Source organism: Tsukamurella paurometabola (assembly GCF_900631615.1).
GTDB classification, from domain to species: Bacteria; Actinomycetota; Actinomycetes; order Mycobacteriales; family Mycobacteriaceae; genus Tsukamurella; species Tsukamurella paurometabola_A.
The window spans coordinates 393,419-449,005 of the sequence record NZ_LR131273.1 but is presented as its reverse complement, the minus strand read 5'-3'; the positions used below and the strand labels follow the sequence as shown (position 1 = coordinate 449,005).

The window sequence follows — 55,587 nt, the reverse complement described above, 5'->3', positions numbered from 1 at the left end:
GAGGATCGCGAAGCCGGTGAGGATCACGCGGCGCATGGCGCGGAAGCCGTAGACCTCGGAGATCACGTCGCCGAGGACGTAAGCGAGGGGGAAGAGGTAGAAGGCGCCGTCGGTGGCGATGCCGTCGACCTGCAGGCCGAGGAACTCGAAGTGCAGCGACGGGGCGAACAACACGGCCTTGGTGCCCGTGATGTTGCTGATGATCATGACGCCGACGAAGAGGCCGACGAGCATGGGGAAGTAGTAGCTGGAGACCGTGGCGAACGCCGGCCGCACGCGGACGCGGGCCGGCTGCCCAGACTTCGGGGTGGGGGAGTTGTCAGTGCTCACGCACGGTCAAGATACGCGGGCACGTTCGTGCCGCAACCGAAGACATCGCCCACGGCGGGCGGTTCGGTGGTGCGCACCTCGCTGGTGACCACGATGACGGGGTCCGCCGACGGGGCGACGTAGAACTCGCGCCGGCCGATTTCGTCGCCCGCCTTGTTCTTGGCGTAGACGATGCAGCTGACGGCCTGCTGCGGGTCGGTGCGGGTGACGGTGACCTGCACGTCCACCGCCGAATCGGACAGCACCTCGTAGCCCGCGGTCTCGCCGGTGACCGGCTGCCGCGAGAACTTCTGGTAGCCGATCCATGCGAGCCCGACACCGAGGAACACGACCACGACCAGCCCGATGACGCCGATCCGGCGCGCGCGGGCGGGATCGCGCTCGTCGGGATAGCGATCGGAGGGGCGCACGGGGGCGGTCGACATGCCTCCATGGAAGCACACCCGGCTCGGCGTGCCCTCGGCCGATCGTGGAACACTGGGGGTCATGACCGGATACCGCCTCCTCGCCGTTCACGCGCACCCGGACGACGAGTCGAGCAAGGGCGCCGCCACGATGGCGCGGTACGCGGCCGAGGGGAACGACGTGCTGGTCGCGACGTTCACGGGCGGCGAACGGGGCGACATCCTGAACCCCGCGATGGACGTCGCGGGCGTCAAGGACCGCCTGCCCGAGGTGCGTCGTGAGGAGATGGCCAAGGCCGCCGCGATCCTGGGTGTCGAGCACCGCTGGCTCGGGTTCGTCGACTCGGGCCTGCCCGAGGGCGACCCGTTGCCCCCGCTCCCGGAGGGCTGCTTCGCGCTGGAGCCGGTCGAGGTGCCGACGGAGACGCTGGTGCGGCTCATCCGCGAGTTCCGCCCGCACGTGATGATCACGTACGACGAGAACGGCGGCTACCCGCACCCGGACCACATCATGACCCACACCGTCTCGATGGCGGCGTACGAGGCCGCGGCCGATCCCGAGCAGTTCCCCGACGCCGGCGAGCCCTGGCAGATCTCGAAGGTCTACTACAGCCACGGCTTCCTCCGCGGCAAGTTCCAGGCCTTCGCCGACGAGTTCGAGAAGCACGGCCTCGAGAACCCCTACACCGAGTGGCTCGCCCGGTGGAAGGATGAGAAGAACGACATGATGGCGCGCGTGACCACGCAGGTCGAGTGCGGCGAGTACTTCCCCGTCCGCGACGACGCACTGCGTGCGCACGCGACCCAGATCGACCCCAACGGCCCCTTCTTCGCGGTGCCGATGGAGTGGCAGCAGCGACTGTGGCCGACCGAGGAGTACGAGTTGGCGAAGACCACTGTGAGCAGCAGGATGCCCGAGAAGGACCTGTTCAGCGGGATCGAGAAGTGATGGGACCGCTGCTACAGCTCGCGAGCGACGTGGCGATCCTCGCCCAGGACCCGCAGAAACCCAAGGGGCCCGAGTTCGGCAAGTCGGGGCCGCTCGGCCTGGCCGTCATCGTCGTGCTCCTGGCCGTCACCTTCCTGCTCATCCGCTCCATGAACAAGCACGTCCGCAACCTCCCCGAGTCCTTCGAGGACGAGGCGCCCGGCGAGGGCGACGAGGCCGGCGGCACCGACCACGCCGGGATCGAGGCCGACGGTGCCTCGCTGACGAAGGGCGACGGCGCACCGTCGGGCGGATCCGACGGTGACGGGGGCGACGGGCCCCGGTAGGGCCTCACAGCGACCTCCCAGGCTTACGGCCGGGGTCGCCCAGTTCCGCCCGCGAGGGTGGGATCCGTGACGTACCTGACTCCGCGGCGCTGCGCCGTGACCGCACTGCTCGCCGCCACGGCGCTGCTGTACTGCTGGAACCTGTCGATCAGCGGCTACGGCAACGACTTCTATGCCGCCGCGGCGCAGGCCGGCGGGCTGAGCTGGAAGGCCTGGCTGTTCGGCTCGCTCGACCCGGGAAACGTGATCACCGTCGACAAGCCGCCCGCGGCGCTGTGGGTGACCGGCCTGTCCGTCCGTGTGTTCGGCCTCTCCTCGTGGTCGATCCTGCTGCCGCAGGCGCTGATGGGGGTCGGGACCGTCGGACTGGTCTACGTGACCACGCGCCGGCTCCTCGGCTCGTTGGCGGGCCGGACCGCGACGGGTGGCGCGCTGCTGGCCGGTGCCGTGTGCGCGCTGACGCCCGCGGCCGTTCTCATCTTCCGGTTCAACAACCCCGACGCCCTGCTGGTGCTGCTCATGACCGCCGCCGCCTACTGCACGGTGCGGGCGTGCCAGGCGGCCTCGTGGCGGTGGCTCGTCGCGTGCGGCGCGCTGCTCGGCCTCGCCTTCCTCACCAAGATGCTGCAGGGCCTGCTCGTGCTCCCCGGCTTCGGCCTCGCGTATCTCCTGTTCGCGCCGACCACCTGGCTGCGGCGGGCGCGGGACCTCGCGCTGGGCGTCGTGGCCGTGGTCGCCTCGGCCGGCTGGTACGTGCTGCTGACGGTGCTGTGGCCCGCGTCCTCGCGCCCGTACATCGGCGGCTCGAAGGACGGCACGTTCATGGACCTCGTGCTCGGCTACAACGGCCTCGCACGCATCGTCGGGAACGGCGGCGGCGACTCCGGCTTCGGCGGCGGTGGCGGGCCGGGCGGGAGCGGCGCGACGGGCACCTCGTTCGGCGGCACTCCGAGTCCGGCGCGCCTGTTCAGCAACGAGTTCGGCAACGAGATCTCCTGGCTGCTGCCCGCGGCGCTGCTGGTCCTGCTGATCGGTCTCGCCCTGGTGGCACGCCGCCGCCTCGAACGCGACCTCGCGCTGGGACTCACGGTGTTCGGCACGTGGCTCGCGGTGACCGGGGTGGTGTTCTCGTTCATGAGCGGCACCGTGCACCCGTACTACACCGTGGCCCTGGCGCCGGCGATCGCGGTGCTCGTGGGCGGCGGCGCGGCCGTCGCGTGGAGTCGCAGGTCGACGGTGCCCGGCACGCTCGCGCTGGTCGCGCTCGTGCTCGCCGCCGGCGGCTGGGGCATCGTCCGCGCCTGGCGGGCGGGATACGCCTGGCCGGCCCTGGGCATCGTCGTGGGAGTCCTGATGGCGGTGGCGGTCGTCGCGCTCATCGTGACCCGTCGCGGCACCGGCCGGGCGGTGGCCGCCGCGGTGGTGCTCGCGCTGCTCGCGGGCGGCGTCGCGACGGCGGCGTTCTCCGTCTCGACGGCCGGCACTGCGCACAGCGGCGGCGTGCCCACCGCCGTGAAGACCGCGAAATCCGGCGACATGGTCGGCGGCGGGCCCGGTGGTGGGCGCGACGGGAGGGCACCGTCGGGCGGCGGGGCGAAGGTTGAGTTGCCGGCGGGCGTCGAGCTGCCCGACGGTGCGCGCGGCGCCGCCGGGCGGCCGGACGAGAAGGCGAACGCCGAGCTGGTTTCGCTGCTCAAGGGCACCACCACCCAGTGGGCGGCGGCGGTGAACGGTGCGCAGAGCCAGGGCTCGCTACAGCTGAACTCCGGAAGGCCCGTGATCGCCATCGGCGGGTTCAGCGGCTCCGACCCCGCGCCCACGCTCGCGCAGTTCCAGCAGTGGGTGAGGGACGGGAAGGTCTCGTACTACGTCGCCTCCGGCGGCTTCCGCCCCGGCGGCGGTAAGTCCGAGATCCAGAGCTGGGTGGAGCAGAACTTCACCGCCACCAAGGTCGGAAGCGCGACGGTCTACAAGCTGGTGGCGTAGTCATGGCTCACGCATCGAAGGGCGGGAGTCGGAATGTCGCGCCAACCTGCTCGCGGCGAAGGCGGGAGAGGACCGATGGTCAGGCCCCGCCGTCGCGGACGTCCGTTCCCTGCTCGGCGAAGGCCTTGAAGTCCTCCATGTGCTGCAGCTGCTGCTTGCGGAAGGCGCCGGGCATCAGGAGCGCCATCAGCCGCATCAGCGGATTGCGGAAGCGGTACTCGTTCTCGCTCTCCCACCGCGTCCGGTCCGGGGCGGCCGCCGAGAGCCGCTCGCGCGCGGCGTTCCACATACCCGCGCCCTCGATCTCCCGCTCGAACCGCACGACGGTGCCCTCGGGGAGCGTGCGCAGGTCCGCCGGCTCGCGGAGGGTGACCGTCTCGGTGACTTCCATCGTCCGCTTCCCCGACCGGAGCACCACGCGCGAGACGGTGCCGACCTCACCGTGCTCACCGCGCACCGGCTCGTGGACCACCATGCCCCGCAGCCACATCGGCAGCTGCGCCGGGTCGGCGAGCAGCTGTGCGACGCGGTCGAGCGGCAGGGCGATCTCGATGGAGGTCGTGCACTTCATGACGCCGACGCTAGTCGCCGCTCGTCGGCCACGCGCCGTGTCGGTGGTCTGAGGCAGGATGGGGACATGAACCGTCTCGGCGCGTCCACCAGCCCCTACCTGCGCCAGCACGCGGACAACCCGGTGCACTGGCAGGAGTGGAGCGAGGCCGCGCTGGCGGAGGCGGTCGAGCGGGATGTGCCGATCCTGCTGTCCATCGGCTACGCCGCGTGCCACTGGTGTCACGTCATGGCGCACGAGTCCTTCGAGAACGAGGCGATCGCGGCCCAGATGAACGCCGGCTTCGTCTGCATCAAGGTCGACCGCGAGGAGCGCCCCGACCTCGACGCGATCTACATGAACGCGACCGTCGCCATGACCGGGCAGGGCGGCTGGCCGATGACGTGTTTCCTCACCCCGTCGGGCGAGCCGTTCTACTGCGGCACGTACTACCCGCCCGAGCCCCGGAACGGCCAGGCGAGCTTCCCGCAGCTCCTCGAGGCCATCACCGCCACCTGGCGCGACCGCCGCGACGAGGTCGGCCGCGTCTCCGCGCAGGTGGCCGAGCACCTGCGGCAGGCCTCCGCCGGCCTGCCCGACGGTGCCGCCCCCTCCGCCGACGACCTCACCGGGGCGGTGCGTGCGATCTGCGCCGACGAGGATCCGTCGGGCGGCTTCGGCCGCGCCCCGAAGTTCCCGCCGTCGGCCACCGTCGAGGCGCTGCTGCGGCACCACGAGCGCACGGGCGACCCCGCGTCCTACGGCGTGGCAGTACGGTGCGCTGAGGCGATGGCCCGCGGCGGCATCTACGACCAGCTGGCCGGCGGCTTCGCCCGCTACGCCGTGGACGCCGACTGGGTGGTTCCGCACTTCGAGAAGATGTTGTACGACAACGCCCTGCTGCTCCGCTTCTACGCGCACCTGGGCCGGCGCACCGGCTCGCCGCTGGCGCTGCGGGTGGCCGACGAGACCGCCGACTTCCTGGTCCGCGACCTCGGCGTCGACGGCGGCGGGCTCGCCTCCTCGCTCGACGCCGACACCGTCGTGGACGGCCACGGCGTCGAGGGGGCCACCTACGTGTGGACGCCGGCGCAGCTCGTGGAGGTGCTCGGCGACGCCGACGGGGCCTGGGCCGCCGAGGTCTTCGCCGTCACGCCGGGCGGCACCTTCGAGCACGGCACCTCCACGCTGCAACTGCACGGCGAACCCGACCCGGTGCGCCTCGCCGATGTGCGGCGCCGGCTCTACGACGCCCGCACGCAGCGCCCGCAGCCCGGCCGCGACGACAAGGTGGTCACCGTGTGGAACGGCCTCGCGATCACCGCACTCGCCGAGGCGGGTCGCGTCGCCGAGGCGGCGGCCGTCGCGGAATACGTCCTCGGAACCCATTGGGACGGTGCGCGACTGCGCCGCAGCTCGCTCGGCGGCGCCGTCGGCGAGGCCGACGGGATGCTGGAGGACTACGCCGCCCTCGTCACCGGGCTGCTCGCGCTGGCGCAGCACGCCGACGCATCCGCCGCCGAGACCGACTGGGCCGCAGCGGCAGCCACGATTCTCGACGCCGCGACCGCGCGCTTCGCCGACCCCGCGGCGGACGGGAGCTGGTACGACGCACCGTCGGACGGCGAGACGCTCCTCACCCGCCCCCGTGATCCCGCGGACGGCGCCACCCCCGCCGGCGCGAGCCTCATCGCCGAAGCGCTCACCTACGCCGAGGCGCTCCTCGGGGAGCGGTACGCCCCGCTCGCCGCGGCGACCCGGGCCCGCTCGGGAGAGCTGATCCGCCGGGTGCCGCGCGGCGCGGGCCATCACCTCGCCGTCGCCGAGCAGGCCGCCGCGGGCCTGCAGATCGCCGTCGCCGACGGTGCCGGTGCCGCCGCGCTCGCCGCCGAGGCGCGCCGGCTGGCACCCGGGGGAGCCGTCGTCGTCGTGGGTGCGAAGGACTCGCAGCCCCTGCTCGAGGGGCGCGGACCGGTGGACGGGCGGGCCGCCGCCTACGTCTGCCGCGGCACCGTCTGCTCCCTGCCCGTCACCGACGGTGAGACGCTCGCCACAGAGATCGCGCGGTAGCTGTGCTATGTTCGCCTCGTGGGTATGAACGCGTATTGGCGCTTTACCGAGGCTCCGGGTGGAGCCGGCGGTGATGCGCGCATGCGCGGATAAACCCCCCGTACGAACCCGGAGCCGAAGGCAGCGAGATCACTCGCTGCCTTTTTCTATGGCACCGGAAGGGTTCTGGTGCCGCCACCAGGAAGGTTGACATGACCATCGAGCTCGACACACCGGCGTCCACATCGAACCGGCGGGTCTCGGCGTTCCACGCGATCCCCTCGCCCGCGGAGCTGCGCGACGAGCTGCCCCTCGCGCCCCGACTGGCCGCTCAGGTCGAGGCCGACCGCGCCGCGGTCGCCGACGTCATCGCCGGCCGTGACCAGCGACTCCTCGTCGTCGTGGGCCCCTGCTCCGTGCACGATCCCGAGGCCGCGCTCGACTACGCCCGGCGGCTGGGGCCCATCGCGGACGAGCTCGCCGACGAACTGCTCGTCGTGATGCGCGTGTACTTCGAGAAGCCGCGCACCACCGTCGGATGGAAGGGCCTCATCAACGACCCGGGCATGGACGAGAGCTACGACGTGCCGCGCGGCCTGCGCACCGCCCGCCAGCTGCTCCTCGACATCCTGGAGATCGGGCTGCCCGTGGGCTGCGAGTTCCTCGAGCCGACGAGCCCGCAGTACATCGCCGACACCGTCGCCTGGGGCGCGATCGGCGCGCGCACCACCGAGTCGCAGGTGCACCGCCAGCTCGCCTCCGGGCTGTCGATGCCGATCGGCTTCAAGAACGCGACCGACGGGAACGTCTCCGTCGCGATCGACGGGGTGCAGGCCGCCGCGGCCCGGCACGTCTTCTTCGGCACCGACGACGAGGGCGCCGCCGCCGTGGTGGAGACCGTCGGCAACGACAACTGCCACGTCATCCTGCGCGGTGGCCGCGGCGGTCCGAACTTCGACGCCGCCGCCGTGGGTGCGGCGGTCGGCGCGCTGGAGAAGGCGGGCCTCGCGCCGTCGGTGATGGTGGACTGTTCCCACGCCAACTCAGGCAAGGACCACGTCCGCCAGGCCGAGGTCGCGCGGGAGATCGCAGGCCGCCTCGCCGCGGGGGAGAAGGGGATCTCCGGCGTCATGCTCGAGTCCTTCCTCGTCGCCGGCGCGCAGCAGCCCGGTCCCGGCCCGCTGGTCTACGGCCAGTCCGTCACCGACAAGTGCATGGACTTCGGTACCACCGACTCGGTGCTGCACGATCTCGCGGCCGCGCTGCGCTGAGCGGATGGCTCACGATGTCGAGTTCTCGCGCGGTGCACGTGCGCAGCAGCACGTGCACCCGCGCAGAACCCGACATCGTGAGCAACGCAGTAGATTCGTGGTGTGGCGATTACACCGGACACCAAGGACTGGACGTGGGTCATCGAGCGGGCCTGCCCGGCCTGCGGATTCGACCCCTCGACGGTCCGCCGCGACGACGTCGGCGACCGCATCGCGCGGTCGGCCGCCGGTTGGGACCGGGCGCTCGCGCGCCCGGACGCACGGGAACGGCCCGACGAGCGGACGTGGTCGGTGCTCGAATACGGCTGCCACGTGCGCGACGTGCACCGCATCATGCGCGAGCGCCTCGAGCTGATGCTGGGGCGGGACGGCGCCACCTTCGCGAACTGGGACCAGGACGTCACCGCCGTCGAGGACGCCTACGGCGAGCAGGATCCCGCTACCGTCGCCGGTGAGCTGGCGGACGCGGCGACGGCGTTCGCGCACGCGTACCGCGCGGTCGCCGGCGACGAATGGACGCGGACGGGCCTGCGCTCCAACGGCTCCGCGTTCACGGTCGAGTCCTTTGCGGTCTACGCCCTGCACGACCTCGAGCATCATCGCGTGGACGTGCGGCTGGATCCGCGGCCCGTCGGCTGAGGACGATCCCGGCGAGCACGATCAGCCCGCCCAGTGGCTGGTTCCACGTGGGCCGCTCACCGAGCACCGCGACGCCCAGGGCGACACCCACGACGGGCGTCAGGTAGGTCACCGACGCCGCCGCGGCGGCGCCCCAGGCCGCGACGATGTTCGTGTTCCACAGGTAGGCCAGGCCCGCCCCGAGGGCCCCGAGCGCCAGCATCGACAGCACCACCCGCGGCGTCCAGGCCGCGGCGTGCGGGTCGGCCGTCAGCGCCCAGGTGTCGATGAGCACGGCGCCGATCCCCACCTGGTACAGCGCGACCGACGGTGCGGGCAGCGCGAGCGGGGTCACGAACCGTCGCAGGTACACGAAGGCGACGCCGTAGCTCGCGGTCGCCGCCAGGCAGGCGAGTTGCCCGGAGATCGACGCGGCACCGTGCGAGATCGAGGGCGCCAGCACCACGACGACCCCCGCGAAGCCGACCCCGAGGCCGATCAGCTGATGGCGGCCGGGCCGTTCGGACCGCAGCGCGGCACAGGTCACGAGCACCGTCATCAGCGGCGTGGTGGCGTTGAGGATGCTCGCGAGACCGGAGTCGATCCGCTGCTCCGCCCATCCGAACAGCGTGAAGGGCACGACGCAGAGCGTGACCGAGACGACCGCGATGTGCGCCACCGCCCGCGGGTCGCGGAGGAGAGGCGCCCGCACCACGACCGCGACCACGACGAGCGTGAGCGCGCCGATCGTCATCCGGGCGGCGGTGACCTGGGCGGGGGACAGGCCGGCGAGGCCCTCCTTGATGAACAGGAAGCTCGAGCCCCAGGCGATGGACAGGGCGGCGAACTGCAACGGGATGGCGCGCATCCGTCGATTCCATCCCGGCGCCGGCGCGGCCGCTGGCGGGAATCGGTCGGATCGCTCGCCCTCGGTCCGACGGTGCGTCTCGGGCGGGGATACGGTGAGGTTCCATCGTCCCGTCGTTGAGCAGGAGCAGTCATGGCCGAAGTCGCCGTCGTCACCGGAGCGAGCAGCGGGATCGGGGCCGCCACGGCGCGGCACCTGGTGCGCGCGGGGTTCGACGTGGTGATCGGCGCCCGCCGCGTCGAGCGGCTGGAGGCGCTCAAAGCCGACATCGAGGCCCAGCACCCCGAGCGGATCGTCACCGCGCTGCCGCTCGACGTCTCCGACGCCGACTCGGTGAAGGCCTTCACCGACGCGATCGACAAGGTCGACGTGCTCGTCAACAACGCGGGCGGAGCGCTCGGCGTGGACCGCATCGAGACCGCCGACGAGGCCGACTGGTCCCGCATGTACGACATCAACGTGCTCTCGATCCTGCGCGTCACCCAGGCGCTGCTGCCCAAGCTGCGGAACTCGCCGGCCGCGAGCGTCGTGACCATCGGTTCCGTCGCGGCGCTCGAGGCCTACGAGACCGGCGCGGGCTACAACGCGGCCAAGCACGGCGCCCGCGCGGTGACCCGCGTGCTGCGCCTGGAGCTCAAGGGCGAACCGATCCGCGTCATCGAGATCGACCCGGGCCTCGTGGAGACGGAGTTCTCCGTGGTCCGGCTCGGCGGCGACAAGGCCGCGGCCGACAAGATCTACGAGGGCGTCGACAACCTCACCGCCGACGACATCGCCGACGCCGTGACCTGGACCGTCACGCGGCCGCCGCACGTCAACATCGACTCCCTGCAGATCATGCCCCGGGACCAGGTAGCCGCTCGCAACGTGCACCGGAGGAACGTCTGAGCCACCCCTATGCCCCGCGACCGTGCACCGGTGCACCTAACGATCACCGCGATTCGAACGGTTCCGGTGCGGATCGCCGCCTGACAGAGTTTCCTGTTCGTGTGCCCACTGGGGCGCCGGAGAGGAATACATGGCCGGAGAGCCCCCGCTGCTGAGGGTGAAGAACGCCGTCATCGAACCGCTGCCGCTGGCGGTCAGGTCGTGGCTCGTCCGCATCATCGCGCTGCTCGTCTTCGTCGCCGTGTGGTGGCTGGTGAGCGGGCTGCGCCTGATCGACGAGACGTTCCTGCCCACGCCGAAGGCGGTCTGGGACGCGGCGGTGCGCGCGAGCACCTGGCACCAGGTGGCGCCCGGCGTGCCGCGCGAGGTGCTCGGCGAGCAGAACTACTTCCTGTGGGAGCACCTCGTCGCCAGCTTGCAGCGGATCTTCGCCGGTGTCGGCGCGGCGATCATCGTCGGTCCGCTCCTCGGCTTCGCCATGGGCACGTCGAAGACCGTCAACACGATCATCGAGCCCTACCTGAACTTCCTGCGCGCGCTGCCGCCGCTGGGCTACATCGGCCTGCTCATCGTGTGGTTCGGCATCGGCGACACGTCGAAGATCTGGCTGCTCTTCCTCGCCGCCTTCCCGGCCATCGCGATCTCCACGGTGAACGGCGTGCAGGGTGTCAGCCAGGATCAGATCAACGCGGCCCGCGCGCTCGGCGCCAACCGGCTGCAGACCATCCGCGGCGTCATCGTCCCCGCGACGCTGCCCGAGGTCATCAACGGCATCCGCATCGCCGTCGGCTTCGCGTGGACCACCGTCGTCGCGGCCGAGCTCAACAACGGCATCCCCGGCATCGGCGGCCTCGCCTACCTCGCCGGCCAGCAGCTCAACACGCCGCTGACCATCGCCTGCATCATCGTCATCGGCGTCACCGCGCTGCTGCTGGACTCGCTCATCAAGTGGATCGGCCTGCTGGCCGTCCCGTGGAAGGGGAAGGCATGAACCGCCTCACGCGCCTCGCGCGCACGGCGCTCGTCGTCGGCACCGTCGGCCTGACCCTGACCGGCTGCATCGTCGAATCCGGCCGGGCCGAGCAGTCCCGCTCCCTCGGCGGCACGACGGCGTGCCCCGTCGACCCGGACCCGACGGTGCGCGGCACCGTCCGGATCGGCTGGCAGGAGATCCCGAACGGCGACCTCGTCGTCAAGGACACGGGCCTGCTCAAGACCTGCCTGCCCAACGTGAACGTCGTGTGGAGCAAGTTCGCCTCCGGAGGCGACGTGATCCAGGCCTTCGGCGCGAACAGCCTCGACGTGGGCCTGCTCGGCAGCGCGCCCGCCGCGAAGGCACTCAGCGCGCCGCTCAACATCGACATGAAGGTCATCTGGATCCAGGACCGCATCGGGGCCGCGGAATCGCTGGTCGCGAAGGACCCGGCGATCAGGACCGTCGGCGACCTCCGGGGCAAGCGGATCGCCGTGCCCTTCGCGTCGACCGCGCATTACAGCCTGCTCACCGCCCTGGACAAGGCCGGCGTCACCGACGCGCAGGTGATCAATCTGGCGCCGGACGCCATCCACGGCGCCTGGGGCGGCGGGCAGATCGACGCCACCTACATCTGGGAACCCACCCTGAGTCAACTGGGCGGCACGGTGCTCACCACGAGCGCGCAGGTCGCCGAGCAGGGAGCGCCGACCTACGACCTCGAGGGCGCCCGGGGCGACTTCGTGAAGAACAACCCGGCCTTCCTCAAGGCGTGGGCCGCCGCGCAGGGGTGGGCCGCGAACCTGCTCAACACCGATCCGAACAAGGCCGCCGAGCACATCGCGGGCCAGCTGGGCGTGCCGCTGGAACAGGTGCTGACCCAGATCAAGGGCTACGCGTACTTCGACGCGAAGACCCAGGGCGGCCCCGATCACCTCGGCGGGCAGCTCGGCGCCGACATCCGGCGGACCGCCGAATTCCTGCTCCAGCAGGGGCAGGTGCAGGGCGTGGGGCCGGCACAGCACTACACGGACGGCGTCTACGCCGCCGCCGCACAGGGGGGAACGAAGTGACCGGCACGGAACGCGTCGAGCTGACCGGGCTCGGCAAGACCTACGACACCGCGAGCGGGCAGACGGTCGCGCTGCAGCCCACCGACCTCACGATCGAGCCCGGCGAGTTCGTCTCCATCGTCGGGCCGTCGGGCTGCGGCAAGACGACCCTGCTCCGGTTGATCGCCGGCTTCGAGGACCCGACGGAGGGCGTCGTGGAGGTCGGCGGCGCGCGGGTGACGGCACCGTCGGCCGACCGGGGCGTGGTCTTCCAGGCCCCCACCCTCTACCCGTGGCTGACGGTGCGCGGCAACGTCGAGTTCGGGCCCAAGGTGAGCGGCGTGGGCAAGGCCGAGCGGCGCGAGCAGGCGCAGAAGCTGCTCGACCTCGTGGGCCTCGGCGACTTCGGCGACAAGCGGCCCTACGAGCTGTCGGGCGGCATGCAGCAGCGCGCGCAGATCGCCCGGGTGCTCGTCAACGATCCCGCCATCGTGCTCATGGACGAGCCGTACGGCGCGCTCGATGCGCTCACCCGCGAGCGGCTGCAGGTCGACCTCCTCAAGATCTGGCGGGAGGCGGGCAAGACCATCGTCTTCATCACGCACTCCGTCGAGGAGGCCGTCTTCCTGAGCACGCGCGTTCTCGTGATGAGCGCCCGGCCGGGCCGCGTGGTCATCGACCGCAAGGTCGAGCTGCCGGGCGACGGACCCGACACCGTCCGCGACCCGTCGGTGACCGGAACGCCCGAGTTCCAAGCCCTGCGTACGGAGCTCGCCGCCGCGATCTACGCAGCACACGGCTGAACCTCAGCGGCAGCACAGGTCGCGCGGCGTAGTGTTGCCACCGTGGTGAGTGCCCCCAGACTGCCCGTGTCGCTGCCGACCGGGCCGGCCCGCAAGCTCTTCTCGCCGGCCTACGCGCTCTACGAGCGGAGGCTGGTGAACGAGCTCACCGCCGCCTACCGCGACGGCGCGCAGCGGCCGCGGCACGTCGCGGTGCTCTGCGACGGCAATCGCCGCTGGGCCCGCGCCGCCGGGTTCAGCGACGTGAGTCACGGCTACCGCATGGGCGCGAAGAAGATCGCCGAGATGCTCGAGTGGTGCGACGAGGCCGGCATCGAACTCGCCACCATCTACCTGCTCTCGACCGAGAACCTGCGCCGCGACCCCGACGAGCTCGCGGCGCTGCTGGAGATCATCACCGACGTCGTCGAGGAGATCTCCGGGCCGGACAAGAACTGGTCCGTGAAGATCGTCGGCGCGATGGATCTGCTGCCGCCCGACGCCGCGCGCCGGCTCACCGCCGCCGCCGAGGGCACCACGGGGCGGACGGGAACCCACGTCAACGTGGCCGTCGGCTACGGCGGCCGCAAGGAGATCGTCGACGCGGTGCAGTCGCTGCTGCGCAGCGAGCTCGCCGAGGGGATGTCCGGGCAGGAGCTGGTGGACGCGGTCACCGTCGACGGGATCGACCAGCACCTCTACACCAAGGGGCAGCCCGACCCCGACCTGGTGATCCGCACGTCGGGGGAGCAGCGGCTCTCCGGCTTCCTGCTGTGGCAGAGCGCGTACAGCGAGATCTGGTTCACGGAGGCCTACTGGCCCGAGTTCCGGCGCGTCGATTTCCTGCGCGCGCTGCGCGACTACGCCGCCCGGCACCGCCGGTTCGGGGCGTAGAGCCCGCGTGACCTGCCGCGATCGCCGGAGTGAGGGGCGATCGCACATTTCCTATCACCGAAGTCTGGTGACACACGCCACTCGCTGTTACGATTGAATCATTAGTCGTAACAACCCGAGGAGGCCGGGACATGACCCAGCTCGCGACGTCCGAGATCCGTACCGACACCACGACCCGCGTTCCCGACCGGTACGGGCCGGAATCACCGTTCGTGGACCCGTTGGGCATCAGCGGCACCGTCGCCGGGCAGTGGTCCTTCCTGCCGATCAACGGCGCCGCCTTCGTGATGCAGCTGATGCATCCCGTGATCGGCGACATCGTGGGCGAGTTCAGCGTCGCCTACACCGATCCGGTGGGCCGCGCCATCCGCTCCATGGACTCGGTGCAGCGCTGGTACTTCGGCGAGGACGCCGCGCTCGAGGAGGGCTACCGGCTGCGCGCCCAGCATCGACCGCTGCAGATGCGCAACGCCGAGGGCAAACACATCAGCGCCCTCAACCCCGAGGCCTACGGCTGGGTGATCGCCACCGGCACGATCACGGGGATCGATTCCCTGCCGCGGAGCCTCGGCCGGCCGCTCACCGACGCGGAGGTACTCGAACTCTTCGACGACTCGCGCAAGATCGCCGCGATCGTCCAGGTGCCCGACGGTGCCGTCCCCTGGGAGCCCGGAGCCTTCGCCCGGTACTACGAGGACATGCTCCCGAAGCTGGTCGCACACCCCGGGGCGCTCGAATTCCTCGACGAGTTCGCCCACGGCAACCCGCCGCTCCCGCCGGAGGCGGGACCGTTCCTCCGCGCGCTCGAGCCGGCCCTCAAGCCCGTGGGCGTCTCCGTCAACCGCGCCGTGTACCTCCTCACGGCGGGTGTGCTGCGCCCCGAGATCCGCGAGATCCTCGGCGTCACCTGGAGTCGCCGGGAGGAATTCGCCTACCGCGGTGTCACCACGGCGATCCGGCAGGCGTACCGGGTGCTCCCCGAGCGGGTCGGGTACACGCCGCTCGCGTACCACGCCCGCGGCAAAGCCCGCGCCCTGCGCGCGATGAAGCGACGGGACCTGCCGGACTTCACGGCCTTTCAGCGCCGTCGCGCCGCCGCCGCGGGGTGTCCGTTCGGCTGATCCGGGCGCGCCGGACGCGGCCCCGCGTCCGGCGCTGGGGTCAGCGGACCAGGGGGACGAGTGCCGTGCGCGCGTAGGCGCGAGCGGCGTCGTCGTTCTCGAGATCGAAGGGGGCGGGGGCGATCGCGAAGCAGGCGGTGGTGATCCGCACCAGCGCATCGGCGCGGGTCCCGGTGTCGCCCGCCGGGACCACGCCGGCCTCCTGCTCCTGCGCCAGGATGGCGGTCACGAACCGGATGCCGTGCCCGACCGGATCGAGTCGCTCGTCGGCGAACAGGGCGGCGCGCTCCTCCGGCGACGAGGTCGGCAGCAGGGAGCGGCCGAAGCGACAGCAGAGCACGAACACCTCCTCGATCCGTTCGGCCACGTCCGGGGTCGTCGCGACCACCTCCGTGGTCTGCGCGAAGAGGCGCCCCAGCGACCAGGCGAGCGCCGCGGCCAGGATGTCGTCCTTGGACCCGAACCGACGGAACAGCGTCATCCGGCTCACCCCGCACTCGGCGGCGATCGCCTCGACGGTGGCCCGTCGGGTCCCCTTCGCTCCCAGCACCTTCAACGCCGCGCGGTAGACGCCCGCATCGGCGTCGCTGACGTCGGCGTGCGCGCCGGCCTTGAGCAGCAGCTCGGACAGGGAGGCTCCGGGGCGGGTCATGGATGTCGATCGTAGGCGGGGCGCGATGCCCGCGGGCGCTGACCGTCGCGCGAGCTGGGGTCAGAGCTTGCGCAACCGCACCCGGTTGATGGAGTGATCGGAGTCCTTGCGCAGCACCAGGGTCGCGCGCGGCCGCGTGGGCAGGATGTTCTGCACCAGGTTGGGGCGGTTGATGCCGGCCCAGATGCCCTCGGCGCGGTCGCGGGCCTCGGTGTCCGAGAGCCCGGCGTAGTGGTGGAAGTGCGAGGCCGGGTCCGCGAAGGACGTGGTGCGCATCGACAGGAAGCGGTCGACGTACCAGCGCTCGATGTCCTCGATCCGCGCGTCCACGTACACGGAGAAGTCGAACAGGTCCGAGACCATCAGGCGCGGCCCCGTCTGCAGCACGTTGAGCCCCTCGACGATGAGGATGTCGGGCCGGCGCACGTGGATGAACTCCCCCGGCACGATGTCGTAGAGCTGGTGCGAGTACATCGGCGCGGTCGCGTCCTCCGCGCCCGACTTCACCGCGGTCACGAAGCGCAACAGCGCGCGCCGGTCGTACGACTCGGGGAAGCCCTTGCGGTGCATGATGCCCCGCCGCTCCAGCTCCGCGGTCGGGTGGAGGAAGCCGTCGGTGGTCACCAGGTCCACCCGCGGGTGCGAGTCCCACCGGGCGAGCAGCGCCTGCAACACGCGGGCCGTGGTCGACTTGCCGACCGCGACGGAGCCGGCGACACCGATCACGAAGGGGACCTGCGCGTCGTGCCGCTGTTCGCCGAGGAAGGTTGCGGTCGCCGCGTAGAGGCGCTGCCGCGCGGCCACCTGCAGGTGAATGAGACGGGAGACGGGGAGGTAGACCTCGGCGACCTCGGCCAGGTCGATCTGCTCACCGAGGCCGCGCAGGTCGGAGAGGTCCTCCTCGGTGAGCGACAGGGGCGTCGACTGCCGGAGCTCGCGCCACTGAGCGCGGTCGAGCTCGATGTACGGGCTCGGTTCGCTCACCGGACGAGGCTCACCGCGTCAGACATGCCCTCTAGTCTGGCACGCATGGAGGAGCTGAGCGTCACCGACCGTTACCTGCGGCTCGGCCTGCGGTTCGACCGCATCGAATCCGGTTTCGTGGATGCCTACTTCGGCGACCCCGCGCACCGTCGGGCCGTGGAGGCGGAGGACGCACCCGAGCCGGCCCGGCTCGCGGCCGAGGCGCGCGCCCTGTTGCGGGACGTCGAGGCCGACACCGCGCTCACCCCGCAGCGTCGGGAGTTCCTCGCCGGGCACATCGCCGCGCTGGAGTGCTCGGCGCGCACGTTCGACGGTGCGCCGATCGGCTTCGTCGACGAGGTGAAGGCGTACTTCGACGTCGACATCGCCATGGGCGAGACCGCCGACTACGAGGCGGCGCACGCCGCGCTGGACGAGGTGCTGCCCGGTTCCGGCCCGCTGCAGCCCCGGATGCAGGCGCAGCGCGACCGCTTCCAGGTCCCCGCCGAACGGGTGCCCGAGGTCGTGGACGCACTCGCCGGCGCGCTGCGGGACGTCGTGCGCGCGCGGTACCCGCTGCCGGAGGCGGAGACCGTGCAGTTCGAGATCGAGCACGACAAGCCCTGGTCGGGCTTCAACTACTACCTCGGCGACTGCCGCTCGCGGGTCGCCGTGAACGGCGACCTCCCGCAGTACCTGTCGTCGCTGCCGCACCTCATCGCGCACGAGGCCTACCCGGGGCACCACACCGAGCACTGCCGCAAGGAACAGCTCCTCGTCGCGGGGGAGAACCAGCCGGAGCAGACCATCTTCCTCGTCAACACCCCGCAGTGCCTCATGGCGGAGGGCCTGGCCGACCACGCGCTCGGTGCTGCGATCGGCCCCGGCTGGGGCCGCTGGGCGCAGGAGATCTACGCCGACCTGGGCCTGTCCTTCGACGGGGAGCTCGCCGAGCGGATCGCGACGGCATCGTCGGGCCTGCTGCACGTGCGCCAGGACGCTGCCCTCCTGCTGCACGACCGCGGTGCGAGCGAGGACGACGTGGCCGCGTACCTGCAGCGGTGGGGCCTCATGGCCGAGCGCAGCGCGCGGCAGTCCCTGCGGTTCATCGGCTCGCCGCTGTGGCGGGCGTACATCAGCACGTACGTCGAGGGCTACGCGCTGCTCGGTGCCTGGCTCGACCGCGCCGATCCCGGCCCGGCCCGGCTGGACCGGTTCGGGAGGCTGCTCGACGAGCCCCTCACCCCGTCTGCGCTGCGGCGGGAGCTCGCGGCTTAGGATGAGCGCATGAGCGATTCCAGCGTGAACTCCGCGTCCCTGGCCGAACTCGATCCCGAGGTCGCGGCCGCCATGAACGGCGAGCTCGCGCGGCAGCGCGACACGCTGGAGATGATCGCCTCGGAGAACTTCGTGCCGCGCGCGGTGCTGCAGGCGCAGGGCTCCGTGCTCACCAACAAGTACGCCGAGGGCTATCCGGGTCGCCGCTACTACGGCGGCTGCGAGTACGTCGACGTGGTCGAGGACCTCGCCCGCCACCGCGCCAAGGAGCTCTTCGGCGCCGACTTCGCCAACGTCCAGCCGCACTCGGGCGCGCAGGCCAACGCGGCCGTGCTGCAGGCCCTCATGGAGCCGGGCGAGACGCTCATGGGGCTCGATCTCGCGCACGGCGGGCACCTCACCCACGGCATGCGGCTGAACTTCTCCGGCAAGCTCTACGAGAACGTCTTCTACGGCGTCTCCAAGGAGGATCACCGGGTCGACATGGACGAGGTGCGCAAGATCGCCCTCGACACCAAGCCGAAGGTGATCGTGGCCGGCTGGTCCGCGTACCCGCGCCACCTCGACTTCGCCGCCTTCCGCTCCATCGCCGACGAGGTGGGCGCCCATCTGTGGGTCGACATGGCGCACTTCGCCGGCCTCGTGGCCGCGGGCCTGCACCCCAGCCCCGTCCCGCACGCCGACGTCGTGTCGAGCACCGTGCACAAGACCCTCGGCGGCCCCCGCTCCGGCATCATCCTGGCGAAGCAGGAGTGGGCGAAGAAGCTCAACTCCGCCGTCTTCCCGGGCCAGCAGGGCGGCCCGCTCATGCACGTGATCGCGGCCAAGGCCGTCGCGCTCAAGGTCGCGGGCACGGAGGAGTTCCGGGAGAAGCAGCAGCGCACGCTCGACGGTGCCAAGATCCTCGCCGACCGCCTGAACGGCAAGGACGTTGCCGATGCCGGCGTCACCGTGCTGACCGGCGGCACCGACGTGCACCTGGTGCTCGTCGACCTCCGCAACAGTGACCTCGACGGCCAGCAGGCAGAGGACCTCCTCCACGAGGTGGGCATCACCGTCAACCGCAACGCCGTGCCCTTCGACCCGCGCCCGCCGATGGTCACCTCCGGCCTGCGGATCGGCACCGCCGCCCTGGCCAGCCGCGGCTTCGGTGCGAAGGAGTTCACGGAGGTCGCCGACATCATCGGCACCGCCCTCGCGCAGGGGAGGGCCGCCGACACCGCTGCGCTGCGCGCCCGCGTGTCCGCGCTGGCGCTCGAGGTCCCGCTGTACGAGGGCCTCGAGGACTGGGGCCTGCTCTCGCGCTGATCGGCGCTATCGGCGGCGTCCCGGGGTGTACGCGGGGGTCGTCGTCACCGTGGTTTGAAGGCCGGGTGGGCGCTGCCTTACAGTGTCCGGGTGACTTCCAGCACTACAGAGGACGACCTGACGCTCGCCATCGACAAGGCGCTGCCGGACATCCGCGCGGCTTACGTCGAGGCGGGCGATGCTTGGCAGCCGCACGACTACGTCCCGTGGGACGACGGCCGCAACTACGCCTTCCTGGGTGGCGAGGACTTCACCCCCGAGGACGTGAAGGTGGACCCGGTGGTGGCGCACGGCCTCGTCCTCGGCCTGCTGACCAAGGACCACCTGCCGTCCTTCCACCGTCTGCTGGCGCAGCACCACCTCATCGACTCGGACTGGGGCAAGTTCGTCGGCCACTGGACCGCCGAGGAGAACCGCCACGGGATCGCGCTGCGCGACCACGTCGTGGTCAGCCGCACCTTCGACGTCGAGAAGCTGGAGATGTGGCGGCTCGAGGCCGTCACCCGCGGCTACCGCCAGTACGAGGGCACCCGCGCGGAGATCCACGTCGCGGAGCAGATCGCCATGGTGATCACCCACGAGGCGCTGTCCGCCGACTTCTTCGACCGCCTCGCCGACTACGCGGAGAAGGCCGAGGGCACTCCGGCCGGCCTTGTCACCACGCTCCGCAAGGTCGCCCACGACGATCGTGTGCAGCAGCAGTACTGGACCGAGCTCCTGACCGTCGCGCTCGACGTCAACGAGGGCCACGTCAAGGACGCCCTGCTGGGCCAGGCCCGCGTCACGTCGCCGATCGGCGCGGAGACCGCCGACGGCCTGGACGAGTCGCGCCGCATCGTCACCGAGGCCGGCATCAGCTCGCCGGAGCGGGATCGGGAGATCCTGAACGGCCTCCTCGCGACGTGGGGTCTCTCGCTGTAACACCGGTCCCCGGCCCGTAACGAAGTGTTCACGAACGCGCCGCGCAGCCTCCGGGCCGCGCGGCGCGTTCGGCGTTAGTTTGGCGGTGACGGATTGCGGGGAAGCAGTTCGTCCCGGGAGGTTCCAACCGTGACTCGACTCATCGTCGCGAGAGGGCCGGCCCCGGTCCTCGTCGTCGGGGCGTAGACCACGCACCGAGGCGTTTGGAACCGGCCGGCCGCAGCTACACGCTTGCGTGGGCGCCGCGCAGGCTAGGAGCGTCACCGTGTCTTTCCGTGAGACCCCCCGCACGTACGTGCTCGACACCTCCGTCCTGCTGTCCGATCCCTGGGCCATCACCCGCTTCGCCGAGCACGACGTCGTGCTCCCGCTCGTGGTGATCAGCGAACTCGAGGGCAAGCGGCACCACGCCGAACTCGGCTGGTTCGCCCGCGAATCGCTGCGCATGCTCGACGACATGCGGCTCGAGCACGGCCGACTCGACCAGCCGATCCCCACCCCGGGTGGGGGAACGGTCCAGGTGGAGCTCAATCACATCGACCCGATGGTGCTCCCGGTCGGTTTCCGGACGGAGACCAACGACGCCCGCATCCTCGCGTGTGCGCTGAACCTGCGCGCCGAGGGCAGGGACGTCACGCTGGTCTCCAAGGACATCCCGCTGCGGGTCAAGGCGGGTGCCGTCGGTCTGGACGCCGACGAGTACCGCGCGCAGGACGTGGTGACCTCCGGCTGGACCGGCATGGAGGAACTGGAGGTCGCGCCGCAGGTGATCGACGCCCTCTTCGCCGACGGCGTCGTCGATCACGATGCCGCGCGCGAGCTGCCGTGCAACACCGGCGTCCGCCTCCTCGGCGGCACGTCGAGCGCGCTGGGCCGGGTGACCGCCGAGAAGCAGGTGCAGCTGGTGCGCGGCGACCGCGAGGCCTTCGGGCTGCACGGCCGCAGCGCCGAGCAGCGCGTCGCGCTGGACCTGCTGCTCGACGAGTCGGTGGGCATCGTCTCGCTCGGCGGCAAGGCCGGCACCGGCAAGTCGGCGCTGGCCCTGTGCGCCGGCCTCGAGGCGGTGCTGGAGAAGCGCACGCAGCGCAAGGTCGTCGTGTTCCGCCCGCTGTACGCCGTGGGCGGCCAGGACCTCGGCTACCTGCCCGGCACCGAGAACGAGAAGATGGGGCCGTGGGCGCAGGCCGTCTACGACACGCTCGACGGTCTCGCGTCGCCCGAGGTGATGGACGAGGTGATGTCGCGCGGGATGCTGGAGGTGCTGCCGCTCACGCACATCCGCGGCCGGTCGCTGCACGACTCCTTCGTCATCGTCGACGAGGCGCAATCGCTGGAGCGCAACGTGCTGCTCACGGTGCTCTCGCGCCTCGGTTCCGGTTCGCGGGTGGTGCTCACGCACGACGTCGCGCAGCGCGACAACCTGCGGGTGGGCCGGCACGACGGCGTGGCGGCGGTGATCGAGAAGCTCAAGGGCCACCCGCTGTTCGCGCACGTGACGCTCACCCGGTCCGAGCGCTCGCCCATCGCGGCGCTGGTGACCGAGATGCTGGAGGAGTTCGCCCCCGGCGCGTAGGCCTCGTAGTGTCGACGGTGCCGGGCCGCCCGGTCCGGCACCGTCGACACCCGGGAGAGGGACGTGCAGCAGCTCCGGCGAGCGAGGACCGACGACCACGGCGCCCTAGTGCGGTGCGTGCAGCGCTGGTGGGGCGATTCGCGATCGCCCGAACAGTCGCGCGAGCTCTCGCTCCTGCTGCCCCGTCTGTTCCTGCAGCACTTCGCGGGCACGAGCCTGATCCTCGAGGGCGCGTCCGGGGTCCGGGCCTTCCTCGTGGGATTCGATTCCGCCGACCGGCCCGCGGAGTCGTACATCCATTTCGTCGGCGTGGACCCCGACCTGCGTGGTCAGGGCGTCGCTCGGCGTTTGTACTCCGCCTTCTTCGAGCGTGCGGCCAGTGCCGGGCGAACCTCGGTCCGGGCGATCACGTCGCCGCAGAACCGGGGTTCGATCGCCTTCCATCGGGCCCTGGGGTTCGAGGTCGAGCCCGGTGATCGCGAGGTCGACGGGGTGCCGGTGCACGCCGACTACGACGGTCCGGGGCAGGACAGGGTGGCGTTCCTGCGGCGGCTCTGAGCCCGGCCGGGAGCCGGCCGGTCTCGTCGACGCCGACTATGACGCCGACTATGACGTTGCGGAGCGGGAGGGGTTCTCGACGGGGCGCAGGAAGCAGCGCGCGACTTCGAGGCGCTCGGCGTCGTAGCCCTCCCACTTGCGCGCCGGAACGGCGTCGTGTCCGACCTCCCGGAATCCCCGCCGGGCGAAGAAGTCGGCGGCGCTGTCGCTGACCGTCACGGCGAAGACGTGCGTCAGTCCGCGGGTGCGGCAGAGGTCGAACAACCCGTCGATCAGGAGGCTGCCGGCGCCGAGTCCGGAGAACTCCGCGACCGTGATCAGGCCCGAGACCTCGGCGTAGCCCGTGCCGGCGTACCGGTCCACCTCCAGTCCGACCACACCCGCGAGGTGGCCGGTGCGGAGGACGCGGGCACCGAGGCCGCCCGCCGCCATTCTGGCGATCTCGGCCCGGCTCCGCGGCTTGAGGATCCCGTCCTGGACGCCCTGGGTGACCAGGGCTTCGATCCGGGCGAAGTCATCCACCTGGAGCGGGGCCAGGTGCAGATACCGGCCGTGCGTGAGCACCGTGCCCCGCCCGTCGAAGGTGAGGAGCTCATAGTCGAGGTCCTCGGCGCGGCAGAGGTTCACGCTGTACGCCCCGCCCACGAGGGCCGCCTGTGCGGCGGGCGCGTAGTCGGCGAGGCCGCGCCCCGCGAGGTGTGCCGCGAGGCGTTCGCCGTGGAGGTCGATGTCGGCGTAGCTGCGGGGCGGGTCGCCCCATCCGCCACCGGGATCGGTGAGCACCATCTTCGATGCGCGGACGCTCGCGGACACGGCTCCGGCCGTGCGGGCGAGCGTCGCGGGATCCGCCCCGACCACGACGCGTTTCGCGTCGGTGACGGTCAGCCAGAGGTCGGCGACGAAATCGTCGTTCCAGGTCGACGCGCCGTGCACGGCGCGTCCGCCGACCGCGGCGGTGGTCGCCGCAACGCCGTCGGCGGGAACGACGAAGACGAAGCGGGTGTCGCCGGCTGCGAACGCGTCGACCGTGCGGCTCGCCGCCTCCAGTGTCGCGGCGTCGATCCGCGGCAGCGCGACGACGATCGTGATGCCGCGGAACTCCTCGACGAAGAACTCGCGTTCGGGCAGCGGCACTCGCTCGCCGGTGCTCGGTTCGCCGGCGCCTCCGCGCGATGCGGGCAGGGGCGGCGGCGACGGCCGTGCGGCCGGCCGGGGGACATCGGTCACGTCTGGCCAGAGTACTGGACGTGGCCTGCGGTGCCGGCAGTGTCCGGGCCGCCCTTGCCGTACCTAGAACCGCAAGGTATATCTGTACCTAGTGGTTCTAGGTATGGAGGCCTGATGCACATCGATAAGGACCTGGTCGCCGCGTCGGCGACCCCGCTGGTACTGAGCATTCTCAGCCAGGGGGACAGCTACGGCTACGCCATTCTGACCCGCGTGCGGGAGCTCTCCGGCGGACGCCTCGAGTGGTCCGACGGCATGCTCTACCCGCTGCTGCACCGCCTCGAACGCCTCGGGCAGGTGCAGTCGCGATGGGAGGTCGCCGACACCGGCCGCAAGCGCAAGCACTACGCCATCACCCCCGCCGGGCGGGAGGCGCTCGCGGACCGTCGGGACCAGTGGCGGGCCGTCAGCGCCGCCCTGGACGTCCTCTGGTCCGACGGTGCGCCGCAGCCGGGGCTCGCATGACCGGCCCGGTCGACGCGCAGATCCGGCAGTGGCGCGGCTACCTGGAGGGCCGGCGTCGGCTGCGGGCCGAGGAGGTCGACGAGCTCGAGTCCCACCTGCGCGATGCGATCGCCGATCTCGAGGCCCGCGGCCTCGACGGCGAGGAGTCCTTCCTGGTTGCGGTCAAGCGCATGGGGGCCGCCGATGCGGTGGCGCACGAATTCGCGCGGGAGCACTCCGACCGGTTGTGGAAGCAGCTCGTGCTCGGCGGGGTCGACGATGCGTCCGCGTCTCGCGGCGAGCTGCCCGCGGTGCTCGCGCTCGGTGCCGCCGCCGGCCTGGCGTTGCTCGCGATGCTGCACCTCCTCGGCGATGCGGCGCCCCGGTTCGTCGGCTTCGCCGTCGCGCCCTTCCTGGTCGCCTACTTCGCGTGGAAGCGGGCGATGCCGGTGCGGGCCGCGGCGGTGGTTCTCGGCGGGTTCGCGGTGACGGCGGCGCTGCTCGCGGCGTACCCGTTCGCGTCCGGAGGGTCGACGGAGGTGCTGGCCGTGGCCGCCGCACCGGTGGTGCTGTGGTTCGGCGTCGGCGTCGCCTACACGGGTGGCGCGTGGCGGTCGGCGCCGCGGCGGATGGACTTCGTGCGGTTCACCGGCGAGTTCGTCATCTACTTCCTCCTCATCGCCCTCGGCGGTGGCGCGATCACGGGTTTGACGATCGGCGCGCTCAGCACCGTCGGGCTGCGCGCGGAGACTCCGATCACCACGTGGGTGCTGCCGGTCTGCGTCGGCGGTGCGGTGCTGGTGGCCGCGTGGCTCGTGGAGGCCAAGCAGGAGGTGATCGAGAACATCGCGCCCGTCCTGACGCGGATCTTCACGCCGATCACACTGGTCATGCTGCTCGTGGTGCTGGGGGCGTTCGCGTCGCGGCCCGGCCTCGTCGGCGCCGACCGGGACCTGCTGGTGCTCATGACGGTGGTGCTCGTGCTCGTCGTCGGGCTGTTGCTCTACGCGGTCTCCGCCCGCGATCCGCGCCGCCGCCCCGACGTCTTCGACCGGCTGCAGGTGGCGCTCGTCCTCGCGGCCATCGCGGTCGACCTGGTGGTGCTGGTCGCGATGGTGACCCGCACCGCGGAGTTCGGCACGTCGCCGAACAAGGCCGCCGTGCTGGGCCTGAACCTGATCCTGCTGGTGATCCTGCTCGGCGCCGTCCGCGTGGGGTACGGATTCGTCCGTGGGCGGCGCGACTTCGCCGCGGTCGAGGGGTGGCAGACCGGCACGCTGCCCGCCTATGCGGCGTGGGCGGCGGTCGTCGCTCTCGCCTTTCCGCCGATCTTCAGGTTCGCCTGACCGGCGCGGTGGCCGGCGGAGATCAACCCTTGAAACATTCCTGTGAAAGAATGTATGCTGTTCGGCATGGCTACCATCCTGGAACGCACCGTCTCCGCTTCGCCCGCGCGGGTCTGGGAACTCTGGACCACCCCGGCCGGGATCTCCGCCTGGTGGGCCCCGGAGGGATTCCGCACCGATGTCACGCGACTCGATCTCGCGCCCGGAGGCGAACTCGCCTACACGATGACGGCGGTCGCGCCCGATCAGGTCGCCTTCATGGAGCAGAACGGCATGCCGCTCGCCACCCGGTCGGTCAAGTTCTTCGCCGAGGTCGAGGAGCCGTCCCGGCTGTCGTACCGGTCCGTCATCGACTTCGTGCCCGACCGTGAGCCCTACGAGCACCTCACCGTCGTCGAGCTTCATCCCGACCCCGCCGGCACCCGCGTCGTCATGCACGTCGAGCCGATGCACGACGAGGTGTGGACCGAGCGCCTGGTCGCGGGACGCGGCAACGAGCTCGACAATCTCGCGGCCCTGGTCGCCGCGGAGTGAGTGACGATCTGCAGCGGGCGCTCGCGGCGGTCGCCGAGCCCACGCGGTTCCGGATCATCGGCCTCCTCGCCGAGCGTCCGCGGACCGTCTCCGAAGTCCAGGAGGCGATCGGCGCGCGCCAACCGCAGACCACCAAGCACCTCCAGGTCCTCGACGCGGCGGGCGTCGTCGTGCTGCACAAGCTGGGCCGGCGCCGCGTCGCGCGGATCGACCGCGCGACGATGCGGCGCCTGTCCGATCACTTCGCCGCGCTCGCGGCCCCCGGCGACGACGACGCGACACTCGAACGGTACGAGCTCGCGATCGCCGCGGAACGCATCGGCGACGGCACCCGCGCCGTGGCCCTCGACCGCGTCGTGGACGCGCCCGTCGAGCGGGTCTGGGCCGCGTGGACCGATCCCGCGCGCGCCGCGACCTGGTGGGCGCCCCGGCATTTCACCGTCGAGGAGGCCGCGATCGCGCCCACGCCGGACGCGCCCGTCCGGCTCGTCCTCCGGGAGGGCGACGGTGCGCGGTACGTGTCCGAGGGGCGCGTGATCGAGGCGGCGGCGCCGCACCGGCTCGTCTTCACCCTCGCGCCCGTCGACACCGATGGCGTCCGGTACTTCACCGCCCGGCACACGGTGGTCCTGAGCGGCGACGGTCCCACGACGGTCGGGCTGACGATCGACGTCACCGACGTCCGCGAGGGTGCCGCGCCGATGGTCGCCGGGCTCGAACCCGGATGGGGGCAACTGCTCGACGCGCTCGCGGGGGCGGTCGCGTAGTGAGCCGCGCGGGCGGCACCGTCGGCCCCCGGTTCCCGCAGGTAGGGCAACCTAACCCGGACGGTCGAGAGGCCGGGGAATACCCTCGATACGTGACTTCGAACAGCCCCGAATTCATCTATTCCGACCTGCTGCCCATCGGTCCCGATACGACGCCGTACCGGCTCATCACGACCGAGGGCGTCGAGACCTTCGAGGTCGACGGGCAGAAGTTCCTCAAAGTCGCGCCCGAAGCGCTGCAGCAGCTGACCGCGGAGGCGATGCACGACATCAGCCACTACCTGCGGCCCGCGCACCTGCAGCAGCTGCGCAGGATCATCGACGATCCCGAGGCGTCGGGCAACGACCGCTTCGTGGCGCTCGACCTGCTCAAGAACGTCAACATCTCCGCGGGCGGCGTACTGCCGATGTGCCAGGACACCGGCACCGCGATCGTCATGGGCAAGAAGGGCGAGGGCGTGCTGACCGGCGTCGACGACGGGGAGTGGATCTCCCGCGGCGTCTACGACGCCTACACCAAGCTCAACCTGCGCTACTCGCAGAACGCGCCGATCACCATGTACGAGGAGAAGAACACCGGCACCAACCTGCCGGCCCAGGTGGAGATCTACGCCACCGAGCAGGGGCCGAAGGGACCGGAGTACAAGTTCCTGTTCATGGCGAAGGGCGGCGGCTCGGCCAACAAGTCCTTCCTGTTCCAGGAGACGAAGGCGATCCTCAACCCGGACCGCATCCTGACGTTCCTCGACGAGAAGATCCGCTCGCTGGGCACCGCGGCCTGCCCGCCGTACCACCTCGCGATCGTCATCGGCGGTACGTCGGCCGAGTTCGCGCTGAAGACCGCCAAGTACGCCTCGGCGCACTACCTCGACGAGCTGCCCGAGACCGGCTCCATCGCCGCCCACGGGTTCCGCGACAAGGAGCTGGAGGAGAAGGTCTTCGAGCTCACCCAGTCGTTCGGCATCGGCGCGCAGTTCGGCGGCAAGTACTTCTGCCACGACGTGCGCGTGGTGCGCCTGCCGCGGCACGGTGCCTCGCTGCCCGTCGCCATCGCCGTCTCCTGCTCGGCGGACCGTCAGGCGCTCGGCAAGATCACCGCCGACGGCGTCTTCCTGGAGCAGTTGGAGACCGACCCGGCGCAGTACATGCCCGACGCCGGTGTGGCGGAGGACATCGAGGGCGGCGCGGTCGTCGAGATCGACCTCAACCGGCCGATGCCCGAGATTCTCGCGGAGCTGTCGAAGTACCCGGTGAAGACCCGCCTGTCGCTGACCGGCCCGTTGGTCGTCGCGCGCGACATCGCGCACGCCAAGATCAAGGAGCGGCTGGACGCGGGGGAGGAGATGCCGCAGTACCTGCGCGACCACCCGGTGTACTACGCCGGCCCGGCGAAGACGCCGGAGGGTATGGCGTCCGGCTCGTTCGGCCCCACGACCGCGGGCCGCATGGACAGCTACGTCGACCAGTTCCAGGCCGCGGGCGGCTCGATGATCATGCTGGCCAAGGGGAATCGCTCCAAGCAGGTCACGCAGGCCTGCGATGCGCACGGCGGCTTCTACCTCGGCTCCATCGGCGGGCCCGCGGCGCGCCTCGCGCTCGACTGCATCAAGTCGCAGGAGGTCATCGAGTACCCCGAGCTCGGCATGGAGGCCGTGTGGAAGATCGAGGTGGAGAACTTCCCGGCGTTCATCGTCGTCGACGACAAGGGCAACGACTTCTTCACCGACCCGTCGGGTGAAGTCTCGATCCCGCTGAGCGGCATCCGGATCCGCTCGAAGGAGCGCTAGCCCTCGCCGCTGCCGAAACCCCCGAACGCTGCCGGTAACCGGCAGCGTTCGGCGTTTCCGGCAGCGTTCCGCGTCAGGCGGGGCGGAGGATCGTGACGGCGAAGTCGGCGTCGTCGTGCCAGGGCTTGACGTCCCAGGTGGCCAGACGCAGATCCGTGCGCAGCCCGGCGGCCGCGGCGTACTCGTCGAACCGGTCGGGCGTGAGGCCGCGGTTCGTGTGGAAGCCGACGATCGCGAAGCCCTCCGGCGCGAGGTGCTTCCGGAAGTTCGCGAGCACCGCGGTCTCGGTGCCCTCGGCGACGAAGACCAGCACGTTCCCGGCGCAGACGATGGCGTCGAACGTGCCGTCGAGGTCCAGTTCGGCGAGGTCCTGCACGAGCCATCGCGGACCCGGGTAGTCCTGCTGCGCCGCGGCGATGAGCTTCGGGTCCACGTCCACGCCGGTGACGTCGTGGCCCACCGAGTGCAGGTACCCGCCGAGCCGCCCCGGCCCGCAGCCCGCGTCCAGGATGCGCGACCCGCGGCCCACCATCGCATCGACCAGCCGTGCCTCACCCGCCAGATCCGCGCCCTCGCGCGCCATCGTGCGGAACCGCTCGATGTACCACTCGCTGTGGCCTTCCTTGGTGTCCGTGAACCAGCGCGGGGTGCTCATGCCGTCCAAGTTACCCGCAGGGGTTTCGTGCAGATCGCGACGCTTCGTCCTGCGGTCCGCCCTGGTGATTCCCTGCGGTTTCGGCGTCGTTGACCTGCGATCCGGCCGCCGAAACCGCAGGGAACCCGGCTCCGTCGTCGCCGATCCGGCGCGGCCGTCCGCTCGCCGGGCTACCCTCACCTCTCGTGAGATGGAGAACGAGTTTCACGGTCCTGACCTGTGTCGTCGCGGTCGCGACGGCCGGCTGTGAGGCGCGCTCGGAGTCGTCGGACGAGGCGCATCCGGGGGCGCACAGCGTGGAGGCGAGGGCGAGTGCCGCCCCGTCGAGCACCGGGGCAGCGGCGGCGCCGACGCCGGCCGCCACCCCGCTCTACTCCCGGCTGACCAGCTCCAGCGCCACCGGCGACACCGGCCAGGCGCTCACGGCGACGCTGGGCGGCACCACGTACCCCGGTGCGACCGGGGTGTGGATCGGCTGCGAGGGGACCGCGGCGACGGCCGTGTACCGGCTCGGCGGTGAGTTCGCCCGGCTCACGGGTGTCCTGGGGCTGCAGCCGCACACGCCGGCCGGGCTGCGGGTACGCATCTCCGTCATCGTGGACGGGGACACGAAGCGGGTCGCCACACTCACGCGCGACGACCCGCCGCAGAACCTCGTCATCCCGCTCGACGGTGCCCGGTCGGTCACCGTCGCCGCGCTCGCGATCGCCGGCGAGTGTGCGCTCGCCGCGGCGCCCTACGGCGCGATCGGCGCCGCCGGCCTCAGCTGACCCGCCGCCCCCTGATCTGCCGACTCCTGAACCGCCGTCCGTCGCACGTCCGGCGGCCGTGGCCTCACCGCTTGCGGTCGACGTTCGCCATCTTGAGCACGTCCAGGCGACGGTCGAGCTCCTCGATCGTGAGCTGCTCGCCGATCAGCCCGCGGTCGATGACGGTCTGCCGGATGGTCTTGCCCTCCTTCAACGCCTGCTTCGCCACGGCGGCCGCCTCCTCGTAGCCGATGAGCGAGTTGAGCGGCGTCACGATGGACGGCGACGACTCCGCCAGCGTCCGCAGCCGCTCCTCGTGCGCGACGAGCCCCTCGATGCAGCGGTCCGCGAACAGCCGGGAGACGTTCGCCAGCAGCGCGATCGACTCGAGCACGTTGCGGGCCATCATCGGGATGTAGACGTTCAGCTCGAAGGCGCCGTTGCCGCCGCCCCACGCGACTGCGGCGTCGTTGCCGATCACCTGCGCGGCCACCTGGGTGACGGCCTCGGGCAGCACCGGATTGACCTTGCCGGGCATGATCGAACTGCCGGGCTGCAGATCCGGGAGGGCGATCTCACCGAGGCCGGTGAGCGGGCCGGAGCCCATCCAGCGCACGTCGTTCGCGATCTTGGTCAGCGAGACCGCGATCGTGCGCAGCGCCCCCGACAGCTCGACGAGGCCGTCGCGGGCGGCCTGCGCCTCGAAGTTGTCCTTCGCGAGGCGGATCTCGGAGACGCCGGTGAGCTTGACCAGCTCCGCGACCACCAGCGAGCCGAACCGCTCGGGGGCGTTGAGGCCCGTGCCCACGGCGGTGCCGCCGATCGGGACCTCGCCGACACGGGGGAGCGTCGCGCGCACCCGCTCGACGCCGGCCTCGACCTGACGCGCGTAGCCGCCGAACTCCTGGCCCAGCGTCACGGGCACCGCGTCCATGAGGTGCGTGCGGCCCGACTTGACCACCGATCGCCACTCGGCGGACTTGGCGGCCAGCGTCGCCTGCAGGTGCTCCAGGGCGGGGATCAACGTGGTCACGGCGGCCTCGGTGGCCGCGACGTGCGTCGCCGTCGGGAAGGTGTCGTTCGACGACTGCGACATGTTCACGTCGTCGTTCGGGTGCACCTGCACTCCGGCGCGCGCGGCCAGCGAGGCGATCACCTCGTTGGTGTTCATGTTGGAACTGGTGCCCGAACCGGTCTGGAAGACGTCGATGGGGAACTGGTCGTCGTGTCGCCCGTCGGCGATCTCCTGCGCCGCGGCGATGATCGCGCCGGCCTTCTCCGGTGCCAGCAGCCCCAGATCCTGGTTCACCTGCGCCGCAGCGGCCTTGAGCAGCCCCATCGCCCGGATCTGCGCGCGCTCGAGCGGACGGAAGCTGATCGGGAAGTTCTCCACCGCGCGCTGCGTCTGCGCGCGCCAGAGGGCGTTCACCGGCACCCGGACCTCGCCCATGGTGTCGTGCTCGATGCGGTACTCGGTCTCCGGGGTGTCAGCGGTGTTAGCCATACCTTAGAAACGTACTCGGGCCCCGGGAGCATTCCCAGGGCCCGAGGAGAAGATCACTCTCAGTCGAAGATCTGCGCGTAGGTCTTGAGCTTGGTCAGACGATGCGTCGCGTCGACCGTGCGGACGGTGCCCGACTTGCTGCGCATGACGATCGACTGCGTGGTGGCGCCGTCGGCGCGGTACTTGACGCCGCGCAGCAGGTCACCGTCGGTCACACCGGTCGCGGCGAAGTAGACGTGGTCGCCGCGCACCAGGTCGGTCGTGGTGAGCACCTCGCTCGGGTCGATGCCGAGGTCGGCCAGGCGCTGCTTCTCCACGTCGTTCGACGGTGCCAGGGTGCCCTGGATCTCGCCGCCCATGCAGCGCAGCGCGGCCGCGGCGATGATGCCCTCGGGAGTACCGCCGATGCCGACGAGGATGTCGGTCTTGGCCTCGGGGCGGGCGGCCGCGATCGCGCCGGCCACGTCACCGTCGGAGATGAGGCGCACGATCGCCCCGGTCGCGCGGATGTCGGCGATGAGCTGCTCGTGCCGGGGACGATCGAGCACCGTCAGCGTGACGTCGGTGACCTTGATGCCCTTGGCCTTCGCGACCTTGGCGATGTTGTCGGCGATGGGCGCCTGGATGTCGATGACACCGGCGGCCTCGGGGCCCACGGCGATCTTGTTCATGTAGAACACGGCCGAGGGGTCGTACATGGCGCCGCGCTCGGCGACCGCGAGCACGGCGATGGAGCCGGGCATGCCCTTGGCCATCAGCGTGGTGCCGTCCACGGGGTCCACGGCCACGTCGGTCGACGGGCCGAAGCCGTTGCCCACCTCTTCGCCGTTGTAGAGCATGGGCGCCTCGTCCTTCTCGCCCTCGCCGATCACGACCACGCCGCTCATCGAGACGGTCGAGACGAGCTGCCGCATCGCGTCCACGGCCGCGCCGTCGCCCGACTCCTTCTGGCCGCGCCCCACCCAGCGGCCCGCGGCGAGCGCGCCCGCCTCGGTCACGCGCACCAGCTCCATCGCCAGGTTCCGGTCCGGCGCGATGGGGTTCTTCTCAGCGTGGGGGTCGGACATGGATTCCTCCGGATCTCGATGCGCGCGGCGAGCGCGGTGGGCCTCGCCCGATTGTTCCATGCCCTACCGTTCGGCGACGGGGGCGGTCGGCCACGACGCCCGGCCGCACCGCCGCGCCATGCCCGCCTCCACCACCGCCCGCCGCGCCCGGGATACTGGACGGCGTGGCTGAGAAACCCCGGATCCTGCAGAACCGTCGCGACATGGTGCTCACGATGGTTCCGCTGATCGCCCTGTGCCTGCTGGTCCTGATCGCGTCGGGCAACTTCAAGCTCGGTTTCGGCGCCGACCCGAAGGACGAGACCGTCGACCCGATCAACCCCAGGGGCGTCTATCAGGTGTCGGCCGAGAACCTCGGCTTCCCGGTCCGGATGCCCGGCGGCACCGGCGTCGTCGACGGGGTTCCCGAGGGCTGGAAGGCCACCGCCACCCGCGACGACGACGTCGTCGGCGGCAAGGTCTTCTCCGTCAACTACGTGACGCCCGAGAAGAACTCGCTGCAGCTCTCGCAGTCCGGCGCCCCCGCCGATGTGGTGATCGAGTCCGTCTACGGCGCGAAGGCGACGCCGTCCGGCAGTGTTCCCGTCGAGGGGCGGACCTGGGAGGTCTACGGACCCAACGACAAGAACCGCAGCGCGTGGGTGCTCCGGGTCGAGGGTGCCGTGATCATCGTCTTCGGCGGCGGCACCGTGCCGCGGTTCACCGAGCTCGCGGCCGCGGTGCAGTCGCAGGAGCCGCTGCCGCGGTCCGCGGCGCCGGCCCCCGCGCCCCGGTAGGGCCAACCGCGGACCGTCGGGTCACTCCTCGGCGGCGATCGCCTTCTCGATCCGCTCCCGCGCGCCCGCGAGGTGCTCCTCGCAGCGCTTGGCGAGGGCCTCACCGCGCTCCCACAGGTTCAGCGACTCGTCCAAGTCGATCCCGCCCTGCTCCAGCAGCTTCACCACCACGGCGAGCTCGTCGCGGGCCTGTTCGTAGCCGAGTTCGGCCACCGGGGTCTCATCGCTCATGCTTCTTCCTCGGTTCGTCCGGAGATCTTCATCACGCTGTGCTCCCGGGCCTCGTCAGCGCGAGCCCGGACTGCCCGGACCCAGTCGCTCGATACCCAACACGGCGGCGCCGACGGCACCGTCGGGCAGCCGGACCCGCAGTTGCGAGCCCGGCGCGAGGTCGTCGATGCCGCGGACGACGGGATTCTCGCCGTCCGGGGTCACCTTCTGCACCACGGCGTAGCCGCGGGCCATGGTCGCGGCGGGGCCGAGCGCCGTCAGGCGCGCGGCCAGGTGCGTCGTCCGGTCCGACTCCCGTTCGACGGTGCGCCGCACGTCGCGCCGCGCGTCGCGCAGCAGCCGCTCGACCTCGTCGGCGCGGTCGTCGACCAGGCGCAGCGGATGCGCGAACACGGGCCGCGAGCGCAGCGACTCGAGGGTTCGGGCCTCGCGGTCGACCCAGCCACGCAGGGCCGCGGCGGCGCGCTGCCGCAGCTCCGCGATCCGCTCCAGCTCGGCGACCACGTCGGGGACCACGCGCTTGGCGGCGTCGGTCGGGGTCGCGGCGCGGACGTCGGCGGCGAAGTCGCACAGCGGATTGTCGGGCTCGTGGCCGATCGCCGAGACGATCGGGGTGCGGGCGGCGTGCACGGCGCGGCACAGCGCCTCGTCGGAGAAGGGCAGCAGGTCCTCCACGCTGCCGCCGCCGCGCGCCAGGATGATGACGTCGACCTCGGGATCGGCGTCGAGGGCGCGCAGCGCGGCCACCACCTGCGGGACGGCGGTCGGGCCCTGCACGGTGGCGTACTCGGCGCGGATCCGCACGTCGGGCCAGCGGCCCTCGGCGATGGATCGCACGTCGCGCTCGGCCGCGCTGGCCCGCGCGGTCACCAGGCCGACGGTGCGCGGCAGGAACGGCAGCGGTCGCTTGAGTCGCGGATCGAAGAGGCCCTCGGCGTGCAGGAGTTGCCGCAATCGCTCGATCCGCGCGAGCAGCTCGCCCACGCCGACGGCGCGGATCTCGGTGATCCGCAGCGACAGGCTGCCCCGGCCGGTCCAGTACGTGAACTTGCCGCGCACGATCACCTGGGTGCCCTCGTTCAGCGGCACCTCGGACCGATCGAGCACCGCCGGCAGGCACGTGACCTGCAGTGAGACGTTGGCCGACGGGTCGCGGAGCGTGAGGAACGCCGTCCCGCCGCCCCGGCGGTTGAGCTGGGTGATCTGCCCCTCGACCCACACCTCGCCGAGACGGTCGATCCACTGCGCGATCTTCATCGAGACCACGCGCACCGGCCACGGGTGCTCGGCGGTCGAGGGTCCCCCCGCGCCCGCCCCGGACGCGCTGGTCGAAGCCGGTCCGGTCACCGCGTGATGCGGTTCTCGAGCATCGTGAGGAAGGGCGGCCGCGCCTTGTGATCGCGCTCGTACTCGACGAGCGACTCGACCTCGGGCGTGGTCAGGCCTGGCAGCCGGCCGCGCAGCTGCGCGAGGGTGAGCTCGGGGTAGTCGATGCGTCGCGCGGCGGCCGGCAGGTCGTCGGGCTCGTCGGCGGGGGCGGCCCTGCCCGACGGTGCCGGGGCGGGGGAGCTGTACAGGGCGTACCGGCCCGAGCCCGACGGTGCCTGCTCCGCCGGCTCGTCGGCGCGCTCCGCCGCGGCGGCCTCCGCGCGGGCGGCCCCGGCACCGTCGGCCGGGGTGGTCGCGGTGGCCGGCCGGACCTCGCCGAAGGCGGGCCGCGGCGCGGGCAGGTCCACGTCGACGTCCTCGTCGTCGTCGAACGTCGCCCAGGCGGCCTGCTCCTCCTCCTTGGCGGGGAAGACGCTCTCGATCGCACGGTCGCCGCGCACGGCGAGATCGGCCAGGTCCTGCTGGACGTGGATGAAGGCCTGCGCGGATTTGCTGCCCAGCGTGAGCGGGGCGTTCACGGCGCCCCCGACGATCTCCTGGCCCTTCTCGGCGGCGAGGGCGACGGCCCCGACCGCGACACGGACCACGAACGGTAAACGGCTCATGTGTCCAGGGTGCCTCATCGCGCCCACCGGCACACCGCCAGGTGCCGTAGCCTGGAAGCATGAGTTCTGGCAAGCGTGTCCTGCTGGCCGAGCCGCGTGGCTACTGCGCGGGCGTCGACCGTGCGGTGGAAACGGTCGAGAAGGCCCTCGAGAAGCACGGCGCCCCGGTGTACGTGCGCAAGGAGATCGTGCACAACCGGCACGTCGTGGAGACGTTGCAGGACAAGGGTGTGGTCTTCGTCGACGAGACCGACGAGGTGCCCGAGGGTTCGCTGCTGGTGTTCTCCGCGCACGGTGTCTCGCCGGCGGTGCACGAGGGGGCGGCGCAGCGCAGCCTGCGCACCATCGACGCGACGTGCCCGCTGGTGACGAAGGTGCATCAGGAGGCCAAGCGCTTCGCCCGCGACGACTACGACATCCTGCTCATCGGCCACGAGGGCCATGAGGAGGTCGAGGGCACCGCCGGTGAGGCGCCGGAGCACGTGCAGCTGGTCGACGGCCCGGACGCGGTCGACAACGTGACCGTCCGCGACGAGGAGAAGCTGGTCTGGCTCTCGCAGACCACGCTGTCGGTCGACGAGACGATGGAGACGGTGCGCCGCCTGCGGGAGAAGTTCCCGAAGCTGCAGGATCCGCCCAGCGACGACATCTGCTACGCCACCCAGAACCGCCAGGTCGCGGTGAAGGCGATGGCCCCGGAGTGCGATCTGGTGATCGTCGTGGGGTCGCGGAACTCGTCGAACTCGGTGCGCCTGGTGGAGGTGGCACTGCAGGCCGGCGCCCGCGCCGCGCACCTCATCGACTTCGCCCGGGAGATCGACCCCGCGTGGCTCGACGGCGTGGAGACGGTCGGCATCACGTCCGGCGCCTCCGTGCCCGAGATCCTGGTCAAGGGTGTTGTCGAGTACCTCGACGGTGAGGGCTTCCACGACGTCCAGCCCGTCACCACCGCGAACGAGACGCTGGTCTTCGCCCTGCCGCGCGAGCTCCGGCCCCGCGCCAAGGCCTGACCGACTAACACGTCACCGTATCTGCGATACGGTGACGTGTATGAGGTATCTGACGCCCGACGACGTGCGGAACGTCGCTTTCGCCAAGCCGCCCATCGGTAAGCGGGGCTACAACGAGGATCAGGTCGATTCGTTCCTCGACGATGTCGAGGCGACTCTGCGCGACCTGTACGCCCGGCTGGCCCGGTACGAGGGCTCGTCGGGGCCGGCGGCGCCGGAGCGGCCCGAGGATCGCGGCTTCCGTCGCTACTGAGCGCGGGCATCGCAATCCCGCTGCCGGATCGTCCGCGGCGGTCAGTCCTTGTAGCGGTACCGGCGGATCTGCCGAGGTTCCTCCGCGGGCTCGGCGAAGTCGTCGCGGAAGTTGGTCTCCACCGCCGTGTCCTCGCTCTGCGGCCGGTAGCGCGGGGGCCGGTAGTGCTCGTAGCGACCGGGGTTCGACGGTGACTCGCCGCGGCGCGCGGGCCGCTCGTCGCCCGAGAGGCTGGGCAGGTCCGGCTGCGCCGAACGGCTGCCCGAGATGCGGGGGAGCGAGGCGAAGTCGTCGCGGGGGATCCGCGGGCGCTCCCGCTCCGCACGGGGCGCGGCCGGATCCACGCCGCGAGCGCGGTCGATGTCGTGGGCCTCGCGCCGGTAGTCGCGCACATCCGCGGGTGCGGCCGCCCTCGCCGGGCGGGCACCCGGCCGGGCCTCGGGGTCGCGTGGGGTGCGCCAGCGCGGCTGGGGCTCGCCGATCCGCCGCCGGTCCTCGTCGTGCCGCAGCTCCCGCGAGTCGTGGATGCCGGGCCGCGGCCGGTCGCCCTGCGCCACGGCGGGGCGGGGCCGGGCACCGCGCGGTACGGCCCGGCGGTCGTCCTCGACGGGACGTCGCGGCATCGGCGGGCGCGGGATCCGCCCGGAGTCGGGGCGGACCACACGGTTGATCTGGGTGGCCGGGGCGCCGGCGTCGCGCGCCGCGATCTCCTCGCGGGTGCGGGCGAGCCGTGCCGCGGAGTCCCGCCGCTGCTCGTCGCGCTTCACCTCGTCGCGGCGAAGGGCCCGGCGCGGATCCTCCCGACGGGCGGCCGAGCTGCGGCCGCGGGCCGCGGCGCCGGCCTCGGAGCGACCGGCCTCGCGGCGCTCCGCGCGATCGGCGCGCTCCGCGCGGTCGCGCACAGGTCGACTGGAGCGGTGTTGGGAAGCGCGGCTCTGGTGCCGTTCGGCCCGACCGTCGCCGTCGCCGACCAGTGCCGCGGCCCCCACGGTGCCGGCCGCGGGTGCGGGGCGCAGGCGCGCGAAGGCCGCGCGGATGCGCTCGCCGAGCGGGAGGCCGGCCGATTCCGGAGCCTTCGTCGCGGTGGCGGTGGCGGTCGCGGCGGCCGCCGCGGGCTTCCCGGCCCCCGGCTTGGCGGCGGGCTTCGACGCACCGGCCTTGGCCGTGGCCTTGGCGAGCGAGGTCTTCGCCGCGGTCGACGCGCCACTGCGCTGCGCGCTGCGGGCGTTCGCGGTGAGCGACCGGTACTGCAGGAGCCGCACGCCGCCGATGATCAGCACGACCACCGTGGTCCAGAACATCCACGGGAACAGCGAGATCATCGGGAACAGCACGTCGGTGAGGATCTGACTGGTCTTGCGCGGGCTGGGCAGGGAGAACCAGCGGTACACGGGGATCGCGGTGGCGATGATGAGCGGGGGCTGCACCATCGCGGTGAACAGCGCGCGGTTGCGCACGGCGAGCACGGCGACGACGGCGCCCACCGCCATGGCGAGCACACCGGCGTTCGCACCCGCGAACTCGCCCGATGCCAGGGCGCCCGCCGCGGTGAAGACCAGCATGGTAAGGACGGCGCCCCACCACGGCAGACCAGGGACCGTCGCGAGCACGGAACGCTCGTCGACCGGTACCTGGGAGCGGGACGGTTGGAACTTCGACACAGGTGAACCGTACCGGTTAACGCTGTGAGAACCGAGAATCTGCCGCCGTGGGAACCGCTCGCGGCGCCCGATCGAGCTCCAGCGGATCCTCGCGGGAACCGTCGGGCATGGAATCCAGATCGGACAGGCGGCGCGCGGTGACCCCCACCCGCGAGTTGTACGAACCGACCGTCGCGTTGAAGGCCTCGACGGTCCGGCCCAACGCCGTACCCAGTGAGGAGAAGTGGCTGTTCAGAACGTCGAACCGCTCGTTCAGTTCACGACCGAGCGCCTGGATCCGCGCCGCATCCTCCCCGAGGGCGTGCTGGCGCCAGCTCAGCGCGACGGCCCGGAGCATCGCGACGAGGGTGGTCGGTGTGGCGAGCACCACATTCCGGTCGAGGGCGAACTCGAGCAGCTCGGGATCGGCCTGCAGCGCGGCGTCGAGGAAGGCCTCGGCGGGCACGAACATCACCACGAGCTCCGGCGAGCCCACGGCCTCCCAGTAGCGCTTGCCCGACAGCTGGACGACGTGGGAGCGGAAGCGGCGGGCGTGGTCGGAGAGGAGGGCGGCGTGCTCGGAGGGCGGCGCCTCGAGCAAGTGCAGGTAGGCGTCGAGCGGTACCTTCGCGTCGACCGCTAGGTCCCGTCCGCCCGCGAGGTGCACCACGACGTCCGGCCGCACCCGCGCGTCGCCCACCGCACCGCCCACCTGGGTGGAGAAGTCGCAGTGCCTGCTCAGTCCCGCCAGCTCCACCACCCGCTCGAGCTGCAGCTCGCCCCAGCGCCCGCGCACGGTGGACGACTTCATCGCCGAGCGCAGGGTCGCGGTCTCGGCGCGCAGCGCCTCGCTCGTCCGCGCGACGGTGCCGATCTGCTCCCGCAGGCCGGCGAACGCCGCCACGCGGCTGCGCTCGGCCACCGCGAACTCCTGGCCGAGCGCGTCCAACGTCTGCCGCAGCGGAGCGAGCAGCGCGTTCACCGGCCCGACGACGGCCTCGGGTGCGGGCACGGCACCGTCGGACCGGCCCGGCGGCCCGGGGAGGGACCGGGTCAGGATGATCCCCACGGCGCCGCCGACCAGCAGCGCCAGCAGCGCGACGATCAGATGCGAGAGATCCATGGCGTCAGCATGGACGCCCCCACTGACAAGTTTCAGGCGGTCTCGGCGGGGGTGCCCTCCGCCGGCGGGGAGTCCGGCGAGGAGTCCGGCTTCGTGGACTTGCGCCGGAACCTGTCCCAGAAGCTCGGCTTCGGCTCGTCCTCGGGCGGGGGCGTCTCCCCGGTCTGCTCGTCGACGAGCTCGCCCAGGTACCGGAACAGGACCGCGATGGCGGCCGCGACGGGCACGGCGAGGAACGCGCCGATGATGCCGAACTGGGTGCCGCCGAAGGCGATGGCGAGCAGCACGATCGCGGGGTGCAGCTGCATCGAGCGGGACTGCAGGATCGGGGAGAGCACGTTGCCCTCGAGCTGCTGCACCGCGATGACCACGACGAGCACCGCCAGCGCCGTGCCGAAGCCGTTGGTCACGAGCGCGACGATCACCGCGAGCGCGCCGGCGACGAACGCACCCACGATGGGGATGAAGCCGCCGAGGAAGGTGATCACGGCCAACGCGCCGGCGAGGGGCACCTGCAGGACCACCAGGCCGATCCCGATGAACAGCGCGTCGATGAAGCTGACCACCGCCTGCGTGCGGATGAAGCCGCCCAGCGTGGCCCAGATCCGGCTGAGCAGCTCGGCGAAGTGCTCCGAGACCGGCGTGCCCGAGTGGCGCCGCAGCCACGGCATGAACTTGTCGCCGTCCTTGAGGAAGAAGAAGGTCAGCATCGCGACCATGACGATCGCCACGACGAACGAGCCGGCGGCGCTGACGCCGGTGAACACGCCCGACGCGATCGTCTCGGCGCTCTCCTGCAGCTTCTTGGTGATCGACGTGACGAACTTGCTGATCTGCTCGTCCTGCAGGTTCAGCGGCGGGCCCTGCGCCCACTTCTGCACCTTGCCGACGCCTTCGACGGCGCGGTCCGCGATCTCCTTGGACTGGCCGCCGATCGACGGCGCGATCGCCCCGATGATCCCGCCGAGGACCCCCAGCGAGAGCAGCAGCACGACGGCGGTCGCGAGTGCGGGCGGCAGTCCCTTCGAGCGCAGCCAGCGCACGGGCGGCCAGAGCACGGTGCACAGCAGGATGGCCAGCAGCACGGGCAGCAGGATCGACCAGAACTCGCCGATCAGCCAGGTGACCACGAACAGCATCGCCGCGACCGCAACGGTCCGCCAGCTCCAGGTGGCGAGCCACTTGCCGGCCTCGCCGTAGACCTCGCTGCGGGTCTTCTTGCCCGGCGGCGGGTTCGTCATCTCATCACTCACGACGCGATCGTATGTGCCTCGTGCGCCAACAGCCACTCCTTCACGGCGAGTCCCCACCGGAAGCCGCCGAGCGAGCCGTCGAGCCGCAGCACGCGGTGGCACGGGACGAACAGCGCCGCGGCGTTGCGGGCGCACGCCATCGCCGCGGCCCGGACCGCGTCGGGCCGCCCGGACAGGTCGGCGTACTCCGTGTACGTCACCGGCTTTCCGGGTTCGACGGTGCGCAGCACCTCCCAGGCGTGCTCGACGAACGCGCCGGACCGCTGCCGCACCGCGATGCCGTCGATGGCGGCGACGTCGCCGGCGTGGAAGTCCGCGACGGCGCGGGTGACGGCGCCGAGGTCGCGGCGCTCCGCGAGGGCCGTCGGGCGCAGGGCGGCGTGGATGACCGGCAGCAGGGCGCCGGGGTCCGCGGTCCAGCCGGAGGCGAGCACGGCACCGTCGGCGTCGATGACGGCGGTGAACGGCCCGGCGGGCGTGTCGAGGGTGGCGTACTGGGCGGTCACGAGGCGATCCTCCGGTCCGTGGTGAGTGAGTGGTTCCACAGGTGCAGGGAGACGTAGCTGCCCCACGGGCTCCACCGGTTCGTCGCGATGTCGAGGCCGAGCCGCTCCGCGCCCTTCGCGACGACGAGGTCGGACGCGAGGAGGGTGTCGGGGTCCGCGAGGAGCCGCATCGTCACGTAGTCGGCGGTCCACGGCCCGACACCGCGCAGCCGCAGGAGTTCCGTGCGGGCCTCCTCCCGGGTCATGCCCGCGTGCAGCGCGAGCCGCCCCTCGGCGAGATCGGTCGCGACGCCGAGGATCGCGGCGGTCCGGTTCCGCGGTCCGGTGAGCACCTCCGCACCGCGCTCGGCGATGGCCGCGGGGGTGGGGAAGGCGCGGCGCACGCGTCCCGACGGGTCGTCGACCTCCGCTCCGAGCGCGTCGACGAGGCGGGCCTGGTGGGTGGCCGCCGCGGCGATGGAGATCTGTTGCCCGATCATGGTGCGCAGCAGCAGCTCCCCGGGGTCGACGCAGCCGAACAGCCGGATCCCCGGCGTGGCCGCCACCAGCGGGGCGAGCTGCGGGTCCGCGGCGACCGCCTCGTCGACGGCGGCGGGATCGGCGTCGAGGTCGAGCAGGTGGCGCAGTCGGGCCACCGCGGTGGACAGGTCGCTCATGGAGGCGAGCGACAGGGTGGCACGCACGTACCCGTCCGCCGCGGAACCGAGGTCGACGGTGGCGATCCCGTTCCCGCCCGGCAGGCTCAGGACCCGGGTGAAGCGATCTCCGTCGGCGTGCTCGAGGCCGGCCACGGCGTGGGCCGAGAGGAACCAGCGCACCCAGCCGGTCGCGTACGGGCCCCGGAGGGCGAGCCGCAGGCTGAGCTCCCCGGTCGACGGCGCGGCGCGATCCGGTCCGCGCTGGGCCCGCAGGTCCGACGGGGTGCGCGCGAAGACCTCCCGGATCGTGTCGTTGAACTGCCGGATGGAGGTGAAGCCGGCGGCGAAGGCGATGTCGGAGAACGGCAGCGACGTCGCGGTGATGAGGAGCCGGGCCGTGGTCGCGCGGTGGGCGCGGGCCAGTGCCAGGGGGCCGGCGCCGAGTTCCGCGGTGAGTACCCGGGTGAGCTGGCGCGGGCTGTAGCCCAACCGCTCGGCCAGACCCGTCACGCCGGACCGGTCGACGACTCCGTCGGCGATGAGGCGCATGGCCCGCGCGGCGAGGTCGGACTCCAGGTTCCACCGGGGCGAGCCCGGTACCGCGTCCGGTAGGCAGCGTCGGCACGCCCGGTAGCCGGCCGCCTGCGCCGCGGCCGCCGTGAGGTGGAAGCTCACGTTCTCCGCCCTGGGCGTGGTCGCCGGGCACGACGGGCGGCAGTAGATGCCGGTGGTGGCGACGGCCGTGTAGAACTGGCCGTCGAACCGGGGATCGCGGCCGGCGATCGCCCGGTAGCACCGGTCGAAGTCGAGGTGGGGTGAACTGGTGGTCACGCCATCGACTCTGGCACCGCCCGCCGGTCCGCGCTAGCGGCTTTCGGACATCGCCGTGGCCCGGCTCAGCAGCAGCGAGCCGTCACCGTCGCCCCGTCGTGGCGCGCCTTCCAGTACTCGCGTTCGGTCATGACGGGCTCGCCCGGATGCGTCGCACGACGGTGTTCGACGTACCGCTGGTAGTGGTTGTCGCCCATCACGGAGCCCACGTACCAGCGGACCGCCTTCAGTGCCCGGATGATCGGGTCGTGCCCAGGGCGTCCCATTGCTCCTGCACCTTCCTCTCCGTCGCGGTGGGGATGAGGCCGCTCGGCGCGAACAGCCTGCTCGGCACCGGTTCCTCCTCGGTGAGCGGGCGACCGTTGCCGGAGACCGTGCGGTAGATGGTCCACGCGCCCATCACCACGACGATGAGCACCATGATCGCGAAGACGATCGACAGCGTGCCCTGGATGAAGGTGTTGCGTACCACCGCGTCGATGGCCTCCGGCGTCTTGGCGGAGCCGAACGACGACTTCCCGGCCTCGGCGGCGGCCTTGAAGTTGCTGTGCTGTTTCCAGTAGCCGACCGCCGGGTCGGAGCTGAAAATCTTCTGCCAGGACGCCGTCATGGTCACGATGAGGTCCCAGACGAGAGGGATCGCGGGTATCCAGACCCACTTGTAGTAGCCCTTCTTGACCACCACGACGACGACCACGGTGAGCGCCATGGCGGCGAGCAACTGGTTGGCGATGCCGAACAGCGGGAAGAGCGTGTTGATGCCGCCCAACGGGTCGGTCACACCCATGAGCAGGATGCTGCCCCACGCGGCGACGACCAGTAGCGACGCGGCCCACGCGCCGACTCGCCAACTCGGGTCCTTGAGCCGCCGGAACGGTCCGCCGAGGTTGCTCAGCGCGTCGGAGACCAGGAACCGGGCGACCCGGGTGCCGGCGTCGACGGTGGTGAGGATGAACAGCGCCTCGAACATGATCGCGAAGTGGTACCAGAAGGACTTCATCCCCGAGCCGCCGAACACCTGGTGCAGTACCTCGGACATGCCGAAGGCCAGCGTCGGCGCTCCGCCGGTGCGGGAGACGATGGACTCCTCGCCGATGTCCTTGGCCGCCTGCGAGAGCTCCTGGCCGGTGACCGGGGCGCCGCCGAGGCCCAGGGAGTTGACGTAGGTGGCGGCGGTCTCCGCCGTGCCGCCCGTCTTCGCGACGGGGGCGTTCATGGCGAAGTAGAAGTGCTGATTGATGATCGACGCGGTGATGAGCGCCATGATCGCGACGAAGGATTCGGTGAGCATGCCGCCGTAGCCGATCAGCCGCATCTGCCCCTCCTTCTCCAGCAGCTTCGGCGTGGTGCCGGAGCTGACCAGGGAGTGGAAGCCGGAGAGGGCGCCGCAGGCGATCGTGATGAACAGGAACGGGAACAGCGAGCCCGCGAAGACGGGGCCGTCTCCGCGCGTCGCGAAGTCGGAGACGGCCGGTGCCTCCATGAGCGGACGCGCGATCAGGATGCCCACGGCGAGCAGCACGATGGTGCCGACCTTCATGAACGTCGAGAGGTAGTCGCGGGGCGCCAGCAGCAGCCACACGGGGAGCACGGAGGCGGCGAAGCCGTAGATGATGATCGCCCAGCTCAACTGGACCGGGGTGAGGGTGAACAGGTCCTTGCCCCAGCTGCTCTCGCCCACGTAGCGCCCGCCGATGACGGCGGCGAGGAGCAGCACGCAGCCGATCAGGGAGACCTCGGAGACCCGGCCGGGGCGCAGGAAACGGAGGTAGACGCCCATGAAGAGCGCGATGGGGATGGTCGCGGCGATGGAGAAGACGCCCCACGGGCTGTGACCGAGGGCCTGCACCACCACGAGGGCGAGCACGGCGATGAGGATCGTCATGATCGCAGCGATGCCGATGATCGCGGCGGCGCCGCCGACGGGGCCGAGCTCGTCGCGGATCATCTGGCCCAGCGACCGGCCGCGGCGCCGGGTGGCGACCCACAGTACCAGGTAGTCCTGCACGCAACCGGCGACCAGCGCGCCGACGATGATCCAGATCGTGCCGGGCAGGTAGCCCATCTGCGCGGCGAGCACGGGCCCGACGAGCGGTCCGGCTCCGGCGATCGCGGCGAAGTGGTGGCCGAACAGCACGCGCCGGTCGGTCGGGAGGTAGTCGGTGCCGTTCTCCAGGACCTCCGCCGGCGTCGCGTGGTCGTCGCGCGGGCGCACCACCTTGAGCTCGATGAGGCGGGCGTAGAACCGGTAGCCGATGACGTAGGTGCAGATCGCGGCGAGGACGAACCAGACCGCGTTGACGGATTCGCCACGGGCGAGGGCGATCATCGCCCAGGCGACGGCGCCGACGATCGCGATGACGCCGAAGATCACCTTGTGCTTGGTGGTGATCGGGCTGCGGTCGATGATCGCGACGGGCGGCAGGTCCGGGTCGGTCCGGACGTACGTGATGTCGCCGTCGGTCTCCGTGGTCGACGGAGCGGTGGGAGCTGACACGAGGCCTCCTGGGATGTCTACGCCACGGTGGTGGTTCGCACGGATCATCGTTTCACCCGAGTGCCGCGGGCGTTGTGGAATCGGCCGCGCCGGTCCCGGTACGGGTCCGTGCGGAGAGCGGGGGACCGGCGTCGCGGAGCGCCCGAACATCTGATGTGTGCGCGGGCGTGAGCGCGGCTGTCATCGATTTTTCCGTCTCGGCGTTTGCTATTGACACACAAACATCCGATGTCTAATGTGATGCAGCACACAGGGTGGTCGTCTGTCCACTCTACGGCAGGGCGATGGGCGCCGCCGTTCGGCGCAGGATCGGGGTGGTCACCACATGAGCGTGGACGCGACATCGCGGGACGCGGGTGCCCCGTCGGCGGACCGCCTGCCGTTGATCCGCATGAGTGGCGTCACCAAGCGCTTCCCCGGCGTCGTGGCGCTGGATCGCGTCGACCTGGAGGTGAACCCCGGGGAGCGGGTCGCGCTCGTGGGGGAGAACGGCGCCGGCAAGTCCACCCTCATGAAGTTGCTCAGCGGCGTGGAGACGCCGGACGAGGGTTCCATCGAGATCGACGGTGCCCCGGTGGAACTGACCTCGCCCGCGCAGGCGCAGTCCCTCGGCGTGAGCATCATCCACCAGGAACTGGGCCTGGTTCCGGATCTCACCGTGGCCCAGAACATCACCCTCGGGCGCGAGCGAACCCGCTTCGGGGTGGTCGACCGTCGTGGCGCGATCCGCGACACGACCGCGCTGCTCGAGCGGCTCGGGATGGTGATCGATCCCAACGCCCGGGTCCGGGACCTGACCGTGGGGAAGCAGCAGATGGTCGAGATCGCGCGCGCCCTGTCCGAGAACGCCCGCCTCCTCATCCTCGACGAGCCCACCGCCGCGCTCAACGACGCGGAGGTCCAGACGCTGTTCGAGTTGATCGGACGTTTCGTCACCGACGAGACGGGCGTCGTCTACATCTCCCATCGCATGGATGAACTGCCCCGCATCTCCGACCGCATCGTGGTCCTGCGGGACGGAACCTATGTGGGGCAACGTCCCACCGCGACGACGCCGATGCGCGAGATCATCGAGATGATGGTCGGGCGCGAGGTCGCGGACGAGCAGGGGCCGACGGTGCCGGAGACGCCCGGTGACGTCGTCCTCAAGGTCGACGGCCTGAGCAGTAGGCACCCCCTGTACGACATCTCGTTCGAGCTGCACCGCGGCGAGATCCTCGGTTTCGCCGGGCTCATGGGTGCGGGACGCACCGAGCTGGCGCGCGCGATCGTCGGCGCCGACCCGATCACCGCCGGCCGGATCGAGGTGAACGGGGTGGAGCGCACGATCGACTCCCCGGCGACCGCGGCGGCCCTCGGCATCGGCTACCTGTCGGAGGACCGCAAGCGATTCGGGGCCGTCGTCGATCAGACGGTCCGCGACAACATCGCGCTGTCGTCGCTCGACGCGCACTCGCGGCTCGGCGTGATCCACGACCGGGAGCTCAGCGCGCTCGCCACCGACATGGTGGCGAGGCTCCGGATCAAGACCCCGTCGATCGGGCAGGCCGTGCGCAACCTCTCGGGCGGCAACCAGCAGAAGGTGATCATCGGCAAATGGCTGGCCCGTGACTGCGACATCCTCATCGTCGATGAGCCAACCCGCGGCATCGACGTCGGCGCCAAGGACGAGATCTACCGGCTCCTCGAACAATTGGCGGAATCGGGCAAGGCGATCATGGTGATCTCCAGTGACCTCCCCGAAGTCCTGCGACTGTCCCACCGCATCGCGGTGATGGGGGAGGGTCGGCTCGCCGCCGTTCTCGACCGTGACGATGCAAACCAGGAGACGATCATGGAGAACGCGACCCGGTTCCACGAGACGGCGGTGACGTCGTGACGGCCACCGCCGCGAAGCCCACGCGCGACAGCGACAGCAGCGGCGGATTCGCGGTGACCGCCTGGATCCGCGGGCAGATGCAGCAGTTCCTGGCGTTCGTCAGTCTCATCGTGATCGTGGCGTTCTTCTCGTTCGCGAGTCCGAACTTCCTGACGGCGAGCAACCTCACCGGCATCCTGGTCGCGTCGGTGACGATCGGCCTGCTCGCACTCGGCACCACGATCGTGATCATCACCGGCGGCATCGACCTGTCCATCGGCACGGCGATGATCCTGTCGGGCATCATGACCGGTGTCTTCCTGGTGCACTGGAACCTGCCCCTCTGGGTGGGCGTCGCCGGCGGAGTCCTGTTCGGAGCCTTCGTGGGCCTCGTCAACGGTCTCGTCGTCGCCTATCTGGGGATCCCGCCGTTCATCGCGACGCTGGCGATGATGCTGGTGACGATCGGTGCGTCGCTGGTCATCTCGGGCACCGAGCCGATCCGCTTCACCTCGGTCGAGGGATTCAGCGCCATCGCCAACAAATCCCTGGTCCCGGGTGCCCGGATCCCGTTCAGCGTGGTACTCCTCGCCGTGATGGCGGTGATCGCCGGTTTCGTGCTCGCGAAGACGAAGCTCGGCCGCTACGCCTATGCGATCGGCAGCAACGAGGAGGCGACCCGCCTCTCCGGTGTGGACATCAAGCGATGGAAGGTGATCGTCTACACCTTCTCCGGCGTCTTCGTCGGCCTCGCGGGGGTGCTCGCCGCCGCTCGCCTGAATTCGGCGCAGCCCACGGGCGGACAGGGGCTCGAGCTCGAGGCGATCGCCGCCGTCGTCATCGGCGGCACGTCGCTCGCCGGTGGCCGCGGCACCATCACCGGCACGGTCATCGGCATCCTCATCATGAGCGTGCTCACGAACGGCCTGCGGATCATGTCGATCCCGCAGGAGTGGCAGTCCATCGCGGTCGGTGTGGTCATCCTCGTCGCCGTCTACATCGACATCGTCCGCAAACGCACCTGACGGGCCGGCGTCCGCCGGCACGTTCCCTCCCATCCCACCCAAGGAGAATCGCGTGTTCACCAAGGCCTCCGCGCCGCTTCGGCGCATCTTCCGGGCGGCGACGGTCACCGTCGCCGCGGTCATGATGGTCACCACCGCGACCGCCTGTTCGAGCGGCGGCTCGTCGGGTGGCGACGGGCAGATCGCCATCATCTCCAAGGGGTACCAGCACCAGTTCTGGAAGGCCGTGAACAAGGGCGCCGAGGAGTCCGCGAAGGAACTCGGCCGGACGATCACCTTCGAGGGGCCGGACAACGAGACGCAGGTGGAGAAGCAGGTGCAGCTCCTGCAGACAGCGATCGACCGCAATCCGGCGGCGATCGCCATCGCGGCGCTCGATTCGGCGGCCGTGGCCCCGATCCTGCAGCAGGCCAAGGACAAGGGCATCCCCGTCGTCGCCTTCGACTCCGGCGTCGACAGCGACATCCCCGTCACGACCGCGTCCACCGACAACAAGGCGGCGGCCGCGGAGGCCGCGAAGCGGATGGTCGAGCTGATCGGTGGGAAGGGCGAGATCGGCGTCGTGGCGCACGACCAGACGTCGCGAACCGGCGTGGACCGGCGTGACGGCTTCACCGAATGGATCAAGGCGAACGCGCCGGGCGTGAAGATCGTCGACGTGCAGTACGGCGGCGATCCGGCGAAGGCGGCCGACCTGGCGGCCACGATGATGCAGGCGTACCCCAACCTCGCGGGTCTCTACGGCACCAACGAGGGTGCCGCCACCGGGATCGTCAACGCGGCGCAGCGCGCGAACAAGCCGTCGATCAAGATCATCGGCTTCGACTCCGGCGCCGCGCAGATCGACGCGATCCGTTCCGGGTTGATGGCGGGCGCCATCACCCAGAACCCGGTGGGCATCGGCCGCGAGACGGTGTCCGCCGCCGTGAAGGCGATCAAGGGGGAGAGCCTGCCGAAGACCATCGACACCGGCTTCTACTGGTACGACAAGACCAACATCGACGATCCCAAGATCGCGGGCAGCCTCTACCGCTGACCGGAGAGCTTTCCGACGGTGCGGGCCGGACCTGGGTGAGGGCGGCCCGCACCGTCGGGGAGTGCACGCGCGACCACGTAGAATGAGGCCCCGTGAGCCTTACCCTCGGAATCGTCGGACTGCCCAACGTCGGCAAGTCCACCCTGTTCAACGCCCTCACCAACAGCGAGGTGGAGGCGGCGAACTACCCGTTCGCCACCATCGAGCCGAACGTCGGCGTGGTGAACCTGCCGGATCCGCGCCTGAACCGGCTGGCCGAGATCTTCGGCTCGGAGCGGATCCTGCCCGCCACCGTGTCCTTCGTCGACATCGCCGGCATCGTCAAGGGCGCGTCCGAGGGCGAGGGCATGGGCAACCAGTTCCTCTCCAACATCCGCGAGGCCGACGCGATCTGCCAGGTGGTGCGCGTCTTCTCCGACGAGGACGTGGTGCACGTGGCGGGCAAGGTGGACCCGCTCGCCGACATCGAGACCATCGCCACCGAGCTGATCCTCGCCGACCTGCAGACCATCGAGAAGGCGCTGCCTCGGCTCGAGAAGGACGCGCGTAAGAACAAGGAGCTGGTCGAGACGCTCGAGGCGACGAAGGCCGCGCAGCTCGTGCTTGAGGACGGCAGGACGCTGTTCGCAGCGGGCTTCGACACCACGCCGATCCGCGAGCTGCACCTGATGACCGCGAAGCCCTTCCTGTACGTCTTCAACGCCGACGAGGGCGTGCTCACCGATGCAGCGCGCCGGGCGGAGCTGGCCGCCGCAGTCGCTCCCGCCGACTCGGTGTTCCTCGACGCCAAGATCGAGTCCGAGTTGCTGGAGCTCGATCCCGAGGACCAGGCCGAGATGCTCGAGTCCATCGGACAGGACGAGCCGGGGCTGGATTCCCTGGCGCGCGCCGGCTTCCACACCCTGGGCCTGCAGACCTACCTCACCGCGGGGCCCAAGGAGTCGCGCGCCTGGACGATCCGCAAGGGCGACACCGCCCCCAAGGCCGCCGGCGTGATCCACACCGACTTCGAGAAGGGCTTCATCAAGGCCGAGATCGTCTCGTTCGCCGACCTCGACGAGCACGGCACCATGGCCGCCGCGAAGGCCGCCGGCAAGGTCCGCATGGAGGGCAAGGACTACGTCATGTCCGACGGTGACGTCGTCGAGTTCCGCTTCAACGTCTAGGGCGACGAGGTGGCCGAGCCCTTGACCGAGCCGGGCTCGTTGCTCGCGCGCCTCGTTGGGGTGCGGCTGTACGCGGTGACCTTCGTGGTCAACGACTACGTGCAGCTGCAGTTCGACAGGGAGCCGAGTGGGGCACCGGTGCTGTTCAACGTCGACGTGTGGCCGACGGTCGAATACGGGGGCCGGACATGGCGTGAGCCCGACCTCGGCTACGCCGATGCGATGCGCAGGCTGACTCCCGGTGTCGTGCGGTCCTCGGTCGAGAGGATCGGCAGCGGCATCCGGATCGAGCTGGACACCGGAGCGCTGGTGATCGACCCCACGATCGACGAGGTGTTCGTCGAGATCGGACTTCTGTGCGGTTTCCCCGACGGCGCGTGGACCGTGTGGAGGCCGGGCGAGGGGTGCTTCGCGGGATTGGCCGGTCCCTCCGCACCCGATCGAACGTCGACCGACCGCCGCGTCCGGTAGCCATCGGACCTCCTGAGGTCATCCCATCGACGCCGGGCTCCCGGTGGCGGCGAGCAGGATCGCGGCGGCGCCGAGCGGGATGTCGAGCGCGATGCAGAACTCGGCGAGCGACCGCGGCACCACGTCGCCTCGGCGCAGGTGCCGAAGGTCCCAGAGCGCGTGGCACGCCAGCGCCGTCCCGGCGAGCGCCAGGCCCACCCTGGGGGAGACCAGGATGGCCGTGACGGCGAGGCCGCCGTACGCCAACACTGCCAGTGCCTGCTCCGCGAGGGAGCGCCCGCGCCCGTGTCGCGCGACGCCGATCAGGAGCAGGACGACGGCGTAGGTCGAAAGGCCGGTCCACCAGGGAAGTCCGGCGGCCTCGCCGCCGACGACGGTGGCGGACCCGGCGGGGATCCCCGCCCACGCCACCCACGGCGTCCCCAGCGCGGCTGCGGCCAGATAGCACGACGCGGCGACGGCGACGGTGATCGATACCGTGCCCGGTTCGACCCCGGAGGCGATCTGAACAACCGCGGCCGCCAGGCCGACCAGCGCCGGCCAGTAGGCCCACCACCTGCGAGGCGTGGCGCGCTCGGCCGCAGCCGGTGCGGTCAACGGGGTCGCTCGACGCGGTAGGTCACGTGCAGGACCGAGCTCGCCGCGCGGACGTGGATCTGCTGGAGGTTCAACGGCGGAACTCCGTCGAAGAGCCGGGCACCGCTGCCCAAGGTGTACGGCACGATGTGCAGCCGCAGTTCATCGACGAGGCCCGCAGCGAGGTACTGGTTGATGGTCTGCGCTCCGCCCTGGATGCAGATGTCGCCGTCGCCGGCCGCGTCGCGGGCGCGGGCGAGCGCCGAGGCGGGGCCGTCGGTCACGAAGTGGTACGTCGTCCCGCCCGCCATCGGCTGCGATTCGCGCGGGTGATGGGTGAGGACGTAGACCGGTCCGTGGAACGGCGGGTCCTCGCCCCACCAGCCGTTCCACGGCCGATCCCACTCTTCGCGGACGGGGCCGAACATGTTGCGGCCCATGATGTGTGCCGCTGCATCCGAGGCCTGCGCGAGCTCAGCGCGGTTCTCGTCGGCGTCGTCGAACATCCAGGCGTGGAGCCTGCTTCCCCAGCCGTCACCGCCGTCGTCGCCGAACGGCCGGTCCTCGGTCTGGTCGGGCCCGGCGGCGAATCCGTCGGCGGTGACGCTCTGGTTGACGACGACCCTGCTCATGCTGGTCTCCTCGGGGAGCCGTTCATCCGGCATTGTGTTCAGTCACTGTAACGTTTATAGTTCAGTCACTGTAAGTTTGCAAGGTTCGAGGAGGTTCCGAACGTGACCGGACTCGACACCTGGCTCGCCGTGGCTCATGTGGTGGGAGGTTCCGTGTGGGTGGGGAGCTGGGCCGCGATCTGCGTGGTCGCCGCCGACGTCGTGCGCGAACCCACCGGCGACGCCGTGTGCCGGCTCGTGCGGCTGATGCGCGTGCTGGGACCGGCGGTCATCGGTCCCTCGACGGTGGCCGTGCTGGTCGCCGGGGTCGCGCTGGTGGTCCGGCAGCCGTGGGTCGACATGAGCGATCTGTGGATCGTGCTGGGGCTCGTCGCGTACGCGGTCGTGACGGCGCTCGGCATCCTCGGGCTGGGCAGGACGGCCAAACGTGCCACCGCAGCGGTGGATCGCGACGATGCGGCCGGCGCGGCGCGCGAGGCCCGGCGGTGGTATCGACTCGCGCTCGTCGTCACCGCGATCCTGATCCTCGCCACCGTCGACATGGTGGTGAAGGTGTGACGCGGGGCCGCGCCCGGCGTGAGCGGCGGCCGGCGTCTCGTGGACATCCGGTTCAGTCCGCTCGCGGACGCGTGAGCCGCGAGTCGGGGGTTCAGTCCGCGTGGCCTGCCGGCGATGCTGCGGGGCCGGGAGCGTAGTCCTGCAGCCCCGCGCCGAGGAGGTCGAACGCCTGGTGCGCGGACGCGCGAAGGCGTCGCGCAAGGGTTTCCGCATCCTCGTCTCCGGCGACGAGGGCGTCGCGGAAGCCGTCGATCACACCTTCGTGGACGGCCAGCAGTGCCCGGGCCACGACGGCCGGGCGCAGGTCGGAGTCGGCTGCGCCGAGCTCCGTCGCCAGGTGGTCGCGCACGATGCCGGCGTACCGGGCGAGCATGTCGCGCTTCCACGCCCGGAGGGTCGGGCTGGAGTCGACCAGAAGCGCGATCTCCTTCTCCCGCCGGCGGCCGCGCTCATCGACGGGGAAGTACGACGCGTACACGGCGTCCGCGAAGTCGCGGAACGCGTCGAGGGCCGAGGTGCCCGCCGGGCGCGACTCCAGCGCGTCCAGGAGTGCTGCCTCGGCAGCGGGATCGCCGGGGAAGGCGAGATCGACCTTCGTCGCGAAGTGATTGAAGACCGTCTTCTCGGTGACGCCCGCGGCGGTCGCGATCTCGGCGACGGAGACGTCGTCGAACCCCCGTTGGACGAACAATTCCATCGCGGCCGCGGCGATCCGGGCGCGCGTCGCCTCCTTCTTCTGCTGGCGCAGACCGGGTCTGGGAGCGCTCACGTCACCTCACATTGCTTACAGTCGCTGTAACAGCGTAGCGGATGCGATCGCCGTCAGCGCTCCCGTGACACCGGGTCGGCGTCACGAAGTGCATCGAGCGCGGCCTTCGGGCGCGACAGTGCGATCTCGCGCACCCAGTTCCGCACGGTGAGGTAGACGCCGGCGTCGGAGTCCGCTTCGGCGCCCACCGCGTCGATGCCCTGCGTTCGGCACAGCGCGACAGCGCGTCGCAGGTGGAAGTCCTGCGTCACCAGGATCGCGCCGGTGATCCCGAAGACGGATGCGGCGCGAGCGCAGGTGTTGTACGTCGTCACGCCGAATCGGTCGTCGGTGATCGCCTCGGCGGCGATGCCGCGCTCGGTCAAGTACTTCCGCATCGCAGCGACCTCGTCGCCCTTCGTCGACGCCGCGTGGCCGGAGATCAGGACGCGCTGGGCGCGGTTGCCGCGCAGGATGGTCAGCGCGGTGTCGAGCCGCTCGCGCAGGTACACCGACGGCTCACCGTCGTGTACGCGGTCGCCGAGCACGACGACCCACGGCCGGGAGGCGTCCGTCGCGATGCGGGACCGGCTCTCCCACTGCACCCAGGCGCTCGAGACGATCATGACGACGACGGCCGCGATGACGACGTACCGGATCAGGCGGCGCACTATTGCGAACACCGGACCCAGGCTACTGGTAGACGGGCCCCGCACCGGCGGGGCCGGCTCCGTCAGGACGGCGACCCGGGGTGCAGCCCGTCGAGGATGAGATCGAGTCCGAACCCGAACTCGGCGTCGTACGAGTCCTCGGAGCGATCGCGCGCCCGCGCCCGCGCGACCTCGACGAGATGCGGATAGTCGGACTCGGACACCGTGGACACCAGATCGGCGGCCGCCTCGGCGACGGTGCGGTCGCCGCTCACCGGGAGGCTCTTCTCGGTGAGTGCGCTGCCGTAGACGTAGCTGTCGAGGACCGCCACGGCCCGCACGGCCTCCGAGGCGGAGAACCCGGCCTCGAGGAGGAGTCCGAGGACCGCGTCGTGACGGCGCAACGTCGCGGGCCCCGGCGTGACGCGGGAGTCGAGCATCCCGATCGCCCAGGGGTGTCGTTGCAGGGCGGCCCGGGTCTGGTGCGCGACCTCGCGCAGTGCATCGCGCCAGGCGGCGGGGTCGGCCGGGACCGGTATCTCTGCGAACACCGCGTCGACCATCCCGTCCAGGAGGTCCTCCCGGTTCCTCACGTGGTTGTAGAGCGACATCGCCTCCACGTCGAGAGTGCCCGCCACCGCGCGCATCGTCGCGGCGCTGAGACCGGACCCGTCGGCGAGCCCCACCGCGGCGGCGACGACGCGCCCCCTGGAGAGCGGCTGGCGGGTCTCGTTCATGAGAAGTCCTCTTGGGCCTTGCGGAAACTTACGGCGTAAGTCTACACTACTTACATTGTAAGTCAGAACGGTGACGGGGAGACGACATGACGGAGTGCGGAAGTCGACGGGTCTGCATCGTGGGCGCGTCCGGGAAGCTCGGTCGGTACCTGGTCGACGAGGCGCTGCGACGCGGGTACGAGGTGGTGGGGGTGTGCCGGGAGCGCAGCGTCGGCAAGCTCGCCGATCGCGCCGACCGGATCACGGTGGTGCCCGGCGACACCGACGACGCCGAGGTGATCCGGCGCGCGGTCGCGGGGTGCGACGGGGTGCTCACCGTGCTCGTGCCATGGGGAGTCCGCGGGTACTCCTCGGGGACCGCGCAGGCCGTCCTCGACGGCGCGGAACCCGGAGCGAGGCTGATCTTCTCGTGCGGGTGGCACGTGCCGTACGACGACGCGGACCGGTATCCGCGCCGAACCGTGCTGGTGCAGTCCGCGGTGACGCGGGTGATGAGGATGCTGCGGGTCATGGACATCGACGATCAGGTCGAGGCGGCACGACGGATCTATGCGAGCGGCGCGGCCTGGACGCTCGTGCGAGCGAGTTCGCTCGAGGAGGGCCCCAGTGAGGGGCTCCCGATCGCGGGCGACCACGTGGGCGATCCCGTCCTCGCGAGCGATCGGACGCGACGCATCGACTACGCGCTGTACATGATCGAGGCCCTGACCGACGATTCCCTGATCCGGAAGGCGCCCGCGATCGTGGGGTGCGCCACGCCCAGCGCACTGGCGGCCCGGCGATGAGCACCGACGTGCACGGCGACACCGCCCCCGGGGTTCACATCCGCTCGGCGCTCGGCGCGGAGCTACCGGCTCTGGCGAGGATCTGTGCGAAGGCGTTCGAGGACGACGCCTTCACCCGCTGGATGCACCCCGATGCCGCGGCGCGGGAGGGCGTTCTCGCGCACATGTTCACAGCGGCGCTCTCCGAGGCGGTGCCGTC

58 protein-coding genes and 1 pseudogene (2 of these 59 only partly in view) are annotated in these 55,587 nt (G+C 71.2%); 34 read left to right on the top strand and 25 right to left on the bottom strand.

The window, feature by feature from the left end:
- Positions 1–330 carry the 5' portion of a queuosine precursor transporter gene (locus tag ELY19_RS02325; protein ID WP_227967131.1) on the bottom strand. The gene continues 435 nt to the left of window position 1, outside the view, so 330 of the gene's 765 nt are visible here — the first part of the coding sequence; its start codon is at positions 328–330; its stop codon lies off the left edge, out of view.
- On the bottom strand, positions 327–755 hold the full coding sequence (locus ELY19_RS02320) for a DUF4307 domain-containing protein (RefSeq protein WP_126194761.1): 429 nt from the start codon (positions 753–755) through the stop codon (positions 327–329). Before ELY19_RS02320 ends, ELY19_RS02325 begins: the two co-directional genes overlap by 4 nt.
- A gap of 61 nt (positions 756–816) precedes the next feature.
- On the opposite strand from ELY19_RS02320, the gene mca reads away from it, so the two are divergent.
- The 3 genes from mca to ELY19_RS02305 all read left to right on the top strand — a co-directional run bounded on the left by mca (position 817) and on the right by ELY19_RS02305 (position 3,995).
- Positions 817–1,683 (top strand): mycothiol conjugate amidase Mca, encoded by an 867-nt coding sequence (gene mca / locus ELY19_RS02315; protein ID WP_126194760.1) that lies wholly within the window; start codon positions 817–819, stop codon positions 1,681–1,683.
- The gene (locus ELY19_RS02310) at positions 1,683–2,009 is read left to right on the top strand and encodes a hypothetical protein (RefSeq protein WP_126194759.1); all 327 of its coding nucleotides are present in this window, start codon (positions 1,683–1,685) and stop codon (positions 2,007–2,009) included. The genes mca and ELY19_RS02310 overlap by 1 nt, the downstream gene beginning before the upstream one ends.
- A 66-nt stretch (positions 2,010–2,075) precedes the next feature.
- Positions 2,076–3,995 (top strand): ArnT family glycosyltransferase, encoded by a 1,920-nt coding sequence (locus ELY19_RS02305; protein ID WP_126194758.1) that lies wholly within the window; start codon positions 2,076–2,078, stop codon positions 3,993–3,995.
- Positions 3,996–4,074: 79 nt separating this feature from the next.
- On the opposite strand, the gene ELY19_RS02300 is transcribed toward ELY19_RS02305, so the two are convergent.
- Complete coding sequence (locus ELY19_RS02300; RefSeq protein ID WP_126194757.1) at positions 4,075–4,566, bottom strand: SRPBCC family protein; 492 nt, start codon at positions 4,564–4,566, stop codon at positions 4,075–4,077.
- Positions 4,567–4,632: 66 nt separating this feature from the next.
- Between ELY19_RS02300 and ELY19_RS02295 the strand changes: the two genes are divergently transcribed.
- The 3 genes from ELY19_RS02295 (at position 4,633) to ELY19_RS02285 (ending at position 8,504) form a co-directional block, all read left to right on the top strand.
- A complete protein-coding gene (locus ELY19_RS02295) occupies positions 4,633–6,615 on the top strand; it encodes a thioredoxin domain-containing protein (protein WP_126194756.1) in 1,983 nt (660 codons plus the stop codon).
- A 191-nt stretch (positions 6,616–6,806) separates the two neighbouring features.
- Positions 6,807–7,865: a 3-deoxy-7-phosphoheptulonate synthase gene (locus ELY19_RS02290; RefSeq protein WP_126194755.1), complete on the top strand. Its 1,059-nt coding sequence runs from the start codon at positions 6,807–6,809 to the stop codon at positions 7,863–7,865.
- A gap of 102 nt (positions 7,866–7,967) precedes the next feature.
- Complete coding sequence (locus ELY19_RS02285) at positions 7,968–8,504, top strand: DinB family protein (RefSeq protein WP_126194754.1); 537 nt, start codon at positions 7,968–7,970, stop codon at positions 8,502–8,504.
- On the opposite strand, the gene ELY19_RS02280 is transcribed toward ELY19_RS02285, so the two are convergent.
- Positions 8,416–9,351: a DMT family transporter gene (locus ELY19_RS02280; RefSeq protein ID WP_126194753.1), complete on the bottom strand. Its 936-nt coding sequence runs from the start codon at positions 9,349–9,351 to the stop codon at positions 8,416–8,418. The genes ELY19_RS02285 and ELY19_RS02280 overlap by 89 nt on opposite strands.
- Positions 9,352–9,483: 132 nt before the next feature.
- On the opposite strand from ELY19_RS02280, the gene ELY19_RS02275 reads away from it, so the two are divergent.
- The 6 genes from ELY19_RS02275 to ELY19_RS02250 all read left to right on the top strand — a co-directional run bounded on the left by ELY19_RS02275 (position 9,484) and on the right by ELY19_RS02250 (position 15,061).
- Complete coding sequence (locus tag ELY19_RS02275; protein ID WP_126194752.1) at positions 9,484–10,239, top strand: SDR family NAD(P)-dependent oxidoreductase; 756 nt, start codon at positions 9,484–9,486, stop codon at positions 10,237–10,239.
- A 130-nt stretch (positions 10,240–10,369) separates the two neighbouring features.
- The gene (locus tag ELY19_RS02270; protein WP_126194751.1) at positions 10,370–11,230 is read left to right on the top strand and encodes an ABC transporter permease; all 861 of its coding nucleotides are present in this window, start codon (positions 10,370–10,372) and stop codon (positions 11,228–11,230) included.
- Complete coding sequence (locus tag ELY19_RS02265; protein WP_126194750.1) at positions 11,227–12,285, top strand: taurine ABC transporter substrate-binding protein; 1,059 nt, start codon at positions 11,227–11,229, stop codon at positions 12,283–12,285. The genes ELY19_RS02270 and ELY19_RS02265 overlap by 4 nt, the downstream gene beginning before the upstream one ends.
- Complete coding sequence (locus ELY19_RS02260; RefSeq protein WP_068524425.1) at positions 12,282–13,067, top strand: ABC transporter ATP-binding protein; 786 nt, start codon at positions 12,282–12,284, stop codon at positions 13,065–13,067. Before ELY19_RS02265 ends, ELY19_RS02260 begins: the two co-directional genes overlap by 4 nt.
- 72 nt (positions 13,068–13,139) lie before the next feature.
- Positions 13,140–13,940, top strand: coding sequence for an isoprenyl transferase (locus ELY19_RS02255; protein ID WP_126198654.1), 801 nt, complete (start codon positions 13,140–13,142; stop codon positions 13,938–13,940).
- A gap of 131 nt (positions 13,941–14,071) precedes the next feature.
- Positions 14,072–15,061, top strand: a complete 990-nt coding sequence (locus ELY19_RS02250) for an oxygenase MpaB family protein (protein WP_126194749.1) — start codon at positions 14,072–14,074, stop codon at positions 15,059–15,061.
- Positions 15,062–15,101: 40 nt separating this feature from the next.
- Here ELY19_RS02250 and ELY19_RS02245 read toward each other — a convergent pair whose 3' ends face one another.
- Together ELY19_RS02245 and coaA are read right to left on the bottom strand one after the other, a co-directional pair.
- Positions 15,102–15,713: a TetR/AcrR family transcriptional regulator gene (locus ELY19_RS02245; protein ID WP_126194748.1), complete on the bottom strand. Its 612-nt coding sequence runs from the start codon at positions 15,711–15,713 to the stop codon at positions 15,102–15,104.
- A gap of 60 nt (positions 15,714–15,773) precedes the next feature.
- Positions 15,774–16,697 (bottom strand): type I pantothenate kinase, encoded by a 924-nt coding sequence (coaA, locus tag ELY19_RS02240; RefSeq protein WP_126194747.1) that lies wholly within the window; start codon positions 16,695–16,697, stop codon positions 15,774–15,776.
- A gap of 45 nt (positions 16,698–16,742) precedes the next feature.
- Between coaA and ELY19_RS02235 the strand changes: the two genes are divergently transcribed.
- The 5 genes from ELY19_RS02235 (at position 16,743) to ELY19_RS02215 (ending at position 22,314) form a co-directional block, all read left to right on the top strand.
- Positions 16,743–17,954 carry a DUF885 domain-containing protein gene (locus tag ELY19_RS02235; protein WP_126194746.1) on the top strand — a complete coding sequence of 404 codons (1,212 nt, stop codon included), beginning with the start codon at positions 16,743–16,745 and terminating at the stop codon, positions 17,952–17,954.
- Between the two features lie 9 nt (positions 17,955–17,963).
- Positions 17,964–19,262 (top strand): serine hydroxymethyltransferase, encoded by a 1,299-nt coding sequence (glyA, locus tag ELY19_RS02230; RefSeq protein WP_126194745.1) that lies wholly within the window; start codon positions 17,964–17,966, stop codon positions 19,260–19,262.
- Between the two features lie 90 nt (positions 19,263–19,352).
- Positions 19,353–20,183, top strand: a complete 831-nt coding sequence (locus ELY19_RS02225; RefSeq protein WP_164711490.1) for an acyl-ACP desaturase — start codon at positions 19,353–19,355, stop codon at positions 20,181–20,183.
- Between the two features lie 265 nt (positions 20,184–20,448).
- Entirely contained in the window at positions 20,449–21,756 is a 1,308-nt protein-coding gene (gene phoH2 / locus ELY19_RS02220; RefSeq protein ID WP_126194743.1) for an RNA 5'-3' helicase PhoH2, read from the top strand.
- Positions 21,757–21,819: 63 nt separating this feature from the next.
- Positions 21,820–22,314, top strand: a complete 495-nt coding sequence (locus ELY19_RS02215) for a GNAT family N-acetyltransferase (protein WP_126194742.1) — start codon at positions 21,820–21,822, stop codon at positions 22,312–22,314.
- Positions 22,315–22,362: 48 nt separating this feature from the next.
- Here ELY19_RS02215 and ELY19_RS02210 read toward each other — a convergent pair whose 3' ends face one another.
- Entirely contained in the window at positions 22,363–23,541 is a 1,179-nt protein-coding gene (locus tag ELY19_RS02210) for a GNAT family N-acetyltransferase (RefSeq protein ID WP_227967130.1), read from the bottom strand.
- Positions 23,542–23,655: 114 nt separating this feature from the next.
- On the opposite strand from ELY19_RS02210, the gene ELY19_RS02205 reads away from it, so the two are divergent.
- The 5 genes from ELY19_RS02205 (at position 23,656) to ELY19_RS02185 (ending at position 28,419) form a co-directional block, all read left to right on the top strand.
- Positions 23,656–24,006, top strand: a complete 351-nt coding sequence (locus ELY19_RS02205) for a PadR family transcriptional regulator (RefSeq protein WP_126194741.1) — start codon at positions 23,656–23,658, stop codon at positions 24,004–24,006.
- A complete protein-coding gene (locus tag ELY19_RS02200) occupies positions 24,003–25,331 on the top strand; it encodes a permease prefix domain 1-containing protein (RefSeq protein WP_126194740.1) in 1,329 nt (442 codons plus the stop codon). Before ELY19_RS02205 ends, ELY19_RS02200 begins: the two co-directional genes overlap by 4 nt.
- 66 nt (positions 25,332–25,397) lie before the next feature.
- Positions 25,398–25,865, top strand: a complete 468-nt coding sequence (locus tag ELY19_RS02195; protein ID WP_126194739.1) for an SRPBCC family protein — start codon at positions 25,398–25,400, stop codon at positions 25,863–25,865.
- Complete coding sequence (locus ELY19_RS02190; RefSeq protein WP_126194738.1) at positions 25,862–26,632, top strand: SRPBCC domain-containing protein; 771 nt, start codon at positions 25,862–25,864, stop codon at positions 26,630–26,632. The genes ELY19_RS02195 and ELY19_RS02190 overlap by 4 nt, the downstream gene beginning before the upstream one ends.
- A gap of 92 nt (positions 26,633–26,724) precedes the next feature.
- Positions 26,725–28,419 carry a fumarate hydratase gene (locus tag ELY19_RS02185; RefSeq protein ID WP_126194737.1) on the top strand — a complete coding sequence of 565 codons (1,695 nt, stop codon included), beginning with the start codon at positions 26,725–26,727 and terminating at the stop codon, positions 28,417–28,419.
- Between the two features lie 73 nt (positions 28,420–28,492).
- Here the strand turns inward: ELY19_RS02185 and ELY19_RS02180 are convergent, their stop codons facing one another.
- Positions 28,493–29,074: a class I SAM-dependent methyltransferase gene (locus ELY19_RS02180; protein ID WP_126194736.1), complete on the bottom strand. Its 582-nt coding sequence runs from the start codon at positions 29,072–29,074 to the stop codon at positions 28,493–28,495.
- Positions 29,075–29,259: 185 nt separating this feature from the next.
- Here ELY19_RS02180 and ELY19_RS02175 point away from each other — a divergent pair, with 185 nt between their 5' ends.
- Complete coding sequence (locus ELY19_RS02175) at positions 29,260–29,844, top strand: NPCBM/NEW2 domain-containing protein (RefSeq protein WP_126194735.1); 585 nt, start codon at positions 29,260–29,262, stop codon at positions 29,842–29,844.
- 64 nt (positions 29,845–29,908) lie between these two features.
- On the opposite strand, the gene ELY19_RS02170 is transcribed toward ELY19_RS02175, so the two are convergent.
- Positions 29,909–31,327 carry a class II fumarate hydratase gene (locus ELY19_RS02170; RefSeq protein WP_126194734.1) on the bottom strand — a complete coding sequence of 473 codons (1,419 nt, stop codon included), beginning with the start codon at positions 31,325–31,327 and terminating at the stop codon, positions 29,909–29,911.
- Between the two features lie 59 nt (positions 31,328–31,386).
- Positions 31,387–32,394, bottom strand: coding sequence for a class II fructose-bisphosphatase (glpX, locus tag ELY19_RS02165; protein ID WP_126194733.1), 1,008 nt, complete (start codon positions 32,392–32,394; stop codon positions 31,387–31,389).
- A gap of 164 nt (positions 32,395–32,558) precedes the next feature.
- On the opposite strand from glpX, the gene ELY19_RS02160 reads away from it, so the two are divergent.
- A complete protein-coding gene (locus ELY19_RS02160; protein WP_126194732.1) occupies positions 32,559–33,170 on the top strand; it encodes a DUF4245 domain-containing protein in 612 nt (203 codons plus the stop codon).
- A 21-nt stretch (positions 33,171–33,191) separates the two neighbouring features.
- Here ELY19_RS02160 and ELY19_RS02155 read toward each other — a convergent pair whose 3' ends face one another.
- The 3 genes from ELY19_RS02155 to ELY19_RS02145 are packed head-to-tail and all read right to left on the bottom strand — an operon-like array spanning position 33,192 to position 35,395.
- The gene (locus ELY19_RS02155; RefSeq protein WP_068532691.1) at positions 33,192–33,401 is read right to left on the bottom strand and encodes an exodeoxyribonuclease VII small subunit; all 210 of its coding nucleotides are present in this window, start codon (positions 33,399–33,401) and stop codon (positions 33,192–33,194) included.
- A gap of 54 nt (positions 33,402–33,455) precedes the next feature.
- Entirely contained in the window at positions 33,456–34,748 is a 1,293-nt protein-coding gene (xseA, locus tag ELY19_RS02150; RefSeq protein ID WP_126194731.1) for an exodeoxyribonuclease VII large subunit, read from the bottom strand.
- Positions 34,745–35,395 carry a lipid droplet-associated protein gene (locus tag ELY19_RS02145; RefSeq protein ID WP_164711489.1) on the bottom strand — a complete coding sequence of 217 codons (651 nt, stop codon included), beginning with the start codon at positions 35,393–35,395 and terminating at the stop codon, positions 34,745–34,747. Before ELY19_RS02145 ends, xseA begins: the two co-directional genes overlap by 4 nt.
- Before the next feature lie 59 nt (positions 35,396–35,454).
- Between ELY19_RS02145 and ELY19_RS02140 the strand changes: the two genes are divergently transcribed.
- Positions 35,455–36,405, top strand: a complete 951-nt coding sequence (locus tag ELY19_RS02140; RefSeq protein ID WP_126194729.1) for a 4-hydroxy-3-methylbut-2-enyl diphosphate reductase — start codon at positions 35,455–35,457, stop codon at positions 36,403–36,405.
- A gap of 40 nt (positions 36,406–36,445) precedes the next feature.
- Positions 36,446–36,634: pseudogene (locus ELY19_RS24085) on the top strand (DivIVA domain-containing protein); the annotation flags it as partial.
- A 65-nt stretch (positions 36,635–36,699) separates the two neighbouring features.
- Here ELY19_RS24085 and ELY19_RS02130 read toward each other — a convergent pair.
- The 7 genes from ELY19_RS02130 to ELY19_RS02100 form a co-directional block, all read right to left on the bottom strand.
- Positions 36,700–38,319: a DUF6542 domain-containing protein gene (locus tag ELY19_RS02130; RefSeq protein WP_126194727.1), complete on the bottom strand. Its 1,620-nt coding sequence runs from the start codon at positions 38,317–38,319 to the stop codon at positions 36,700–36,702.
- 16 nt (positions 38,320–38,335) lie between these two features.
- Positions 38,336–39,421, bottom strand: coding sequence for a DNA recombination protein RmuC (locus tag ELY19_RS02125; RefSeq protein ID WP_126194726.1), 1,086 nt, complete (start codon positions 39,419–39,421; stop codon positions 38,336–38,338).
- 32 nt (positions 39,422–39,453) lie between these two features.
- Positions 39,454–40,662, bottom strand: a complete 1,209-nt coding sequence (locus ELY19_RS02120; protein WP_126198652.1) for an AI-2E family transporter — start codon at positions 40,660–40,662, stop codon at positions 39,454–39,456.
- Between the two features lie 8 nt (positions 40,663–40,670).
- Positions 40,671–41,180, bottom strand: coding sequence for a methylated-DNA--[protein]-cysteine S-methyltransferase (locus tag ELY19_RS02115; RefSeq protein ID WP_126194725.1), 510 nt, complete (start codon positions 41,178–41,180; stop codon positions 40,671–40,673).
- Positions 41,177–42,649, bottom strand: coding sequence for an AlkA N-terminal domain-containing protein (locus ELY19_RS02110; RefSeq protein ID WP_126194724.1), 1,473 nt, complete (start codon positions 42,647–42,649; stop codon positions 41,177–41,179). The genes ELY19_RS02115 and ELY19_RS02110 overlap by 4 nt, the downstream gene beginning before the upstream one ends.
- A gap of 65 nt (positions 42,650–42,714) precedes the next feature.
- Positions 42,715–42,915, bottom strand: coding sequence for a YbdD/YjiX family protein (locus ELY19_RS02105; RefSeq protein WP_126194723.1), 201 nt, complete (start codon positions 42,913–42,915; stop codon positions 42,715–42,717).
- A complete protein-coding gene (locus ELY19_RS02100) occupies positions 42,876–45,146 on the bottom strand; it encodes a carbon starvation CstA family protein (RefSeq protein WP_126194722.1) in 2,271 nt (756 codons plus the stop codon). Before ELY19_RS02100 ends, ELY19_RS02105 begins: the two co-directional genes overlap by 40 nt.
- A 331-nt stretch (positions 45,147–45,477) precedes the next feature.
- On the opposite strand from ELY19_RS02100, the gene ELY19_RS02095 reads away from it, so the two are divergent.
- The 5 genes from ELY19_RS02095 (at position 45,478) to ELY19_RS02075 (ending at position 50,702) form a co-directional block, all read left to right on the top strand.
- Positions 45,478–47,025, top strand: a complete 1,548-nt coding sequence (locus ELY19_RS02095; RefSeq protein WP_232015600.1) for a sugar ABC transporter ATP-binding protein — start codon at positions 45,478–45,480, stop codon at positions 47,023–47,025.
- A complete protein-coding gene (locus tag ELY19_RS02090; protein WP_197715968.1) occupies positions 47,022–48,029 on the top strand; it encodes an ABC transporter permease in 1,008 nt (335 codons plus the stop codon). Before ELY19_RS02095 ends, ELY19_RS02090 begins: the two co-directional genes overlap by 4 nt.
- Positions 48,030–48,081: 52 nt before the next feature.
- Positions 48,082–49,065 carry an ABC transporter substrate-binding protein gene (locus ELY19_RS02085; protein WP_197715967.1) on the top strand — a complete coding sequence of 328 codons (984 nt, stop codon included), beginning with the start codon at positions 48,082–48,084 and terminating at the stop codon, positions 49,063–49,065.
- Positions 49,066–49,157: 92 nt separating this feature from the next.
- The gene (ychF, locus tag ELY19_RS02080) at positions 49,158–50,231 is read left to right on the top strand and encodes a redox-regulated ATPase YchF (protein WP_126194720.1); all 1,074 of its coding nucleotides are present in this window, start codon (positions 49,158–49,160) and stop codon (positions 50,229–50,231) included.
- A gap of 9 nt (positions 50,232–50,240) precedes the next feature.
- Positions 50,241–50,702, top strand: a complete 462-nt coding sequence (locus ELY19_RS02075; protein ID WP_197715966.1) for a hypothetical protein — start codon at positions 50,241–50,243, stop codon at positions 50,700–50,702.
- Positions 50,703–50,720: 18 nt separating this feature from the next.
- Here ELY19_RS02075 and ELY19_RS02070 read toward each other — a convergent pair whose 3' ends face one another.
- Both ELY19_RS02070 and ELY19_RS02065 read right to left on the bottom strand, forming a co-directional pair.
- Positions 50,721–51,299: a hypothetical protein gene (locus tag ELY19_RS02070; RefSeq protein WP_126194719.1), complete on the bottom strand. Its 579-nt coding sequence runs from the start codon at positions 51,297–51,299 to the stop codon at positions 50,721–50,723.
- The gene (locus ELY19_RS02065; RefSeq protein ID WP_126194718.1) at positions 51,296–51,910 is read right to left on the bottom strand and encodes a dihydrofolate reductase family protein; all 615 of its coding nucleotides are present in this window, start codon (positions 51,908–51,910) and stop codon (positions 51,296–51,298) included. The genes ELY19_RS02070 and ELY19_RS02065 overlap by 4 nt, the downstream gene beginning before the upstream one ends.
- A 102-nt stretch (positions 51,911–52,012) precedes the next feature.
- Between ELY19_RS02065 and ELY19_RS02060 the strand changes: the two genes are divergently transcribed.
- Entirely contained in the window at positions 52,013–52,468 is a 456-nt protein-coding gene (locus ELY19_RS02060) for a DUF2269 family protein (protein ID WP_126194717.1), read from the top strand.
- 91 nt (positions 52,469–52,559) lie between these two features.
- Here the strand turns inward: ELY19_RS02060 and ELY19_RS02055 are convergent, their stop codons facing one another.
- Genes ELY19_RS02055 through ELY19_RS02045 form a run of 3 tightly spaced genes read right to left on the bottom strand, consistent with a single transcriptional unit; the run spans position 52,560 to position 54,603 of the window.
- Positions 52,560–53,237, bottom strand: coding sequence for a TetR/AcrR family transcriptional regulator (locus tag ELY19_RS02055; RefSeq protein ID WP_164711488.1), 678 nt, complete (start codon positions 53,235–53,237; stop codon positions 52,560–52,562).
- A 53-nt stretch (positions 53,238–53,290) separates the two neighbouring features.
- Complete coding sequence (locus ELY19_RS02050) at positions 53,291–53,899, bottom strand: SanA/YdcF family protein (RefSeq protein ID WP_227967129.1); 609 nt, start codon at positions 53,897–53,899, stop codon at positions 53,291–53,293.
- A gap of 50 nt (positions 53,900–53,949) precedes the next feature.
- Positions 53,950–54,603 (bottom strand): TetR/AcrR family transcriptional regulator, encoded by a 654-nt coding sequence (locus ELY19_RS02045; RefSeq protein WP_126194716.1) that lies wholly within the window; start codon positions 54,601–54,603, stop codon positions 53,950–53,952.
- Positions 54,604–54,689: 86 nt separating this feature from the next.
- Between ELY19_RS02045 and ELY19_RS02040 the strand changes: the two genes are divergently transcribed.
- Both ELY19_RS02040 and ELY19_RS02035 read left to right on the top strand, forming a co-directional pair.
- Entirely contained in the window at positions 54,690–55,388 is a 699-nt protein-coding gene (locus ELY19_RS02040) for an NAD(P)-dependent oxidoreductase (RefSeq protein ID WP_126194715.1), read from the top strand.
- Positions 55,385–55,587 carry the 5' portion of a GNAT family N-acetyltransferase gene (locus ELY19_RS02035; protein WP_126194714.1) on the top strand. The gene runs 406 nt beyond the window's last position, so only the first 203 of its 609 coding nucleotides appear in the window; the start codon lies at positions 55,385–55,387; its stop codon lies off the right edge, out of view. Before ELY19_RS02040 ends, ELY19_RS02035 begins: the two co-directional genes overlap by 4 nt.

What these genes read in the sequence shown, in the direction of transcription:
- ELY19_RS02320 (WP_126194761.1), bottom strand. Translation starts at nt 755, where the DNA reads ATGTCGACCGCCCCCGTGCGCCCCTCCGATCGCTATCCCGACGAGCGC.
- mca (WP_126194760.1), top strand. Translation starts at nt 817, where the DNA reads ATGACCGGATACCGCCTCCTCGCCGTTCACGCGCACCCGGACGACGAG.
- ELY19_RS02310 (WP_126194759.1), top strand. Translation starts at nt 1,683, where the DNA reads ATGGGACCGCTGCTACAGCTCGCGAGCGACGTGGCGATCCTCGCCCAG.
- ELY19_RS02300 (WP_126194757.1), bottom strand. Translation starts at nt 4,566, where the DNA reads ATGAAGTGCACGACCTCCATCGAGATCGCCCTGCCGCTCGACCGCGTC.
- ELY19_RS02295 (WP_126194756.1), top strand. Translation starts at nt 4,633, where the DNA reads ATGAACCGTCTCGGCGCGTCCACCAGCCCCTACCTGCGCCAGCACGCG.
- ELY19_RS02290 (WP_126194755.1), top strand. Translation starts at nt 6,807, where the DNA reads ATGACCATCGAGCTCGACACACCGGCGTCCACATCGAACCGGCGGGTC.
- ELY19_RS02280 (WP_126194753.1), bottom strand. Translation starts at nt 9,351, where the DNA reads ATGCGCGCCATCCCGTTGCAGTTCGCCGCCCTGTCCATCGCCTGGGGC.
- ELY19_RS02275 (WP_126194752.1), top strand. Translation starts at nt 9,484, where the DNA reads ATGGCCGAAGTCGCCGTCGTCACCGGAGCGAGCAGCGGGATCGGGGCC.
- ELY19_RS02270 (WP_126194751.1), top strand. Translation starts at nt 10,370, where the DNA reads ATGGCCGGAGAGCCCCCGCTGCTGAGGGTGAAGAACGCCGTCATCGAA.
- ELY19_RS02265 (WP_126194750.1), top strand. Translation starts at nt 11,227, where the DNA reads ATGAACCGCCTCACGCGCCTCGCGCGCACGGCGCTCGTCGTCGGCACC.
- ELY19_RS02250 (WP_126194749.1), top strand. Translation starts at nt 14,072, where the DNA reads ATGACCCAGCTCGCGACGTCCGAGATCCGTACCGACACCACGACCCGC.
- ELY19_RS02245 (WP_126194748.1), bottom strand. Translation starts at nt 15,713, where the DNA reads ATGACCCGCCCCGGAGCCTCCCTGTCCGAGCTGCTGCTCAAGGCCGGC.
- ELY19_RS02235 (WP_126194746.1), top strand. Translation starts at nt 16,743, where the DNA reads ATGGAGGAGCTGAGCGTCACCGACCGTTACCTGCGGCTCGGCCTGCGG.
- glyA (WP_126194745.1), top strand. Translation starts at nt 17,964, where the DNA reads ATGAGCGATTCCAGCGTGAACTCCGCGTCCCTGGCCGAACTCGATCCC.
- ELY19_RS02205 (WP_126194741.1), top strand. Translation starts at nt 23,656, where the DNA reads ATGCACATCGATAAGGACCTGGTCGCCGCGTCGGCGACCCCGCTGGTA.
- ELY19_RS02200 (WP_126194740.1), top strand. Translation starts at nt 24,003, where the DNA reads ATGACCGGCCCGGTCGACGCGCAGATCCGGCAGTGGCGCGGCTACCTG.
- ELY19_RS02195 (WP_126194739.1), top strand. Translation starts at nt 25,398, where the DNA reads ATGGCTACCATCCTGGAACGCACCGTCTCCGCTTCGCCCGCGCGGGTC.
- ELY19_RS02180 (WP_126194736.1), bottom strand. Translation starts at nt 29,074, where the DNA reads ATGAGCACCCCGCGCTGGTTCACGGACACCAAGGAAGGCCACAGCGAG.
- ELY19_RS02170 (WP_126194734.1), bottom strand. Translation starts at nt 31,327, where the DNA reads ATGGCTAACACCGCTGACACCCCGGAGACCGAGTACCGCATCGAGCAC.
- glpX (WP_126194733.1), bottom strand. Translation starts at nt 32,394, where the DNA reads ATGTCCGACCCCCACGCTGAGAAGAACCCCATCGCGCCGGACCGGAAC.
- ELY19_RS02155 (WP_068532691.1), bottom strand. Translation starts at nt 33,401, where the DNA reads ATGAGCGATGAGACCCCGGTGGCCGAACTCGGCTACGAACAGGCCCGC.
- ELY19_RS02145 (WP_164711489.1), bottom strand. Translation starts at nt 35,395, where the DNA reads ATGAGCCGTTTACCGTTCGTGGTCCGTGTCGCGGTCGGGGCCGTCGCC.
- ELY19_RS02140 (WP_126194729.1), top strand. Translation starts at nt 35,455, where the DNA reads ATGAGTTCTGGCAAGCGTGTCCTGCTGGCCGAGCCGCGTGGCTACTGC.
- ELY19_RS02125 (WP_126194726.1), bottom strand. Translation starts at nt 39,421, where the DNA reads ATGGATCTCTCGCATCTGATCGTCGCGCTGCTGGCGCTGCTGGTCGGC.
- ELY19_RS02120 (WP_126198652.1), bottom strand. Translation starts at nt 40,662, where the DNA reads ATGACGAACCCGCCGCCGGGCAAGAAGACCCGCAGCGAGGTCTACGGC.
- ELY19_RS02105 (WP_126194723.1), bottom strand. Translation starts at nt 42,915, where the DNA reads ATGGGACGCCCTGGGCACGACCCGATCATCCGGGCACTGAAGGCGGTC.
- ELY19_RS02065 (WP_126194718.1), bottom strand. Translation starts at nt 51,910, where the DNA reads ATGAGCAGGGTCGTCGTCAACCAGAGCGTCACCGCCGACGGATTCGCC.
- ELY19_RS02045 (WP_126194716.1), bottom strand. Translation starts at nt 54,603, where the DNA reads ATGAACGAGACCCGCCAGCCGCTCTCCAGGGGGCGCGTCGTCGCCGCC.
- ELY19_RS02040 (WP_126194715.1), top strand. Translation starts at nt 54,690, where the DNA reads ATGACGGAGTGCGGAAGTCGACGGGTCTGCATCGTGGGCGCGTCCGGG.